The sequence below is a fragment of the Nocardia sp. bgisy134 genome, assembly GCF_965341865.1.
In the GTDB taxonomy this organism is placed as follows: Bacteria; Actinomycetota; Actinomycetes; order Mycobacteriales; family Mycobacteriaceae; genus Nocardia.
Genome location: NZ_CBDQZP010000031.1, coordinates 1 through 57,671 on the forward strand (window position 1 = coordinate 1; position 57,671 = coordinate 57,671).

42 protein-coding genes and 4 pseudogenes (1 of these 46 running past the window's edge) are annotated in these 57,671 nt (G+C 63.1%); 15 read left to right on the top strand and 31 right to left on the bottom strand.

What is annotated here, in order from left to right:
- The coding region (locus ACRWNM_RS34510; RefSeq protein WP_431972367.1) for a transposase at positions 1 to 213 on the bottom strand (213 nt) is incomplete at its 3' end.
- On the opposite strand from ACRWNM_RS34510, the gene ACRWNM_RS34515 reads away from it, so the two are divergent.
- On the top strand, positions 182 to 1,045 hold the full coding sequence (locus ACRWNM_RS34515; RefSeq protein WP_431972368.1) for an IS3 family transposase: 864 nt from the start codon (positions 182 to 184) through the stop codon (positions 1,043 to 1,045). The two genes, ACRWNM_RS34510 and ACRWNM_RS34515, sit on opposite strands and share 32 nt — an antisense overlap.
- Before the next feature lie 415 nt (positions 1,046 to 1,460).
- On the opposite strand, the gene ACRWNM_RS34520 is transcribed toward ACRWNM_RS34515, so the two are convergent.
- From ACRWNM_RS34520 to ACRWNM_RS34560, 9 genes are all read right to left on the bottom strand, one after another.
- Positions 1,461 to 4,742 carry a protein kinase domain-containing protein gene (locus tag ACRWNM_RS34520; protein WP_431972369.1) on the bottom strand — a complete coding sequence of 1,094 codons (3,282 nt, stop codon included), beginning with the start codon at positions 4,740 to 4,742 and terminating at the stop codon, positions 1,461 to 1,463.
- Between the two features lie 415 nt (positions 4,743 to 5,157).
- On the bottom strand, positions 5,158 to 5,484 hold the full coding sequence (locus tag ACRWNM_RS34525) for a Zn-ribbon domain-containing OB-fold protein (RefSeq protein WP_431972370.1): 327 nt from the start codon (positions 5,482 to 5,484) through the stop codon (positions 5,158 to 5,160).
- Between the two features lie 400 nt (positions 5,485 to 5,884).
- Complete coding sequence (locus ACRWNM_RS34530) at positions 5,885 to 7,339, bottom strand: MFS transporter (RefSeq protein WP_431972371.1); 1,455 nt, start codon at positions 7,337 to 7,339, stop codon at positions 5,885 to 5,887.
- A 119-nt stretch (positions 7,340 to 7,458) separates the two neighbouring features.
- Positions 7,459 to 7,926, bottom strand: a complete 468-nt coding sequence (locus ACRWNM_RS34535) for an HtaA domain-containing protein (protein ID WP_431972372.1) — start codon at positions 7,924 to 7,926, stop codon at positions 7,459 to 7,461.
- Positions 7,927 to 7,936: 10 nt separating this feature from the next.
- Positions 7,937 to 9,373 carry an aldehyde dehydrogenase family protein gene (locus ACRWNM_RS34540; protein ID WP_431972373.1) on the bottom strand — a complete coding sequence of 479 codons (1,437 nt, stop codon included), beginning with the start codon at positions 9,371 to 9,373 and terminating at the stop codon, positions 7,937 to 7,939.
- Between the two features lie 13 nt (positions 9,374 to 9,386).
- Entirely contained in the window at positions 9,387 to 10,478 is a 1,092-nt protein-coding gene (locus tag ACRWNM_RS34545; RefSeq protein WP_431972374.1) for an NAD(P)-dependent alcohol dehydrogenase, read from the bottom strand.
- 34 nt (positions 10,479 to 10,512) lie between these two features.
- Positions 10,513 to 11,760, bottom strand: a complete 1,248-nt coding sequence (locus ACRWNM_RS34550) for an NAD(P)/FAD-dependent oxidoreductase (RefSeq protein WP_431972375.1) — start codon at positions 11,758 to 11,760, stop codon at positions 10,513 to 10,515.
- Between the two features lie 4 nt (positions 11,761 to 11,764).
- A complete protein-coding gene (locus ACRWNM_RS34555; protein WP_431972376.1) occupies positions 11,765 to 11,950 on the bottom strand; it encodes a ferredoxin in 186 nt (61 codons plus the stop codon).
- 34 nt (positions 11,951 to 11,984) lie between these two features.
- Entirely contained in the window at positions 11,985 to 13,256 is a 1,272-nt protein-coding gene (locus ACRWNM_RS34560; protein ID WP_431972377.1) for a cytochrome P450, read from the bottom strand.
- Positions 13,257 to 13,562: 306 nt separating this feature from the next.
- Between ACRWNM_RS34560 and ACRWNM_RS34565 the strand changes: the two genes are divergently transcribed.
- From ACRWNM_RS34565 to ACRWNM_RS34590, 6 genes are all read left to right on the top strand, one after another.
- Entirely contained in the window at positions 13,563 to 15,260 is a 1,698-nt protein-coding gene (locus ACRWNM_RS34565) for an AMP-binding protein (RefSeq protein ID WP_431972378.1), read from the top strand.
- A gap of 2 nt (positions 15,261 to 15,262) precedes the next feature.
- A complete protein-coding gene (locus ACRWNM_RS34570; RefSeq protein WP_431972379.1) occupies positions 15,263 to 16,171 on the top strand; it encodes an SDR family NAD(P)-dependent oxidoreductase in 909 nt (302 codons plus the stop codon).
- Positions 16,172 to 16,186: 15 nt separating this feature from the next.
- Complete coding sequence (locus tag ACRWNM_RS34575; protein WP_431972380.1) at positions 16,187 to 17,029, top strand: MaoC/PaaZ C-terminal domain-containing protein; 843 nt, start codon at positions 16,187 to 16,189, stop codon at positions 17,027 to 17,029.
- Entirely contained in the window at positions 17,026 to 17,436 is a 411-nt protein-coding gene (locus tag ACRWNM_RS34580; protein ID WP_431972381.1) for a Zn-ribbon domain-containing OB-fold protein, read from the top strand. Before ACRWNM_RS34575 ends, ACRWNM_RS34580 begins: the two co-directional genes overlap by 4 nt.
- Positions 17,433 to 18,590, top strand: a complete 1,158-nt coding sequence (locus ACRWNM_RS34585) for a thiolase C-terminal domain-containing protein (protein WP_431972382.1) — start codon at positions 17,433 to 17,435, stop codon at positions 18,588 to 18,590. Before ACRWNM_RS34580 ends, ACRWNM_RS34585 begins: the two co-directional genes overlap by 4 nt.
- A 229-nt stretch (positions 18,591 to 18,819) precedes the next feature.
- Positions 18,820 to 19,545 (top strand): hypothetical protein, encoded by a 726-nt coding sequence (locus ACRWNM_RS34590; protein ID WP_431972383.1) that lies wholly within the window; start codon positions 18,820 to 18,822, stop codon positions 19,543 to 19,545.
- 393 nt (positions 19,546 to 19,938) lie between these two features.
- Here ACRWNM_RS34590 and ACRWNM_RS34595 read toward each other — a convergent pair whose 3' ends face one another.
- The gene (locus ACRWNM_RS34595) at positions 19,939 to 20,493 is read right to left on the bottom strand and encodes a TetR family transcriptional regulator (RefSeq protein WP_431972384.1); all 555 of its coding nucleotides are present in this window, start codon (positions 20,491 to 20,493) and stop codon (positions 19,939 to 19,941) included.
- A gap of 973 nt (positions 20,494 to 21,466) precedes the next feature.
- On the opposite strand from ACRWNM_RS34595, the gene ACRWNM_RS34600 reads away from it, so the two are divergent.
- The gene (locus ACRWNM_RS34600) at positions 21,467 to 22,702 is read left to right on the top strand and encodes an IS110 family transposase (protein ID WP_431972385.1); all 1,236 of its coding nucleotides are present in this window, start codon (positions 21,467 to 21,469) and stop codon (positions 22,700 to 22,702) included.
- Positions 22,703 to 22,871: 169 nt separating this feature from the next.
- On the opposite strand, the pseudogene ACRWNM_RS34605 reads toward ACRWNM_RS34600, so the two are convergent.
- Positions 22,872 to 23,691: pseudogene (locus tag ACRWNM_RS34605) on the bottom strand (IS110 family transposase); the annotation flags it as partial.
- 447 nt (positions 23,692 to 24,138) lie between these two features.
- Between ACRWNM_RS34605 and ACRWNM_RS34610 the strand changes: the two are divergent.
- Together ACRWNM_RS34610 and ACRWNM_RS34615 are read left to right on the top strand one after the other, a co-directional pair.
- Positions 24,139 to 25,575 carry a hypothetical protein gene (locus ACRWNM_RS34610; protein WP_431972386.1) on the top strand — a complete coding sequence of 479 codons (1,437 nt, stop codon included), beginning with the start codon at positions 24,139 to 24,141 and terminating at the stop codon, positions 25,573 to 25,575.
- A 70-nt stretch (positions 25,576 to 25,645) separates the two neighbouring features.
- Positions 25,646 to 25,756: pseudogene (locus ACRWNM_RS34615) on the top strand (transposase); the annotation flags it as partial.
- 89 nt (positions 25,757 to 25,845) lie between these two features.
- Here the strand turns inward: ACRWNM_RS34615 and ACRWNM_RS34620 are convergent.
- From ACRWNM_RS34620 to ACRWNM_RS34640, 5 genes and pseudogenes are all read right to left on the bottom strand, one after another.
- On the bottom strand, positions 25,846 to 29,292 hold the full coding sequence (locus ACRWNM_RS34620; protein ID WP_431972387.1) for an NACHT domain-containing protein: 3,447 nt from the start codon (positions 29,290 to 29,292) through the stop codon (positions 25,846 to 25,848).
- Positions 29,293 to 29,687: 395 nt separating this feature from the next.
- A pseudogene (locus tag ACRWNM_RS34625) lies at positions 29,688 to 29,996 on the bottom strand (IS110 family transposase); the annotation flags it as partial.
- Entirely contained in the window at positions 29,995 to 32,166 is a 2,172-nt protein-coding gene (locus ACRWNM_RS34630) for a hypothetical protein (RefSeq protein WP_431972388.1), read from the bottom strand. The pseudogene ACRWNM_RS34625 and the gene ACRWNM_RS34630, both read right to left, overlap by 2 nt.
- Positions 32,167 to 32,491: 325 nt before the next feature.
- On the bottom strand, positions 32,492 to 33,769 hold the full coding sequence (locus ACRWNM_RS34635) for an MFS transporter (protein WP_431972389.1): 1,278 nt from the start codon (positions 33,767 to 33,769) through the stop codon (positions 32,492 to 32,494).
- Positions 33,766 to 34,962: an alpha/beta hydrolase family protein gene (locus ACRWNM_RS34640; RefSeq protein ID WP_431972390.1), complete on the bottom strand. Its 1,197-nt coding sequence runs from the start codon at positions 34,960 to 34,962 to the stop codon at positions 33,766 to 33,768. The genes ACRWNM_RS34635 and ACRWNM_RS34640 overlap by 4 nt, the downstream gene beginning before the upstream one ends.
- Positions 34,963 to 35,075: 113 nt before the next feature.
- On the opposite strand from ACRWNM_RS34640, the gene ACRWNM_RS34645 reads away from it, so the two are divergent.
- Positions 35,076 to 35,672 (top strand): TetR/AcrR family transcriptional regulator, encoded by a 597-nt coding sequence (locus ACRWNM_RS34645; protein ID WP_431972391.1) that lies wholly within the window; start codon positions 35,076 to 35,078, stop codon positions 35,670 to 35,672.
- Position 35,673: 1 nt separating this feature from the next.
- Here the strand turns inward: ACRWNM_RS34645 and ACRWNM_RS34650 are convergent, their stop codons facing one another.
- Positions 35,674 to 36,219: a TetR/AcrR family transcriptional regulator gene (locus tag ACRWNM_RS34650; protein WP_431972392.1), complete on the bottom strand. Its 546-nt coding sequence runs from the start codon at positions 36,217 to 36,219 to the stop codon at positions 35,674 to 35,676.
- A gap of 300 nt (positions 36,220 to 36,519) precedes the next feature.
- Here ACRWNM_RS34650 and ACRWNM_RS34655 point away from each other — a divergent pair, with 300 nt between their 5' ends.
- The 4 genes from ACRWNM_RS34655 (at position 36,520) to ACRWNM_RS34670 (ending at position 40,971) form a co-directional block, all read left to right on the top strand.
- Positions 36,520 to 37,239, top strand: a complete 720-nt coding sequence (locus ACRWNM_RS34655; RefSeq protein ID WP_431972393.1) for a hypothetical protein — start codon at positions 36,520 to 36,522, stop codon at positions 37,237 to 37,239.
- A 157-nt stretch (positions 37,240 to 37,396) separates the two neighbouring features.
- Positions 37,397 to 38,020, top strand: coding sequence for a hypothetical protein (locus ACRWNM_RS34660; RefSeq protein ID WP_431972394.1), 624 nt, complete (start codon positions 37,397 to 37,399; stop codon positions 38,018 to 38,020).
- Between the two features lie 455 nt (positions 38,021 to 38,475).
- Positions 38,476 to 38,667 carry a hypothetical protein gene (locus ACRWNM_RS34665; protein ID WP_431972395.1) on the top strand — a complete coding sequence of 64 codons (192 nt, stop codon included), beginning with the start codon at positions 38,476 to 38,478 and terminating at the stop codon, positions 38,665 to 38,667.
- A gap of 1,566 nt (positions 38,668 to 40,233) precedes the next feature.
- Complete coding sequence (locus ACRWNM_RS34670) at positions 40,234 to 40,971, top strand: IclR family transcriptional regulator (protein ID WP_431972396.1); 738 nt, start codon at positions 40,234 to 40,236, stop codon at positions 40,969 to 40,971.
- Positions 40,972 to 41,111: 140 nt separating this feature from the next.
- Here ACRWNM_RS34670 and ACRWNM_RS34675 read toward each other — a convergent pair whose 3' ends face one another.
- From ACRWNM_RS34675 to ACRWNM_RS34735, 13 genes and pseudogenes are all read right to left on the bottom strand, one after another.
- Positions 41,112 to 42,029 carry an SEC-C metal-binding domain-containing protein gene (locus ACRWNM_RS34675; RefSeq protein WP_431972397.1) on the bottom strand — a complete coding sequence of 306 codons (918 nt, stop codon included), beginning with the start codon at positions 42,027 to 42,029 and terminating at the stop codon, positions 41,112 to 41,114.
- Positions 42,026 to 43,341 (bottom strand): annotated as a pseudogene (locus tag ACRWNM_RS34680) (IS701 family transposase). The gene ACRWNM_RS34675 and the pseudogene ACRWNM_RS34680 overlap by 4 nt, the downstream one beginning before the upstream one ends.
- Before the next feature lie 270 nt (positions 43,342 to 43,611).
- The gene (locus tag ACRWNM_RS34685) at positions 43,612 to 44,850 is read right to left on the bottom strand and encodes an NAD(P)-dependent malic enzyme (RefSeq protein ID WP_431972398.1); all 1,239 of its coding nucleotides are present in this window, start codon (positions 44,848 to 44,850) and stop codon (positions 43,612 to 43,614) included.
- 302 nt (positions 44,851 to 45,152) lie between these two features.
- Entirely contained in the window at positions 45,153 to 46,394 is a 1,242-nt protein-coding gene (locus tag ACRWNM_RS34690) for a CaiB/BaiF CoA transferase family protein (RefSeq protein WP_431972399.1), read from the bottom strand.
- A 233-nt stretch (positions 46,395 to 46,627) separates the two neighbouring features.
- Entirely contained in the window at positions 46,628 to 47,305 is a 678-nt protein-coding gene (locus ACRWNM_RS34695) for an enoyl-CoA hydratase/isomerase family protein (RefSeq protein ID WP_431972400.1), read from the bottom strand.
- Between the two features lie 595 nt (positions 47,306 to 47,900).
- Positions 47,901 to 48,182 carry a hypothetical protein gene (locus tag ACRWNM_RS34700; RefSeq protein ID WP_431972401.1) on the bottom strand — a complete coding sequence of 94 codons (282 nt, stop codon included), beginning with the start codon at positions 48,180 to 48,182 and terminating at the stop codon, positions 47,901 to 47,903.
- Positions 48,183 to 48,433: 251 nt separating this feature from the next.
- The gene (locus tag ACRWNM_RS34705) at positions 48,434 to 50,182 is read right to left on the bottom strand and encodes an FAD-dependent oxidoreductase (protein WP_431972402.1); all 1,749 of its coding nucleotides are present in this window, start codon (positions 50,180 to 50,182) and stop codon (positions 48,434 to 48,436) included.
- Positions 50,183 to 50,320: 138 nt separating this feature from the next.
- Positions 50,321 to 51,403 (bottom strand): alcohol dehydrogenase catalytic domain-containing protein, encoded by a 1,083-nt coding sequence (locus ACRWNM_RS34710; protein WP_431972403.1) that lies wholly within the window; start codon positions 51,401 to 51,403, stop codon positions 50,321 to 50,323.
- A 184-nt stretch (positions 51,404 to 51,587) separates the two neighbouring features.
- Positions 51,588 to 52,973 carry a 2-oxoadipate dioxygenase/decarboxylase HglS gene (gene hglS, locus ACRWNM_RS34715; protein ID WP_431972404.1) on the bottom strand — a complete coding sequence of 462 codons (1,386 nt, stop codon included), beginning with the start codon at positions 52,971 to 52,973 and terminating at the stop codon, positions 51,588 to 51,590.
- A 43-nt stretch (positions 52,974 to 53,016) separates the two neighbouring features.
- The gene (locus ACRWNM_RS34720; protein WP_431972405.1) at positions 53,017 to 53,979 is read right to left on the bottom strand and encodes a fumarylacetoacetate hydrolase family protein; all 963 of its coding nucleotides are present in this window, start codon (positions 53,977 to 53,979) and stop codon (positions 53,017 to 53,019) included.
- 67 nt (positions 53,980 to 54,046) lie between these two features.
- Entirely contained in the window at positions 54,047 to 55,192 is a 1,146-nt protein-coding gene (locus ACRWNM_RS34725) for a cupin domain-containing protein (protein WP_431972406.1), read from the bottom strand.
- Between the two features lie 87 nt (positions 55,193 to 55,279).
- Positions 55,280 to 55,723 (bottom strand): cupin domain-containing protein, encoded by a 444-nt coding sequence (locus ACRWNM_RS34730; protein ID WP_431972407.1) that lies wholly within the window; start codon positions 55,721 to 55,723, stop codon positions 55,280 to 55,282.
- Between the two features lie 207 nt (positions 55,724 to 55,930).
- On the bottom strand, positions 55,931 to 57,671 hold the 3' portion of the coding sequence (locus ACRWNM_RS34735; protein ID WP_431972408.1) for an FAD-dependent monooxygenase. 2 nt of this gene lie beyond the right edge of the window; only the last 1,741 of its 1,743 coding nucleotides appear in the window; its start codon straddles the right edge of the window (only 1 of its three bases is visible, at position 57,671); the stop codon is at positions 55,931 to 55,933.

Genomic DNA, 57,671 nt, shown 5'->3' on the forward strand with positions numbered 1-57,671 from the left:
GCGGTGGGCCTGCTGATCGGAGCGCTCGGGAATCGTCGCGGCGATCCCGCGCCGACGCAGGTATCCCCGGATCTCTTTCGAGGAGTAACCCTTGTCGGCCAGCACACGACGCGGCCGGGTCCAGGGTCGTCCCCGCCCGGGTCGTGGCATCCGGATACCGGCCAGCACCCGGGTGAACACGGTGCAGTCGTTGATCGATCCGACGGATGGCACGCCTGCTCGGCGTGTCGGCGTCGGGCTACTACATGCATGTGAAGCTAGGGCGGCAACGGTTTCGACGCCACGTCAGCAGCGTCGTGCCGATCTGACGGTGAAGATCTTGAACGTGCACGCCGCCTCCGACGGTACTTACAGTTCTCCGCGAATCACCGCCGAACTCCGCGAACGGGGCGAGGTGGTCAGTGCCAAGACCGTCGCGGCGATCATGGCGCGGATCGGGATCGAAGGCATCAGTCCACGCACCTTCAAGGTGAGAACGACCTTGGTCGATCCGGCGGCGTCGTTCCCGCCGGATCTGGTGCGCCGTGACTTCGACCAGGGGCGCCTGGATGCGGTCTGGACGACCGATTTCACGTATCTGACCTGCGGCGAAGGCGACATGTACTTGTGTGCGATCTGGGACGGGCATTCCCGCCGCGTGCTCGCCCACGTCATAGCCGATCACATCGGTTCCGACGTGGTGTGCCAGGCGATCGACCAAGCCGTAGCAGTGCGCGGGCATCCGGTGGCCGGGACCGTGCTGCACTCCGATCGCGGGGGCGAGTTCACCGCGGGATCGACGGTGCAAGCCTGCCACCGTCACGGGCTGAAACAGTCGATGGGCGATACCGGAATCTGTTGGGACAACAGCCCCGCCGAATCATTCTGGTCGACCTACAAACACGAATCGTACTACCGACACGTCTACGCTACAAAGGCTGAACTCGTTGCTTCGGTTGACAATTGGATCCGAAGATACAACCATGATCGGCGGCACTCCGCCCGCGGGATGCTCGGCCCCGTACGCTACGAGCAATCCCTGACAGACGCAGCCAAGGCTGCTTGAAACCCTGTCCACCATTCGGGGTGAACCTCACGCATCCGACTACAGAACGGCCGCTGTCAGTCGACCCAAAGAAACTTCCCACTCCCCGCCGCCACAGCCAACTTCCGCGAACCGTGCACGTGCTACACAAGTACACCTGACGCTTGGTTCAACCAGGAGAACCACGGAAAGATCCATCAATGAGAAGCAACGGCACGGCCCCGCCCAGCACGTCCGAATGCGCAGGTCACCGTCGATTCTGGCCCGAGACCGTCACATCGGCCGCATCCCAACCTGCGTATAGGGGCGTTGACATCTCCCGCGACCATGGTGTTCTCGGCTGGGCACCTGGAGGGAGCACTTGATGTGCCCGAACGCAGCGATCTCTCCACAGCGGTTGATAGATGGCGTTGATATCCGGCAGAGATCGTCACGGTCAACGACTTTGTCGTGCAACGTCTTCTGCGATCCAGGCCGCAATCTGCGCACGGGAGGTGAATCCGAGTTTGGTGAGGATGTGTTCGACGTGGCCTTGGGCTGTGCGTTGGGAGATCACAAGTTTGGCGGCGATCTGCTTGTTGGTGAGGCCTTGGGCGACGAGATCTGCGACTTGACGCTCGCGCTTGGTCAGAGCCGCGTCTGGACCCGATGTCGGCGTGGTTTCGGTGGGTTGCTCGCCCAGTGCATAGGCCACAGCTTCGTCCATACCCAGCGCTCGGCCTTTGAGAACGGCCATATCGAATCCGCGTGGCCCGAGGGCGAAGCGCGTCGTCCGGACGCATTCGTCGTGATTATGCGACATCGGAAGGATCGCCGCAGGGTTGGCCATGGACCGCTGTAGTTCCTCCGCGGCGCCTATCAGTACAGCTGAGCGCTCGGCGTCACCATCGGCGCAGGCAACCCAAGACAACACTTCGAGACCGAACGCGGCCACGAGCGGGCTACGGAGCCGCCGGTTTATCCGCAGTGAATTGTGGAGCAGCTCGATCGCCGAGGATCGTTCACCTTGCTGCCAGACCGCACTGCCCAGACCCCACAGTGCGGACGACCGGAAGAGCGATTCGCCGCACGCTTCGGTGATCGAAATCAGCTGCCGATAACATTCGATCTCCTGATCCGTATCACCGGCCCGCTCGTACACCATACCGAGTGCGGACAAAGCAGAAGCGTAAAGGAATCCTTGACGGTTCGAGCTGAGCATCTCGACGGCGAGTTCGACCGATGAGGACGCCAGAGCGAGTTCACCACGACAGAGCGCCGCGATGCCCTCGGCGTGGGCGATCAGCGCCTCGGTCATCGGGGTGGGAGCCTGCTCAGCGAGCACGCGTCCCTCCTCGACGAGGGCGTTTGCCGCCAGCAAATCGCCCTGCATCGCAGCCATAATGGAGCCTGCGTGGAGCGCCCTGACACGGTCTGGAATCGATTGCCCAGCAGGGTGATCGAGAAGGCGCTCGATCCAGTGGCGACCTTCGCCATACAGACCCCGGAACGTCCAGAACACGAATAGCGCTGCGGCGGTTTGTAGACCTGCTTCGGCCGCCTGCTCGGTGTCTTCGGCCAAGCTGCATTCGAGCGCCTCGCGCAAGTTGGGTTGTTCACGCTCGAGCCTGGCGGTCCAGTAGGGCTGCCGGTCACTCATCCATTCGGCCTCCGCGGCCAACGCCAACCGCTGGTACCAATCCCGGTGCCGACGCCGTAGCTGCTGCTCCTCGCCGGACTCCCCCAGTTTCTGCCTGCCATAGTCGCGCACGGTCTCGAGCATCTGGAACCGCACCGGACCATTCGACCCGTCCCGGATGAGTATCGACTTGTCCACCAGCGAGGACAGCACATCGAGCGGACTGTCTGCGGCCAGGTCGGCGCCGCACACCTCTTCCGCGGCATCGAGTTCGAAACCGCCGGCGAATACCGACAGCCGCGCCCACAGCCGCTGCTCGGCCGGAGTACACAACTCGTAGCTCCAGTCGACACACCATCGCAGAGTCTGCTGCCGGCTGGGCGCGGTGCGGCTGGCGCGGGTCAACAGCGCATACCGATCGTCGAGCCGCTGCAGGATCTGCTCGGGCGACATCGTGCGCATCCGTCCTGCCGCCAGCTCGATCGCCAGCGGTAATCCGTCCAGCCGGGCACAGATCAGGGCCACGGTTGCCTTGCTGTCGTCGGAGAGTTCGAGGCCCGGCACCACCGCACTTGCGCGGTCGGCGAACAGGGTGACCGCGTCGTATCGGGCCAGTCCCCGCAGCGACGGCTCGCGGTCCGGATCCGGGACCTTCAGCGGCGGCACCTGCAGTACGACCTCTCCGGCGATGTCCAGCGGTTCGCGCGTGGTGACCAGGATTCGCAAGTTCGGACAGTCCCGCATCCAGGTCTCGACCAGTTCCGCCACCGCCGCCACCAATTGCTCGCAATTGTCCAACACCAGCAGCGACTCCCGAGTCGACAGGAACTCGACCACCACCTCCGGCAACGGCCGCGCCGGATCATCGCGCAACCCCAGCGCCGCCGCGACCGCGTTGACCAGCAGCGCAGGGTCGGAGACGTCGGCCAGCTCGACCAGCCGCACCCTGTCGGCGAGTTCCCGGCGTGTGCTCGCCGCCGCTCGCAGCGCCAGCCGTGTCTTGCCGACCCCGCCGATCCCGGTCAATGTCACCAATCGGGCCGAGGTCAGCAGATTCTTCACCTCCGCCAGCTCGGTGCGGCGGTCGACGAAACTGGTCAACTCCGGCGGCAAAGTCCCGACACCCCGTGGAGTCGTCGTCACCGGCGGACACCACCCTGGCGGCGTAGCCGGCTTGCGGTCCCGGCGCTCACGGCCCGATTCGGTGTGCAACGCCATCTCATCGACCGTGAACCCGTGGCGGCGCTGCGCCTGCTGGATCGCCTCCCCCAACGCCGCCGCCGACGGCCGCTCGCCCGGATCGCGGCTCATCGCCGCAGCAACCAACCCCGACACGTCCTCGGCGACGCCACTCGCACGCAGATCCGGCACCGGTTGAGAAGCGATCCGCAAAAACTGGGTCACCACGTTCTCCCCGCTGCGCCGCTCGAACGCCGCATGCCCGGTCAGCGCACAGAACAGCGTGGCACCCAGCCCATAGACATCCGTGGCCTCAGTCGGAGCCTGACCCTCGAGCACTTCCGGGGCCGTGAACGCCGGCGACCCGGTCACCGTGCCCGTGTCCGTCTTGAAGGCACCCGCAATCCGCGCGATACCGAAATCCGTCAGCGCGGGCTCACCGTAATCGGTAAGCAGGATATTGCCCGGCTTCACATCCCTATGCAGGATGCCGAGGCGATGCGCGCTCTCCAGCGCCCCGGCGATCTTCACCCCGATCCACAACACGGTCTCCGCAGGCAGCGGACCCTGCCCGCGGATCCGCGCGTCCAGGGAATCCAACGGGTGATACGGCATCACCAGATACGGCCGTCCACTCGCGGTCGCACCCGCTTGCAGCACCGTGACGATGTTCGGATGCCCGGTCAGCCGGCCCATCGCCTGCTGCTCCCGGAAGAACCGCGCTTGATTCTCTGCGTTCAGCTCGGCGCTGAGGATCTTCACAGCGACCGTTCGATTCAGCTCCGGCTGCGTGCAGCGATAGACCACCCCGAAACCGCCCCGCCCGATCTCTTCCGCGTCCTCGAACCCCACCGCGCTCAGTTCCGCGGTGACCCCCGTGGGGATCTCGCGGGCTGTCTGGAAAGGATCGTCCTCGCTCATCGGCTATAAACCTTCGGACAGTGCATTCCCTGCGACGGGTAGCGTTGCGTCAACGCTTCGTCAATCGTCATCGTATCCCCGGAACAGCGAGCGTTTTTGTCGTGAGGACGGTTGAGGATCGCTTGGCGACACGGATTCGAGCAGCCGAAAGGAGGAACCTTCCGCCGTATCGGACGGAACCGCGGCCGATTTCGACACTCACGACGTGCCGTATCGGTCGTAATCATCACAGTGCGCGGTTCGTATGCTGTACCGATCACTCGTATCCAGCGCTTGGGGACATGCGAACTGCATTTCGCGAGTCACCACTGACTACGAAGACCGGAAACCGGTCCTGGCGGGGACGTGGCTGCAACTGCACACGCACGGGAGGACTCGAGTCCACTGGGACGTCCCCCTCGATGGATGTGTAGACTCAGGGACCCTCGTCGAGTTCGACGATAGCGATCGTCAACGGTGTCGGCTCACCGCGCGTACCATCCCCGGCGCGCTCCACCACCCGCCACGAAACGATCGAGCCAGCGCCGGAGGAAGGCACCCACTCGAGGTCCTCGGATGCGCAAGAGAAGCACCCCGCGGTCAGCGGCGAAAACAATCTGTCGCACTCCGCGCAAAACCGGATCATCAATGTATCTTCCTCGCACCGGGTACTGTCATCGCTGCCGCTGTCCCTGTGTTGCGGATTTAGTGTGGACATGGACGCCTCCGCGGAACCGTGTTGATGGATTCGCTTCAGCATCATCGGTCCGAGGTGTTGGGGCGATGGCCGAACAACCAGGGTACATACCTATCTTTGGCCGAAGCGGCCCCCTCGTCGGCTCGCTCGTAACGAGCATTAGCAGTTGATTCTGCTCACACCCGTGTTGTTTGGACAACCACACGTCGTGTGCAGATTTGACCGGTATCGATGTTGATCGAATCGGTCGCGGGTGAGCTCGGTGGATCGCTGCCACCAAGCGGCCGCACCGTGCGGGCAGAATGACAACAGAGTGCCGACGCACTCTGTGTCTCTTCGAAGTGGCATCGGCGGTGAAGATTTCGTTGGCCAAGCCAGTGATGACACCAGGTGCGCGACGCTCATCGTATTCGCGGCGTTTGAGCCGACGACTATCGGATGGCTCCTGGGTGACCTCAGGTCGAGGTTACACACGCGCTGATACCAACTCATCCGACGACTTCGACCCCGTCACCGTTGCCGTCGATTTTCGACGACCACTGGGGATGGCCGCGGCGACCGCTGCCGCGGCAAGAGCTCCTGCGCAGCCGACCAGCATGGCGGTGCGAAAACCGTTCTCAGACGGCAGATCTTGGCCGCCGAACTGGACAACCATCTCTGAGAGCAAGACGGCCGTCGATGCGGAGGCGATCGCCGACCCGGCGGTACGCATGAGTGTGTTCAAGCTGGTGGCCGCCGCGGTCTGCGACCGTGGTACCGCCTCCATGATCAGGGCGCCCAGCACCCCGTAGGCCAGACCGGAACCCGCGCCGCACAGAGATGTAACCATGAGCAGGCCCAAAATCGAGTCGGATAGGGCTAGGTAGGAGGCGTATCCTGCGGCGAGAATCAGACTGCCGGTGACAAGAGTGGTCTTCGGACTGTATGCAGCTGACATTCGAGGCACGATGGGCGACATCGCCAGGGTCATCAAACCGGCTGGTGCCAGCAGGATTCCGACTGACAGAAGGGACTGCTCCAATCCGTATCCCGTGCTCGCTGGCAGTTGCAATATTTGCGGCACAACCAACAGTTGCACGTACATCGCGAATCCCAGCAGTATGCCGGCGACGTTGGTCAGCAGCACCGGCGGCTTCCGTGTGACGCGCAAGTCAACGATCGGGTCGGAACAGCGAAGCTCCCACAATCCCCACAGCACCAGCAAAGCCACTGTTGCTGCGAACAATCCCAGGACAGCTCCGCTGTTCCAGCCCCAAGACGGACCTTTGGATATTCCGAGAAGTAGGCATACCACAGCACCGCCCAGCCCGAGCGCTCCGACAAGGTCGAAGCCATGCTTCGTGCCTTGGCCTCCGTCGGCAGGGACCCCGATCGCGACGATCACAGCGACCACAGCAGTCAGTACACCCGCTCCCCAGAACATGTAGTGCCAGCTCCCGTATTCAGCAACAGCGGCCGAGATCGGCAGACCCAGCGCAACGCCGACCCCCATCGCTGCACTGGCAGATGCGATTCCGAATCCCAATCGGTCGTCCGGAAGGACGTCTCGGAGAATGCTGATGCTCAGTGGTATGACACCAAGACCCATCCCTTGGAGACCACGGCCAACGATCATCGGGACAACCGAGGCGCTCAGCGCGCAAACAACTGAGCCGACGGCGATCGGCACCAGGCAGATCAGAAGCACGCGGCGCTTGCCACAGATGTCGCCGAGCCGACCGGCGATGGGCGTACTGACCGCCGACGAGAGCAGGGTCGCCGTCACCACCCACGCAGCGTTCGATGTCGTGGTATTCAGTAGTCGCGGTAGCTGTCCGACGAGTGGCGTTATCAGCGTCAACATGATTGCCGACAGAATGCATGCTGCACAAAGAACAGCGAGTATTCGATTCGGCTTGGTCGCGGGCACCGCGAGGGCCATCTGATCCCCTATCTGTGCCGACGTGGCACTGCCGTAGCGAGACGCGGCCGGTGCCGCATAATGCCGTATCGGTTGGTGTCGGCAACATATCCACGAATTGCTTTGCGCGAGTCAATAACTCACTTTGGTGGCCGCTGCAACTGCAGCGGCGCAAGGCGAATACCCGAGGGGTAGTAACGGAAGATCGTGGCACCCTCAGCCGTGAGAAGTACCTCGATGTCGCTGCTCTCGCCGGATGCAGCGAAGTGTGATGGCAGTTCACCCCGTCCGATGGTGATCCGGTCCCCCGAGTCCGACGACTGCACGCCGTTCCCTGTCACGCTGATCGTGAACGAATTCTGGGAATACGATATGTCCAGCCAGGGTTCACGAACCGTGACATCAAGCAGGCCCTGGTGGGCGATGAATCGAATGCCGCCCATGAATTTCAGTATCGTGCGGCCAGCATTCGACTCAGCTGCCTCGCAGGGGAATGTTGCCGTACCCGTCTCCACCTGTGCAGGTTGGAGAGGAATCACTGCCCCACCCACCTCCCGGATGTACGTGTGGAGTGATTCCTTGACGGCCCAGGTCAGTGAGGCGTACATCAGCGAGACGTCATGACACTCGCCGAGGTCCCGTGATCACCTGCATCTCGGTGAATCCTCGCAGGCCCCAAATACCGTTCTCCGTGCCGATTCCACTCCACTTGCGACCACCGAACGGCAGATGCGGACGTACACCGCGGCCGTGACTGTTGATCGACACCTGGCCTGTGTCGAGCTCGAGCCCTATCCGCGCCGCGCGGTTTGGATCACCGGACCATACAGACGCCGTGAGACCATAGGTGGAGTCGTTGGCGCGCCGGACCGCGTCGAGTTCGTCGCGGAAGGCAACAACCGGAAGGACCGGTCCGAACTGTTCCTCGTCGACAATACGGACACCGTCTTCGACTCGATCGATGATCGTCGGCGCAAAGAAGTAGCCTGGTCGATCCAACGACCCGCCGCCCGCGACGATTCGGGCACCACGTTGGCGCGCGTCCTCGACGAGCGATGTCACGCGATCGAGCTGCGGCGCGTTGTTGATCGGTCCGAGTTGTGCCCCAGCGACTGTTCCGTCATCGACTTTGACGGACTGGGCAATTTCGGCGAGCGCGTCCACCAACTCCGCGTGCACACTTTCGTGCGCGTAAACGCGCTTCACCGCAAGGCAGATCTGACCCGTGTTTTCGAACGCGCTCCAGAACAGTTGTTCGGCAACCTTGCCAATGTCGATATCGTCCAGCACGATCGCGGGGTCGTTGCCGCCGAGTTCTAGCGTCAGACGCTTGAGGTCGTCGGCGGCGGCCGCCGCCACCTTCTTTCCGGTGGCAGTCGAACCAGTGAAGCTGACCTTTCGCGGAACCGGGTGGCCAACCATCTGTGCCCCCAGCGGATCCGGTCCGCTGATGACATTGAGGACGCCCGGGGGCAGGATGTCCCGCAGCACGCTTCCCAACGCGAGGGTGGACAGCGGCGTGTACGGCGAGGGCTTCAGCACCATGGTATTGCCCGCGCGCAGGGCGGGAGCGATCTTCCACATCGCCAACGTGATCGGGAAGTTCCACGGTGCAATGGCAGCGACTACGCCGAGGGGGCGGTGCAGAATTTCCTCGTATCCCTCGTGGTCGTCCTTGATCACTTCTCGCGGCAAGTCCAGGTCTGCGTAGTACCTCAAATACATTGAGGCGCTGGAAATCTCAATCTGCGATTTATCGAGCGGCTTGCCCTGTTCGGCGGTCAGAATGCCGACAAGATCTTCGGCTGCCGCATCGATGGCGTCTGCAGCTTCCAGTAACCGTTGCCGGCGATACGCATCGTCCTGTTTCCACTGTTCGAACGCCTGTTGCGCGGCGCCGAAAACGACATCGAGTTCGGAGGGATCCAACGCGGGCGCCGTGGTCAGTAGCTGACCAGTCGCGGGATTGATGACGTCGAATGTGCGGCTGGTCGGGTGGTCCCGTCCGTCTACTGTCAACGCAAAGTCGGCGATTGTCCTACCGGAATATTTCATAGTGAGCTCCACTTCAGCGTGGGAGAAGAACGGGCTTGACTGTTGCTCCTGACAGCGAATCAGACTCCGCCAGAGCGATATCGGAGAGCGGATAGGTCCGGATCAGCTTGTCGAAAGGAAATAATCCGCGCTGCCAGAGATCAATCAGCCGTGGCAGGAACAATCTCGGAACCGCGGCACCTTCGATCGCATAGGTGACAGTCCGGCCGACGAGCATCGCTGGCGCGATCCGAAGATCGTCCTGCGCAGCGCCGACCAGCACCGCAGTTCCCGGGATGTCGAGGACTTCGACCGATGCCGAGACGACGTTGGCCACACCGGTTGTGTCGCAGGAAAAGTCGACGCCACTGGTGCCATTACGCACAAGTTCGACCAAGTCCGGCGAATCACCGCGAACCGTGTGAGTCGCGCCGAGCTCCTTGGCGAGATCGAGACGGCTGTCGTGCAAGTCGATCGCCACAATGTCGCTGGCACCTGCGGCTTTCGCCGCCATCACGGCAGCCAATCCGACCGCTCCCGCGCCGAACACGGCGATGGACTGCCCCGCGGACAAACGCATCACATTCAACACGACGCCGGCGCCGGTCTGCAGGCCACATCCCAGTGGGGCCAGCAGTTCCAGCGGCAGGCTCTTATCGACAACGACGACATCGCGTTCGGCCACAATCGCGTGTCGCGCGAAGGAAGACTGCCCAAACCAGCGGTTGCCGATCGAATCTCCCTCAACCGAGCGCGCGTCCACCGACCCATCGGCGCGCCGACCGGTCACGTTCAAGACCTCGAAATGACGACAGTACGCAGGGACGCCTCGTACACACTGATCGCATTGCCCACAGGAGGCGAAGCTGAGCACGACATGATCGCCAACGCTGACATTCGTCACGGAGGCGCCGACCTCGAGCACAACACCGCTGCCTTCGTGTCCGAGAATCAGCGGCGTCAAATTCGCCCCGAACTCAGGGACTTTCGCCAGAAGATCAGTGTGGCACATGCCGACTCCCGCGACCTCGACAAGAAGTTCGTTGGGACCGACGCCGCTGAGCTCGACTTGTTCGAGTGTGAAAGGCGCGGTCGGTGAGCGCAACACTGCTGCAGTAGTTTTCATGGGATTGAGTCCTTGTTTTTCGTTCGATGCGGTCTCAGCAGGGCGCGACTGATGACTGCTTATCTTTGGTCGGCAGGTAGGTCAGTGCGTCCGCGCGAGTGCCGCGCTGCTCGATGACTCTGCGGAACTTCATGATCAGGCGCCGCTCGTTCAGTGTGGCTGCGCCCACGACGTGACCCCCATCATGGAACAGTGCAGCAAATCGATCGGATGCGGGACTCCCGGATACGAATTCGACTGTCCCCATGGGAATTCCGGCAAACTGGATTCGGTTTCCGTACCAGTCGCTCCAGTAGTAGGGCACGCTGAGAAATGGCTCGCGAAGGTCTGGGAACAAGGCGTTCTCCGCGGCACGCGCCCCTTGCTCGGCCGCGTTGGTCCAATTCTCGGACCGCATAGTGATGCCGTACTGGACGTTGTACCAGGAAGCGACATCGCCTGCCGCATAGACGCCGTGTACAGACGTTTCCAGGAATTCGTCGCATACGATTGCGTGATCTCGATCGTCGCGAACAAGCCCGGATCTTTCGAGCCACACGGTTTCAGGCGCGGCCCCGACGCCGACTACGACGAGGTCGGCGTTGAGCACACGATCATTGGACAGAGACACCCGCGCGGTCTCGCCGTCCAATTCAATCGAGGTCACCTTGGTGGCGACGATCACCTCGGTGCCATTTCGGTGGTGCAGGTTGGTCAGTGCCTGGCCCACGACCGAACCGACCGCGCGAACAAGCGGTACTGGAGCAGTATCGACGATCGTCACATCCGATCCGCGAAGGCGAGCAGACGACGCGACCTCCGAGCCGATGAAGCCGCCGCCGAGGACGACGACGTGACGTGCGTCCGCCAACCTTTTGTTGAGCCGGACGGCGTCGTCGAGAGTTCGAAGCTCGACTACGGGGCGGGTGGCAAACTCCGGTATCTGAGGCAGCGTGCGCGGACGGGCGCCGGTGGCGATGATCAGTCGGTTGTAGCGAATGGCATCGTTCGCCAGATGTACGGTGCGTGTCGCGGGGTCCAGCCGCGTTGCCGGCGTACCGAGCAGCAGTCGAACCTCGAGGTCGCCTGAAATCTCCTCTCGGGTTCGAAAGAACGTCCCCTGCGGGGCGCCAGTCAAGAATTCCTTGGACAGTGGCGGTCGGTCATACGGAAGATGCGGTTCCGCTCCGATCAACGTGATCGGCCCGCCGTAGCCGTGTCTCCGAGCCGCTTCCACTGCACGCAATCCCGCCAGCGAGGCACCGACGACAACGAGGCCCGCCTCGTGTGATTGATGATCCATCGATTCAGTCCTCAACCAGGGACAGCGCCAACGCCGGACAGCTGTGCACGGCGCGCTCGACTCGTGCATCGATAGGACCGTCAGACAACAGTCGTAGCGTCCCGTCGTCGTCGACCTCGAAAACCTCCGGTGCGATCGACTCGCAGATGCCGATGCCGGTGCAGCGCGATCGGTCCACACTGATCTTCATGAACTGGTTCCTTCTTTCTGTTACTCGTGCCCGTTCAGTTCGTGTGGACGTGCAGGTGGCGTATGCCGTTGATGAAAGTGCCCCCGAGAGGCTTCGGCTCGCCGACCACTGACAGGTTGGGAAGGAGTGTGAAGATCTCGCTGAAAAGGGCACGCAATTGCGCCTTTGCGACGCCATTGCCCAAACAATAATGGATTCCGCCACCGCCGAAACCGATATGCCTATTCGCCTCCCTCGCGAGGTCGAATCTATGTGGGTCGATGAATCGGCTTTCGTCGCGATTTCCAGAACAATAGAAGACGCACACCTTGTCGCCGGCGGCGATCTGCTGTCCGCCCAACTCCAGGTCCTGCGTTGCGGTTCGCGCAAATTGCATAACCGGCGACGCATGACGGATAAATTCTTCGATTGCCGTCGGGATCCGGGACTCGAAGTCCGCGGCAAGCCATCGCCGCTGAGCGGGGTTTCGGTCCAGAGCGTAGACCGTCGCGGTGGTCGTTTGCTTGGTCGTGTCGTTACCCGCGACGCTCAACAGGACCATCACCGAGCCGATCTCGTCTGCGTTGAGTCGCCTGCCGTCCCACTCGTACTGCGCCAACGCGGATACGATGTCGTCGGCGGGATGCTCGCGCCGGAACTCGACGAGGTCCACGCCGATCTGCTGCAAGATGCTCAGCTGCATATGCATGAACTCGACAGCAGATACGCCGTTCGGGAGTTCGGTCTCGCCGTCGAGACTGAGCAGAGTATTGCCGGCGTTCGCAAACGTCTCGACCAGAGACTCAGGCACGCCAACCATGTCGGCTATGGTCAGCATCGGAAGCTTCGACGACACCTCTTCGACGAGGTCGATCTCTCCCGCGCCGACGACGTTGCTCACAATCTGGTGGGCCCGCTTGCGGATCATCTCATCGAGTCGCCGGACCGCCTTGGGAGTGAACGCGGCAGCCAAAGCCTTGCGATAGTGCGTGTGCTTCGGTGGATCGAACGTCAAGAAGGTCTTGTACTCGGGCGCCCCAGGCGCAACGGGATCCAAGCCCACCCCACCGATCTCATTGCTGAACAGTTCGTGGTTCTGGCTCACGAACTCGATGTCGTCCGCGAGCACCACTGCCCAGAACCCGGCCTCGCCGTGTACTTCCGGCGATACGAACGGCGACTCCACGGATGGATGCCAGCTGACGGGCGCGTTGCGACGCAGCCAGGCGAAGGTTTCATCCCGCTCCGCGAAAGGGCGCGCCCAGAAAGAGAGGCTGGATATGTCTTTATCGGTGGTGGCTGAATGATTGTTTCGAAATATTTTCATGCTCGATTTCCTGCTGTCTGGCAACTTAAGAAAGGGCAGGGGGAACGACTCTTGGGCCTTTCGGATTAGAAGCCATCAGAACGCGTTCTGATCCGAGTGTGAGTCAGTGCACAGCCTCTTGTCAACCCCTAACCTCGATACGACCGCCGGAGCAGGTCAGAACGTGTTCTGACATCAGATTTCTGCAGGACACTCGGCTTCCGCCCTCGGATCGACGCCACCTCAGATGTCACGTCGTAGTCCGCGGCTGCGTGACCCGAAGTCGACCGTTGCGGATACGGATCAGAACGGGTTATGATGCCGACGTTGCAGACGCTGGAACAACGCGCACTTCGCAACGATCTTTATCTTCCCCCAAAACGAGGACTTTCTATGTCTCCCTTGGTCGACCGCGAGTTCGACGAGCGTCCACAGCCGCCGGATACGCCATTGGTTGGGGCCTGGCTTCTGGGCCAGCATGATCCCAGCAGGCCCGCGATCGTGGCGGAAGGCCGCACAACAACCTTTGGTGAGCTGATCAGCAGGGTCCATCAGCTCACCAACAAGTTCGTCGATCTGGGCCTGCGCCGAGGAGACGTCGTTGCGGGTCTGCTGTTCAACGGAGTCGAGTACTACGAGATCGCACTCGCTTGCTTGCAAGGTGGTTTGTACTTCGTTCCGATCAACACCCACCTTGCCGCGCCGGAGGTCGAGTACATCGTGCGCGATTGCCAAGCGTCCGTCCTCGTAGCGCACGCAGAGCTGGCCGGCAAGATCATCGGCCGGATAGAGGACGTCGTGCCGCACCCAGTGGCAATCGGTGCTGCGCCGGCCAACTGGTGCACGTATGAAGCCTTTTCCCGCTTCCATACAGACGAACCGCCCGCCACGCGATCGCTTGGCGCTCTGATGCTGTATACCTCAGGCACCACTGGACGTCCGAAGGGTGTCAGGCGGCCGATATCCGATGTGGCGCCCGAGAGTTCGCTCGACACGGTCAGTTCATTGCTGTCGACAGTAGGGGTACCGGAAGGCCCCGGCCGCCATCTGGTCTGCTCGCCGGTGTATCACGCTGCGCCTGGCGGGATTTCGCTGAACCTACTGCATGCGGGACACACCCTGTACGTTCTGCCGAGCTTCGATGCCGAAACTGTGCTTCGAACGATCGGCGAAACTGCGATCACGTCGTCACATATGGTCCCTACGCATTTCCATAGGCTTCTCGGGCTACCGGCCGATCTTCGAGGCAGTTGCGATATCTCGAGTATGCGTAGCCTGATCCATGCCGGCGCCCCGTGCCCCCCTGCGACCAAGCGCGCAATCATCGATTGGTTCGGGCCGATCGTATGGGAGTATCTCGGCTCCACGGAGGGCTTCGTGTCTTCGTGCTCCACGCAAGAGTGGCTCGAGCACCCGGGTACGGTCGGGCGACCGAAGCCTGGTGTCGTTGCACCCCGAGCGCCGGATGGAGATCGCGCTCTGCGCGGGGTGGAAGGCACTATCTACTTCAGAGCCAGCCCATTCGAATACCTTGGGGATTCAGCCAAAACAGCGGCTGCGCAATGGGGTGACTACACCACCGCGGGAGACCTCGGGTATCTCGACGACGAGGGCTACCTGTACCTACTGGATCGCCGCGGCGACTTGATCCTGACCGGCGGCGTGAACGTCTACCCGGCGGAGGTCGAGGGCGCGCTGATCGAGCATCCCGCCGTTGCTGATACCGGAGTTGTCGGTGTGCCAGACCGCGATTGGGGCCAGCGGGTGGTCGCGGTCGTCCAGACAGCACCCGGATTCGACGGCAACGAAAACCTCCGCGCGGAGCTGGACCAGCACGTACGCAGTCGGCTCGCGGGATTCAAACGACCTCGCGACTACATCTTTGTCGCGGATTTTCCGCGATCGGCCGCTGGCAAAGTTCCGCGTCACCAGCTGCGGGAACTTGTCGCTCACCAGTCCGACGCAGTCGCCTCGACCACACAGCAAACCGCCGAGGACTCGGCGACCAATGGAAGGAACGAATGAACATGGGATCACTCGACGGCAAGGTTGCCGTGATCACCGGAGGCGGGCGCGGGATCGGCGCAGCAGTCGTGCGATTGCTCGCGGCCGAAGGCGCCGCGTTGGTGATCAATGACCTGGGCTCCGGTACGGATGGATCTGGATATGCAAGCGGTCCAGCGTCGGAGATCGCCGCTGAGGTCGTCGCAAACGGAGGCCGAGCAGTGTACGACGACGCAGACGTCGCAGACGTCGCGACGGGACAACGATTGATCAACACGGCCGTAGAGCAGTTCGGCAAGCTCGATATCGTCGTCAACGTCGCAGGTATCCTGCGGGACCGGATGATCTTCAATTTGTCCGAAGCCGATTGGGACGCCGTAATCCGCGTGCACTTGAAGGGTCACTACAGCACTGTCCGGCCCGCCGCAGCGTACTTCCGGGAACAACGTAACCCGGACGGCCACTATCGCATCATCAACTTCACGTCGGGTTCTGGCCTCCACGGTTCTCCAGGGCAACCCAACTACGCCGCAGCGAAGATGGGAATCGTAGGACTGACCTACTCCCTTGCTCAAGGGTTGGCTCGCTATGGGGTGACAGCCAACGCGATCGCACCCGCCGCGATGACTCGACTTGTCGCGACCGTCCCGGACGAGAAGATGCTTGCGGCCCCCGAGTTGAGTCAGATGGCCCCGGAGGACATCGCGCCGCTGGTTGGCTACCTGGCCGGCGAGCGTTCGGATTGGCTCAGCGGAAGGGTTCTCTTCGCGCAGGGACAGCGGGTCGGTCTTTACAACAATCCCGAGGAGATCGCGGCGGTCGAATCCGCATCGAAGTGGACGTCGGAGGAACTTGCCCACCGACTCGAGCAGGAGTTCCGACCGCTCGCCGACGGACTGCCCACCAACATGTTCACCAGCCAGGCCGGATAGCGCCGGGAGCAAAGCATGACACTCAATCTGGATGTCGTAGGCCGCCGTTTCGAGGCGGTCGAACGTAGATGGACGAGCAAAGACGCGCTGCTCTACTCCCTCGGCATCGGGGTGGGCATCGATGACCCCTATCGAGACCTGCAGTTCAGCACCGAGAACTCGATCGGCATCGACCAAGCGATGCTGCCGACCTTTCCGGTACTGCTCATCGGACCGGGTATTCCGCTGGGAGACTTCCCGTTGTCAAGGGTGCTGCACGCCGCCCAGTCTGTGCAGCTACTCGCCGATCTCCCCGTCGAAGGCCACGCTCACGTCACCGGTTGTGTCCTCGAGATTCAGGACAAGGGGGAACACGCGATGGTCGTCATGGAGTCCGATATCGAGTCTGCGGACCGCTCACGGACCCTGGCACGTACGCGCTCAACGATCTTCATTCGTGGTGAAGGTGGCTTCGGTGGAGACCGGGGAAAACCCGATGACTGGATGGCACCTGATACCGCTCCCGACTTCATCGAACGATTCACGACCCGACCCGACCAGGGTCTGCTGTACCGACTCAGTGGCGACCGCAACCCCCTGCACTCCGACCCCGAGTTTGCGAAGACGGCAGGTTTCGATAGACCAATCCTGCACGGCTTGTGCACATATGGATTCACCGGCCGTGCGCTGTTGCGGACGATCGGCGACGACGTTTCGCGATTCGGGATGTTCGAGGCTCAGTTCCGCAGGCCGGTGTACCCGGGCGACGAACTCGAAGTACGGATCTGGGAACAAACGGGCGGGCGCAAGGTGTTCCAGACCGTGGTGAGCGGTCATGTGGTACTCGACCGTGGCGTCTTCGAGGAGCGTGGGGCATGACCTGCTTCCTTCCGGAACCGACACCACAGACTGCGCCGTACTGGGCTGGGGTACAGCAGGAAAAGCTCATGATTCAACGCGGCAAAGAGTCTGGAACGTACTACTTCTATCCGCGCTCGTTCAATCCGGCGAAGCCCGACGAGCCGGTGGAGTGGGTTGAGGCGTGCGGACACGCGACTCTCGAATCCTATGTCATTACCATGCGACCAACACCCGGGGTCGAAGTTCTGTCGCCAGTGATCGCGTTGGTCCGGCTCGACGAGGGCCCGGTCCTCATGACGAATATCGTGGAAATCCAGCCCACCCCAGATCAGTTGAAACTCGACATGCGGCTGAGTGTGCGGTTTCGCCAACTTGGTTCATTCAAGCTGCCAGTTTTCGGTCCGATCGAGATTGCGAGCGTATGACCATGCACAACGGCGAAATCGCTATCGTCGGTGCGGCCGAGACAACACGAATCGGCACAGTTCCCGACATGTCCGCAATCGAACTGCATGCCGAAGCCGCGCTGAACGCTCTCGCCGATGCCGGCCTGCACCCTGACGACGTCGACGGCATCGCCTCCACCCTGCCCTCGGTCGAGGATGTGTCCCACTACCTAGGGCTCACACCGCGCTGGTTCGACGGCACGATGGTGGGCGGCTGCACTCCGCTGGTGCAAGTGCGCCACGCAGCCGCCGCCATCAGCGCTGGCGCTGCAGAGGTGGTGCTCATCACGCACGGCGAATCCGGCCGATCCCGAGTAGGCGCCCCGGCTTGGACCAGGGCACCGTCCTCGTTGCAAGGCCAGTTCGAACTGCCCTTCGGCGCGTTGGCACCGCACTCGACGTTCACCCTTCCCGCACTGCGGTTCCTCCATGACCGGGGCATGACGGTTGAGGCACTCGCAGAACCGGTCGTGGCTCAACGCGAATGGGCTGCAATGAACAGCAGGGCAGCCAGGCGAACGCCAATCGACATCGATGGGGTGATGGCGGCGCCGATGATCACCTACCCCTTCACCCGAGACATGTGCTGTGTCGTCACCGATGGCGGAGGCGCTCTGGTAATGATGTCAGCGCAACGAGCCGCCGACATCGAAGCGAGCGACAAAGTGGTCTATCTGCACGGTTCGGGAGAGGCCATGGACTCACCGCTCATCTCGCAGATGCCGGACCCCGGTTCCTTCCAGGCCTTCCGAAACTCGTCCGCCGCAGCATTCCGGAGCGCGGGGATCAGTCACCGCGACGTCGACCACCTCATGATCTACGACGCGTTTGCCCACGTTCCGCTCTATGGACTGGAAGATCTCGGCTTCGTCGGCCGCGGCGAGTCGGCCGCCTTCATTCAGGAAGGACACACCAAGCCGGGCGGTAGTTTGCCGATGAACACCAACGGCGGTGGCATGGCGTACACCCACACCGGCATGTACGGAATGTTCGCGATCCAGGAAGCGGTTCGCCAACTGAGAGGCCAAGCCGAAGCGCAGGTGCCCGGCGTTACAACGAGTTTCGTTCAGGGCGTGGGGATGTTCTTCTGCGCCGCTGCCGCTCTCGTACTGTCCAACCAGCGAACCTTTTAGCCCCATAGCGAGCATCGAGTCGGTGTGAGTGATCCTCGGAGGCGAGGCGCTTACACCGGCTTGCGGCGCAGATCCGTCGTTACCCGTGGACAGTGCTCGGCGGGGAGATTGCCAACCGATGTGCGGCAAAAACTGCTCATCAATAGCCTTCTGGCCGAGCGTCCCGTTCAACCAGCTGTACCCGGTCTCGATCGTTCACCGATCGATGCGAAAATAGGGAAACACACAAGTGAAAATCACAAAATTGGCCGCCACATCAGCAATGGTAGCTGTCGGGATAATTGTTTCTACACAGACAGCATACGGAACTCCGGCGCCCGAGACCCCAGCAATCGGCGCCAGCGCAGACACTATCAACTACACGGCCCACAACAACGGTAGCTCTGCCATCGTTACAACCGATGCCGGCACTTTGGCGGTCATAGACGGACAATTCCAGATCAAGGCCGCCGACGGTCGCATCGTCGGCGGAATACCGTTGAAATTGCACCTGGACGAGATTGCACTACCGATCAGTGCCACGATCGAAGGCAACACTGCCACATTGACTCCCGATGTTTCCCAGGCTCGCTTCTACCCCGCGCTACCGTCGCCGGTTGCACTGCCGTTCGAGGACTATGCGCCGTGGAAGACGCCATACGACCGCGAAGTGGCGGCCTGGGCACGTCTGACCAGCACCATTTCGACGGGAGCTGCCGTCGGCGTCATCATCGGCGCAATCGGCGCTGGCACAGTCGGCTGCCTCGCAGGCGGAACGCTCGGCGCAACAGGCGGATTCGCCTTCCTTGCCGCGGGCGCCATCCCAGGCGCAGCGATCGGCTGCCTCACAGGTGCGGCCCTGTTTGCACCCATAGGCACACTCGTCGGCGCCATCTTTGTCGGCGCCCCCGTGGCCATTGCGGCGGCAATACAGTACTTCAGCACCGTCAATGCACCCTTCGACCCACCGAGATAGCAGTCGGCGCGCTTTCGGCCCGGATCGTCAACGGCCCATCGCTCGAGGTCGCGGTCGGCCCGCAACGGTTCACAACTCGGTCGGTAGGCGGCTTTGCTCACGTCACCCCGCGAACCTGCGAGGTAACCGACGCCGCGGCGGTGACGGAACGGATTAGCACAGCCGGGCACGACTCGCCCGGCAGGAAAAGTTGCAAGGACCGCTTACAGCGGTGGTAGCCCGCAATAAGAGCGCGACGCCGAGACACGGTCCTCAAGTACATCCGAGGAGCAGAAGCAGACGGTCCGGCGATTGCCGCGGGACGCTCTCGACTTCCTTGCCGGAGGGTCGGCGCAGGTGATGGCACTCCAACCGACGCACGCTTGCACCGGCTTGCGGTGCAGAGAGCCGTCGTTACGCCGTACGATCCTCGGCGGGAAGATCGATCAACCGATGTGCGGCAAACGAGAACTGCTCACCAATAGCCTTCTGACCGAGCGTCCCGTTCAACCAGCTGATCAGTGCAGTAACAAACACCGAGCTCAACGCTCGCAGGGCCATCTGCTGTTCGCGCGTAATCAGGTGATCCGGCCCCCACGTCGCTAACGCAACAACCTCCTCGAACTTGCCGAAATCTGGTCCCTGCGTTGCTTCGTCATCGAACTCTGGATTGAACGCCGCGGGCACGTGGTAACACGTCGCCACAGCATGCGCAAATCCGCGGTTGTCGTGCAACACCCGAAAAGCGCGCATCAGCGCGGTCGCAGCACGATCGCCCGGAGTCTTCCCAGAAGGCGGACGAGAAATAACGTCCAAGCGCAACCTCTCCACTTCCGCCGTCGACGCAATCAGGATTATGTCATCCTTCGATGGATAATATCGATACAACGTGTGCAGCGACATTTCGGACAGTCGAGCGATCTCACGCATCTGAACAGCATCATATCCCCCTTCGGCCGCAAGTTTCATGACTGCGTTGATTACTCGGACAGTGCGCGAAAAATGAACAGACACGGGTTCTTTCAACTGCTCCGTTCGTCTCATCACCTTCCCCCAATCAACGCCGTAACCTGCTATTCCTCGCGATCATAACACGTTCCCGCGACGGCGAATGATTGCATCTACCAGACGGCCGGCACCTCCAGACGGCAGCTGCCCCGTTCGCGACACTCTGCAGCAAAGAGCTTTTCCAAGCTACGCCTGCCCACGTCCGTGCTCCGAAGGCCGTACGCTCAGCATTCGCGCCGACACGTCGGCCAAGAACTCGCGCCGGGACGGCGCGAACGGACACGGACACGCTGACGCGCAACAACTTCGACACTCGACCACATGCAGCCAGTCGACATCGTTGGGGTGAGAGTGCCACCGATGACCACCTACCACTTGACGCGGGCCAAGTGCTTTGTCATCACCCGACAGCAGTGGTGCCCCGAGAAGCGGCAATGGCCAGCAGGGCGCATTCATCCGACAACAGAACGGCTGCTGTCCGTCGAGCCGCACAAACCTCCCACTCCCCTACCGCGACAGCCAAATTCCGCGAGCCGTGCACGCGCTACACAAGTACCCCTGACGCTTGGTTCGACCAGGTGAACCACGGAAAGATCCACCAATGAAATGCGACGTCGCAACTCCGCTCAGGACGTCCGAATACGCAGGTCAGCAGTGCTGCGCCTGTGGCGCACCGTGGTGCGCGAAGATGTGCAGGCGTTGCGTTTGTCCTCTGGTCGCCGGGGTTGGTGACCGGCGAGGCTTGGAGGGTTCGTCGCGGTCGACCCCGAATCCTCTGTAGTGCCGGTGAGCCTGTAGGTCAGCATGGTGGTGGAGGGCTTCCACGGGAACCGTGGATTGGTGCCTTCGAGCCCGAGCGTCAGACTCCTGTATCTCCCTGCCCTCCCCGCGGCGGACGCCGAATGGTCCGTCGACGGAAATAGAGGTGGCAGGGATGGAGATCGTTCACACCCGGTGCGCTGGGGTGGATATTTCGAAGCGAGACGCCAAGGTCTGTGTCCGGGTCGCCGGTGCGGGTCGCCGCAAAACTGTCGAGACCGTGACGACGTGGGGGTCTATGACCGGCCAAATCCTCGCTCTGCGTGAGCATCTGGTCGCCCAGCAGGTCAGTTGCGTGGTGCTGGAGGCGACCAGTGACTATTGGAAACCGTTCTACTATCTGCTCGAAGACGCCGGGTTCGAAGTGTTGCTGGTCAACGCGCGTCATGTGAAGAACCTGCCGGGCCGCAAGACCGACGTCTCGGATGCGACGTGGCTGGCCCAGCTCGGTGCCCATGGCCTGGTTCGGGGGTCGTTCGTGCCACCTGAACCGATCCGGCAACTGCGGGACCTGACCAGAGCCCGCACCGCGGTCACACGCGAACGCAGCCGTGAGGTCCAGCGCATGGAAAAGCTGCTCGAGGACGCCGGAATCAAGCTGTCCTCGGTGGCCTCCGACATCCTCGGGGTGTCCGGGCGGGGGATGCTCGAGGCCCTGATCGCCGGGCAACGCGACCCCGCCGTACTGGCCGAGCTGGCCAAACGCCGGTTGCGGTCGAAGATCCCGGCTCTGACCGAGGCATTGTCGGGCCGGTTCACCGACCACCACGCCTTCCTGGCTCGGGTGCACCTGAACCTGATCGACCAGCACACCACCGCGATCGCCGAACTCACCGAACGGATCGAGGTGATGATGGAACCCTTTCGCCGGTTCCGGGAACTGATCTGTGACATCCCCGGAATCGGGCCGATCACCGCCGATGTGATCGTCGCCGAGACCGGCGCCGACATGACCAGGTTCCCCACCGCCGGGCACCTCGCCTCCTGGGCCGGCACCTGCCCCGGCAGCAACGAATCCGCCGGACGGGTCAAATCAACCCGGACCCGGCCCGGGAACCCTTACCTACAAGGAGCACTCGGAGCCGCCGCGATGGCGTGTGCGCAGAACCCGGGAACCTATCTCGGAGCCCGCTACCGGCGGATCACCTCCCGACGCGGGCCTCAGAAAGCCAACGTGGCAATCCAGCACTCCATGCTCACCGCGATCTGGCACATGGGCACCACCGGCACGCCCTACCACGACCCGGGCGGCGACTACTTCAACCGACTACACCCCGACCGATCCAAAACCCGTGCAATACACCAACTCCAAGCCCTCGGCTACCACGTAACCCTCGACCACCTCACCTGACTCACAAGCCCGCCACGAGACGAATCTTCGCGTCAGAGGCGATTCTTGCCCGATGCCGTCACATGAGCCGCATTCGAAGCTGCGTATAGGAGGGTAGACAACTCGGGCGAGGGCCAGGTTGGTGTCAGGCATTCCGCGGTCCGCCGCGGGGTTCGTTCGGGTGTTATTAGGTCAGGACCTTGGCAAGAGGGTGATCGTCGAACATCCTCTCGATATCCTCGGCGATCTGTTTGCGCTGCAGCAGAACCGCTTTCAGCGAGTCGGCCAGTTTCGGCAGCACGGTCTGTGCGGCCTTCGTCCCGGGAACGGTGACCGTTTGCGCGGGCAGCGGCCAGGATCTCCTCGACCAAGCGGGCGCCCATGCGGGGCGCATGCTTGGTCGCGATGGCGGTGAGTTTGCGCCTGCCCGCGGCGCGGATTCCCGCGGGTCCGCCGCAACGCGAGAGGATTTCCAGGACCGCCGGGTGCGCGACGCGCGGCGCCAGAACGCGTTCGAGAGCGGGATGAACGCTGGTCAGCAGGCCGCGGATCCGGTTGCTGGTGCGGGTCGCTTCTCCGGCGAGATCGTCATCGAATCCGACGAGAACACCGAGCTCGGTGAGGGTTTCATCGCCGACATCGACCCGGCGCAGCGTGTGCGGCATGGTGCGGGCCGCGTCGGCGATGATGCGCGCGTCGCGGGCATCGGTCTTGGCTTGACCCGGATAGAGATCGGCGATGCGACGCATCGACAGGCCGGGCAGATAAGCCACATCGTGGCCGCAGGCACGGGCAACGGTGACCGGCAGCGCACCGATGGTGTTGGGCTGATCGACCACGATCAGCAACGGCCCCCGAGCTGCGAGCTGGTCGAACACCGCCCGCAGCCGGGACTCGTCGTTGGGTAGCGCCTTGTCGAACAACCGTTTGCCACTCGGGTCGAGACCGACCGCGTGGTGCTCGCCTTTACCCACATCAATGCCGCAGAACACGGCGTAGGCCTGTGTCACTTGCCATCTCTCATCGCATCGGCACTATCCGGACGGCCGCCGATCCAGCGTCGACGCCCGGCACCCACGTACGAAGAGACCTACCAGCGGCCCTGTCCCCATCAGCGGTCCATCGACGCCACCAGACCGCGGCGACACCACCCCCCGGATCATGCGTGAGACAGGGGCAACAAGTCATACCGGGCCTGGCGACCGTAGCCCCGTTCAGGAGCTACGAAGAAGGTAACGGGCACGGTAGCCAAGCCATATTGGCCCGGAACTTGTTTGACGGCCACCGGCTTGGTGTGGCTTGATTGCGACCGACGGCAGGGCTTCCGCGGCAGTAGTACGAACTTTTGGGGCCCGTGTGATCGGCTATTCGAGAGGGCGGGCCAGATGCAACTGTGCACGGCGTGTGGCGCTGAGCTTTCTGCCGACGAGCTGAGCAACTGTGCTATCTGCCGCTCCGTGGAACTGGTGCCTGGCGGACAACCCAAGACCGACAAAGGGTTTCGCCTGAGCTTCACCGTCTTTGGCTGCGCGGACTGCGGCAAGGTTTTCGGTGTCGCGGAAGGCCGCGCCGATCAATGCTCGGAATGTGGATCGGAGCTGCAGCTGGTTGATCGCAGGGCAGAGCTTCGCACGCAGCACTACGGAGCGGATCTGGTTCGCCTGCAAGAACGGCTCGAGTTCGCGCAGAATCTGGAGACTGCGGATCGCGGGAACCGGATGCCCGCCGAAGAATTTCGACAGTGGTTGCCGACAGCATTTGAAACCATACTGGAGTGGGCCGATCGCCTTCCGAAACGTATGGGAGAAGGTGACTTCGATGATCCTACTGCCGCAGACACAAGGATTGCCTGGTCGAGCCTGCTGGAACTCAGCAACGAGATGCTCGATTTCGCAGTGGATCTCAAGTCGAATCCAGCCCCGCCGGTGCTGCTGTCAACACATCGCGCCCTGATACGCGGCGTAATGCTCTTCGGAGCCGCGGCGGTGGGGTTCTTGACCACACTGACCGCTCCGACTGCGGGCATTGCCCGCAAGCGGATGCTAGACAGCCAGGAGATACTGGATTCCGCCTGCGAGGTAACGATCGCGGCGGCCAACCTGATGGCACCGGTCGATCTCGACGCGGTCACCGTGCTGAGCGGGTCATCACTCGGGTCGATGTTTCCCGAACTGGCCGACATTGCCAGGCGCGACCCGGTAATGCTCCGCCCTTTGATCCCACTCGTCATGATCGCGAGAGGGATGCACGACCAACAGCGGCGGTCACGTCGAGTAGCGGCAGTCCATGCCGCGTTCGACGCCGCGTCTGCTGCGCAGCCGCAATGGATCGGCGACTTCGACTTCCTGCTGGCGACAAGCTCGGCGGCATGGCGAAAGCTCATCGACCAGCACCAGCGGATGACTCACATATTGAGTACGCACGACCGCAAGCGACCAGGATGGATCGATGAGGTACTCGACATCGGAGCGAAGGCTGTAGAGGGTCCGTATCGCGCGTACGGAAGTCTCGTGTTGGCAGCGCTGAAAGTGGCAGGAGGCACTATCAACGCACTCGACAGCACCGCCACGGGTAACAGCGGGTTTGGCGCTGTGCGCAATGGTCTGGCTGCCGAGTACCCGGAGTTGGCCGAGGACATTCACCCGATAATCCGACATGCGTCCGCGCACTATGACTATCAAATCCACGGCGAAGTCGTTCGCATACAGCACCTTCCACCTCGTGGCGGCGGGGCACCGATAGTAGAGACGCACAGCTTCGATGACCTGCTCACGGCTGTCTCCAACCTCTCCGAGCACACCACCGCAATGGCGATTGGCGTGATGAGTTGGGTGTGGTCGCATAGTCCGGTTTCGGACCGCGAACGATTTCGGCGCGACTGGCTGTCGGCTTGAAATGGACTGCCCCCGGTTTGGTTGATTCCTGATCTGTGCGGACTTCGTCCTCGATGGAAGGATGTCCACCATGCCGAAGCCGTATCCGGAGGAGTTCCGCCGCGATGTCGTCGCCGTCGCCCGCAAGGGCAACACTTCGATCAAGCAGGTCGCCAAGGATTTCGGGATCTCCGAAGCCTGCCCTGCACAATAGAGCCGTCGAAATAGTTCCGCATTGTCGTACGAAGGAACCCACCGATATCCAGTGGAATGCTGCCCGCTGACGGCGTGTCAGCACCGGCCGAGGTTCTTGGTCGCCAAGTGCTTGCTCGCGAGCTCGCCGGGATTTGGGCCTACCGTGGAACAGTCATCCTTGGAGCACCTTGTTGAACTCGATGGCGGATTGGCAGTCCGGCAATTCAAACACATCCATCCTGGATTCTGTCTGTCCACTACGCGTTTCAGCAGCGTCATCAGGTCCGATGGCTGAGCCGAGACTATGTGCTTGATCACTGCTTCCTGCACATGGCCATCGAGATCGTCCAACAGTTCGCGGATCTGACCACTGGATTCGTCTCCGCTCATCGGGTTGATCGTCAGCGCCGCAACAACACGCAGCACGGGGTTGTCACTTCGCACCCAGCACTCCGGCTCGGGTATTGACTCCAGCGATGCCAACGCCGAAGCGGCAAGTCTTTGGTGACCCGGCCGCGCTGTCAGTGCGGATACCTGCTCCCGCAGTAGCTCCGCCGCATGAGCAACGGGAGTCCGCCACAATGACTTCGCCGCGAAACGTGCTTGGCGGATCCCCAGGGTGAGCATGGCCAACAGCAGCAACAGCGCCGCGTCGGGATCGCTGACCGCGGACCAGTCTGTTTCCGAGCGTTCCTGCGCGTTGTCGAACAGCGCGAAGTAGGGGGCATTGCCACCGAAGCGCTTCATTCGAGCCAACGCAATCTCAGCCTCAGCGGCGAGTACAGCGTGATCGAACCCGTACAGCGATACTGTCAGCCCGATCAGTTGTCGAAGCATGGCATCGGGCCGCCTATAGATGTACCGCTCGGCTCCGCCGTCGTTCAGATCCAGGGTTTCGATGAAATCCGCCAGCTCGTCGAGACGAATCGCTTGGATCGTCGACAGCTCGGTCTTTTCGTGGTCAGCAACAAGGCTCAGGAAGTCCCCGTATACGGAGTTGTCACGACCGGAGAGCCACGATTCAAACCTCGCGAGCCCGCGTGCGTGATCTTCGAGAATCGGCTGGACCTCGGCGCTGAGTCCTCGTTCGGTGAGCAGTCGCACGAGCGAATCTTGAAGGCCGCTGGGCGCCGCAGCGGCACACGCCGCGATCAGCGGTGCGGTGTGCACGTCGTGATCCAACAGGAGTCGCGCCGCCCGCTCCTGTGTGGCAATGAGTGTCTGATCGACAGACCAGGTGATGACATCGATGAGTCTTTTTGCGGCCGGTGGCCGGATATCCGGCAGCGAGGGGATGGCGAGTACTTCTTTCAGCAGTTCTACCTGCTGGTCGGTCAGGACCGTGGGATTCGGGTAGAAATGGAACTCCAGCGACGCGCGGGCAACGGTGTTGTGCTCGGTCCCGTACTGCGCTGCCGCGGCTTCCGCAGACGCACGGAGCTCGCTCGGGATCGGCAGCGACAGCAGCACTTTCCAGCTGCTCCAGCCGAAGGAGGTTCCCTCGGCGATGTGCGCGATCAAGCGCTGGCAGACCCCTCGAACGATGTCGTCGTCCAGCGTGGCCCCTTCGCTGGACGCTTGGGCGAGAACCTTCGCCACACGCACATCGGCTGTGTCTGCTCGTAACGTGTCGTAGACGACGCGTGCGACAGCGCTGTTCAGGGTGCATGCCAGCACGAGCGGTTCGAACTGCTCACTGGCAACACGGGCCTCGACCCATTGTGGAACCTCGTTCGGACACGACACGACCCGCATCGCGTCTCCGATCTCGGCGAAGAGCGCGATCCGGGGCGCCACGGTCTCATCGGCACCGGAGGCGACGAAGATTCCGGTTTCGTCGAAGAGCCGCACGGCTGCCGCCGCGGCGATGTTTGCTCGTGCCGGTGGCAAGCCCCAGCTCGGGCCGAGCGCGGCAGCGACTGCATCCATCACCGCCTTTTTGTCGGCCCGGCCCTGGCTGTTCAGGATTGCGGCGGCTTCGCTGGTGAACGCCTCCATAGTTGCTGTCGGCAAGTCATCGCCTTCCAGAGGCCCGAAGGCAAGGTCGGCGACGCGTGCTGTTTCTCGGGTGGCGACCATATCCTTCACCACGGCTTCCAGGATCTTCGCGCGGTTTTTGGGAAGTAGATCGGGTGACCGCTGGGCAGCCAGCAGTGCCAACAGTGTCGGGATGAGCGGTGTCTCGTGCAGTAGCTCATCCTGCGCCAGCGCTGCTTGCACCCATTCCACGCGTTCGGAGACCCACTCGGATCGGTTCGCCGCCACCGGCATCTTCTGTTTCGCGGCTGCTTCCAAGACCGCGGTCACCGCATCCAGTGCTTTCGACGGTGGCCGCAAGCGCAGAGCTGGCCAGCCGAGAGTGGCGGCTTGGCCGTAGGCGACGTCACGAGTCGTAACGAGGATGCAGACACCGTCGGGAAGATCAGCAACCAGGTCGTACAACTCACTGATCACCTTTCCGCGCTGATTATAGGTCTCGTCCAACGCGTCGAGGAGCAAAGCGATGCCACCTTCCCCATCGAGGCGTCGATTGATCTCCTGGGTGAGAATTTCCTGGTCCCCGACTCTTTCGTCGCGAACAGCCGCGGCGACCAATCGTTCCCGAAAACCCGTCTGGTGGGCTGCGGTATTGATTTCTCGAAGCGAGGCGCGTACAGGAAGGATGTCTGTCGGATCTTGCGCCAACTGGGCCGCCACATGTTTGAGCGCGGTAGTTTTTCCACCGCCGGGCAAGCCGGTCAGAACGACACGGCCGCGTCGCAGGAAGGCCCCGATCAGATCGGATCCGAAGTGATTGTCGTCCTGCTCCGTGGTGACGGTGACGTCCGCGTCGGCTTCTGCCAGAAGGAGGTTGGGCAACTCGGCGCCCAGCATTCGCAGGTCGATCTCCGTACCTTGCCGGATCAGGCGATCGCAGTACCGTTTCAGTGCCAGTCGCCGTGTTTCGAGTACTGCTGCGGGCGTATCTCCGGTGCTCGCAAGCTCAACGCCCGTACCTCGCAACCCCTCCGACCAACCGGCGAGGTCGTGGCCACCCCGCAACCGAGCGATGCGACCCGAGATGTTCATCAGGGATTCCCACGCCGTGCGCGTCGCGTCGGGTCTCTTGTCGGCGACGACAGCCCGCAAGTGGGCCATGGCCAATTGTGCCCCAGGCTCGGCCTGTTCCTCTACCTGTAGTTCCCAGATCACCGCGCACTTCAGGACCAGTTCCCGCTCGGCGTCGCTCAACTCGTCCAAGAGATCGTGGACAGTCGAGAGGATCTTCGCTTCGCCTTCGGTGGGAGGCCCCGGATGAGTTGTCCGGTTACGGTTCAGAACGCCCTGTAAATTCCTCGTCGGGCCATTGAGTGTTCCCGTGACGATCACCAGTCGGTCCATTTCAGGGCAGAGCCCCGCCTTGACCGCCGGAATCCACTGGGCAACAGCCTTCTTCAGCGAAGCGCCAGCCTCCAGGGATCGCTTGGCCTGGAGGTATGCCCGATGGCCCGATTCGAAATCGATCCTGATGTCATCGACCGCATCGTCGGTCTCCAGCGACACCGACGCCACGCGGGCGTGCGCAGGTCCGAGTTCGACTCCTGGCAGGGACACTCCCGCCAGACCGTAGGCCACGGCATATGCTACGACGCCGCGCCGGTACTCCGTGCCCGCGTCGCCGGATGCGCCCGCGACACTCCCATGCCCCGCCCTTGCGCTACCGACCACCACCCCATGAATTCTAAAGATCGCGATGTAGCCTCGCCCGCATCTGCGAGAGAGGATGGCCAGAGCCGTCACACACGGCTCCACCATTACGGTTCTCGACTGTTCCCCGCTCTCGCGATCGTTCGGATAGAGAAGTGCATGCGGATACTGCTGACCTCCGAATGTTCGAGTCAGCCGCTGATCCGGCCCCGACGCGTCCCGTCCACCGGCAACCACAGCGCTACTTCTTGCTTGGTGGCGATCGTGGTGAGTTTGCGATTGCGTTTGCTCGCGGCTCGGATCCCTGCTGGGGCCGCCGCACCGGGACAAGATCTCCAGAACCGCAGGATGTGAGATCCGGGGCCCCGAGGCGCGTTCGAGAGCTGGGTGGAGCTGGACAGCAGGCCACGGATGCGGTTGTTGGTGCGAGTGGCTTCGTCGGCCAGGTCGTCGTCGAAGCCGACCAGGACGCCGAGCTCGGTGAGGGGTTCGTCGCCGGTGTCGACCCGGTCCAGCGTATGCGGCATGGCGCGGGCGGCGTCGGCGATGATATGCGCGTCAGCGGGGACTGGCGACAACGGTCAGCGCGATGGTGGTCACTACGACCACGACCGGAACCAGCACGGCGGCGAGGCCGGGCGCACGGCGGCGTATCGGGTCGGGGCGGCCGGCGGGTCGTAGCGCCAACCACTGCTGGTAGGTGTCGTGGCGGAACTGGTAGGAGATACCGGTGACGCGCAGCAGGCCGGTATTGCGTGCCCAGTTCAGGAACGGAGCGGGCCGTGGCGCGAAGGTACCGGTCACACGGAACAGCACCGACGCGATCGCGTACCGGCCTGCCGTGAGACCGATCGTAGTGCCAGCGGTCGTTCCCAGCATCAATCCGAGGAGTAGTCCGACATCGAGCCCTTGCTCGAACTGGGGCAGCATGGTTCGGGCGAGCTGAGCTCCGGACAGGTGATCGGGGATTCCGTATAGCCGAAGAACGAGCCAGCTACGAAGCAGGAATCTAAGGCCGGTCAGGATGCCGACCGTGAGCAGGACCGTGAGTCCGACGACGATGGCGGCGGTTCGGACGTCGCGGATCACCCGCTGTTCGTCCACGCCGAGTGCGAACCGGTCTTCGCTGGTCGTGCCCAGTGCCTTCATGACCGCGATCGCCACCCCGAGAGGTAGTAGGCACAGCGAAATCGACCAGCCCGCAATAGCGATCGCGCCGGAGGGGCCGCGCGGCTGGAAGTACCACATCCAGGTCGTCAGCGTGAGCGCGAACGCGATGATCGCCCCGGCGACCAGCATGCCTTGCAGGGTTCTGCGGCCTCGGGATCTGCCCGGGATACGCCAAGCCAGACGCGGTGGCGCGGCGAGTTTCGGAAAGAACCGTGTCAGGACAGACCAGAATCCGAACCACAACCCCAGCCACAGCCACAGCCAGGTCAGTATCGCTGTCTCGCCGATGAGATAGGCGCCGGACAACAATCCGGTCGCCGTGCTGTAGAAGAGCCCGCCTCCCAGGACGAACGCAGATAGCGTCAGTGATCGGGTCGGCCGCACACCGGCCAGTTCCCAGATACGGTCGAGGGTGATATCGGTGCCGCCACGTCCCCGAATCCGCTGTGCCTGGAGGTGCTCGGCGAGGTTGTGCAGCCAGATATCGACAGCGCGTTCGGTGTAGGCGCGGGTCGCCGCGGTGCGTTCAGTCGCGGCGATCGCCGCCGGAATCATGCTGGCGAACAACAGATCACACACCGCCGTGACGGTGGAACACGCGGCCAGCGCGTCGGCGGTGTCACGGCCGCCGCCATGTAGAGCGGGCGCGGCCAGTCCGAGCAGCCACGGTGTGCGCAACGCGGTGGCCAGCGGTCCGTCCGGATCCTGCTCGAGCCGCGCGGTCACCGACCCCCACGCCTGTTCGGCAACTCCGAGCTGGTCACGGTAATCATCGAGATAGCAGTAGATATCGGTCGTGGTCAGCGTTTGCACCGTCACCGTGGTCGCACCGTGCAGACCGGCATCGCCACGCAGACCGGTGATCCTGGCGAACACCGGAGTGCGGCACAGGACGACGAGACCACGGTTGCGCCAAGGGGTTTCGTTCAACCGATCCAACACGGTCCGCGCACGTATCGATGCGCCATCGAGAGGATCCATCTCGTCCAAGCCGTCCAGCACCGGCAGGATCCGGCCACTGTCGATCAGGGCTCGCGCCACACGCGCGTGCAGGGCGAAATCGAGGCACAGTCTCGTCGCCAACCAGCCCGAGAACGATTCGCTGCCATCCCATCCCGAGGCATTGACGCGAACAGGCACCGGCGCGGCCGCGCGCAGCGAATCCGACAACAGCGCCCGATCACGCAACTGATCGAGGACCAGATGGATCGCCGACACTGTCTTGCCCGCCCCCGCCGCACCCAAAACCACCAGCCGACGCTGCGTCACCTTCTCCCGGTAGTAGGTACCGATATTCGCCAGCACACAACGAGCGTCATCGCCCGAACGCCGCCGTGACGCGATCCGGAATTCCAGATCCATCACCGTGCCCGGCCCCGCCCTCAGCTGATCACGCAGCACCGTTTCCCGCCGCTGGACCGCCTCTGCCAAACCGTCGGCATGCCCCGCCAGCGCCGACCGCGAGATGTCCGGTCGTACCCGCCGCAACAGCCAGCCACCAACTGGCTTCGCCAGTCCCGCAACGGCTTTCACCGCAGCGCCTTCCAACCCGCTCGTCACGATTTCCGAGCATGACACCGCGCAGCGCGTTTGTCTGCGTGTCGCGCCCGGGGCGGCAAAGATCGGGCGGATCTTACGTAAACCGCTGATAACGCTTGATTTTCGGGCTCTCGTGCTGCACATCGTGGTCGACTGGTGTTCGGCGTGACTCTTCGTCGATGTTGCTGGCGCCGGGTTTCACCGAGTCTCCTGGCAGTCCATGCGGCCCTCGTCGGACAGCCTTGCCAGACGAGGACCGACGTACTGGGATCGCTACACCGAGTCGCCGTGCACACGAATCATGCAGGGCATGCTCGTCGAAACCAACGGCCTGCGTAAGCCCGTCCTACACGCGGCCGATTACGCCGATCTCGGTCTCAGCGGGGTCGGTCCGCAACTGGTCTCGATCCGGTCTGATCGCGAGCATCGACACGGCTGCGCCGGCCACCAGCAACAATCCAGCCAGATCGAATGCCATCGCGAAGCCGACCGAGGGGCTCGGTGCGGCGTCGATGAGTCTGCCGGTGACGTAGGGTGCCAGCAGGCTGGCCACTGCGGCTACCGCGTAGGAGGTTCCGAGTGCCGCGCTGCGCTGTCGGTCCGGGCAGATGTCGGCGATCGCGGCGTTGACCAGCGGTGTTTGTGCGTTGCCCGCCGAGAAGGCGATCACGACGACGAGCAGGACCAGCGGTGCCACGTCCAGCCTGGTTACTGCCAGCATGCAGATGCCGGCCAGTGCGGCGACGGCGCCGCCGAGCACACCATGGGCGAGCCGACGGGAGGCGCCGCGCCGGGCGGCCCGCTGTGCGATGACACCGACGGTCAGTACAAGGGCGATGGCGACCACACTCGGCAGTCCGATCAAGCCGCCGACCGCGGCCTCGCTGAATCCGACCTCGTCCGCCAAGTACAGCGGCAGCCAGGCGAGCCCAAGCGCGAGGGACCACATGACAGTGAAGGTCGCGAACGTCCCACCGAGCCAGGTTCCGGTGGCCACGATTCGGAGAAACGGCACTTCCTTCTGAGTACTCGAATCAGCGTTGCCACCAACATGATAGGGGCCGGTATTGCCCCAGCGCAGCCACGCCGACAACCACAGTAGGCCCAGGATGCCGAGCAGGCCGAAGGCCGCGCGCCAGCCCAACGCGCTGATGGTCACGATGATCAACGGACCACCGAGCACCGCGCCGAGCGCACCGCCAGCGGTGATCACCGCCGATGGCAGTGCCCGCCGCTGCTCTGGAAACCAGGTGAAGGCAGTGTGGTTGGCCAGCGGGAATCCAGGACCTTCACCGGCGCCGAGCAGGACGCGAGTGCCGAGCAGGATCGCGAATCCGGTCCCGGGAACAAGGATCGGGAGCTGCGCGACGGACCAGATGAACACCAAGATGGCGAGCAACAGGCGTACCGGCACCCGGTTGCCGAGGAATCCGACCAGCACCGCCGATGCGCTGAACAGCAGGTAGAAGCCTGCCGCCACCATCCCGAATCCGGTCGCGGAGAGTCCGAGTTCGTTCATGATCGGGTCGGCGGTGAGGCCGAGCACGGCCTTGTCGGCGAAGTTGATCATCATGAACAGCATCAGTAGGGCCAGCACGCGGTTGGCCCGGCGTGTGGCGCTCACAGGCTCAGACGGGTGTCGAGCCAGTCGAAGGTTCGCTGGTTGAACAGCAACGTCGCACCCTCGTGACAATGCTCGCCGCCACCGTCGGCGGACGCGAACACCATCAGTTCCTTCTCGCACCGGAGCGCGTCGTAGACCTGCCGAGGCTGGCCGCGGAAGAACTGGTCGTTCTCCGCGTCGAGGACGAGGGTGGGGCAGGTGATCTTGTCGGCGATGCCGTCCACGGTGAACGGCCGGGTGATTCGGATGTATTCGGCGGGGGACGCGGCCCCGAACGTCCACATGCCGTTGCGCACCGCCCATCGGCTTTGGGTCGACATCATCATCAGTTCGAGGACCGGGTTCGCGAGGTCATCACGCTTGTCGAGGATCCAGTCGTACAGGAACGGTGGCATCACACTGCGGTAGGCGTCATGGAAGCTGTAAACGCCGTCGTGCAGCACGCAAGCTGCGAAGCGGTGCTCGAAGGCGGCCGCGCGGGCCGCGAGGTATCCGCCGAGACTGGTGCCGAACAGGACAAGACGGTCCCGATCGACTCCGGGCAACGTCAGTGCGTGGTCGAGAACTGGAGTCACCACGTGTTCCCAGTCGGGTCGGAACACCAGCCCCGACTCCCGCCGGGCCGAGGCCTGGCCGGGCCCCTCGAACCCCAGCACGTTGTAGCCGCGCCGCAGGGCACCTTCGGCCGCGAAGAAGTACAGCTCTTCGAGAGTCGAGTCGAAGCCACCGTGCAGGATGACCGTGGGCCGAGCCTTGTCCGAATCATCCACGCGGAACAGGTATCCGGGCAGTTCGCCGCCCTCGTAAGGGATGGCCTGCGGGATCGGCGGAACGTCGAACAGCTCGGCGGCTTCGGCGAATGTCTGCCGTGACAGCCGAGCCAGGCGGGCCGATTCGGCGTCGTTGTCCGGGTCGAGCCTGCGGTAGAAGTCCGCGTTTCGGTAGTAGTTCGACGCACGCAGGAGAGCTTCCCTGGCGCTGACTCGGCGGCCGGCGGCGAGAGCGGTCCAGGCGATCCGATGAACGCGCTCGGCAGTGGCCGACCATTCCCGGCACCACGCCTCTTCGTCGCCCTCGGGGATGTTCTGGCAGGTGGCCAGCACTTCGCCGAGCTCGGCCCCGCCGTAGGCGCCGTGTCCGGCAGTCCGCAAGGCTTCGAACGAGAACGACTCGTCGTCGAACAGAAACTTCATTGTCCCTCCATGCAGGCAAACACGGAACGGAACCGTTCCGTTGCGTTCAGGTTTGCGAGCGTAGCCCTGATAGCATCGGAACGCAACCGTTCCGTTCTTTTGAGGGGTATCGAATGACCAGCCGCCGAGCCGCGGGAGCGGCAGCCCTTCGGGAAACCGTGACCGAAACGATCACTCGTGCTGCCCTGGACGAACTCGCCGAAATCGGGTACGCGCGGATGTCGATGGAGGCGGTGACTCGCCGCGCCGGTGTCGGTAAGGCGGCGCTGTACCGGCGGTGGCCCTCCAAGGATGCGATGCTGATCGATCTGATATCCACCGCCGTGCGTGCGCACAGTCCCGCCGACATCGACACCGGATCGCTGCGTGGTGACGTCGAGGCATTCATCCGCGACGTCGTCGGCGCCCTGACTCATCAGCTGGTGAGCCGGATCGTTCCCGACCTGTTCGCCGAAGCGGCCCGCAATCGCGACCTGGCCGACGCGTTACGCGCGGCAGTGGCGGCGCCCCGCCGCGCGGCGGCCGCGCAACTCCTCCAACGCGGCATCGACCGCGGAGAATTGCCCACTCAGCTCGACTTCGAGCTGGGGATGGACCTTCTCGGAGCTCCGCTGTTCTTCCGGCTGCTGATCAGCCGCGGGCCGGTGGACGACGGCTACATCGCCCGCCTGACCAACGCCACGCTCGCCGCTCTCGCCGCCGCCGCGTAATTCATTCGTCCGCCTCGATCGCGGCGCCGAAGGCGCGGAGTGCTCGCTCGACGCAGGAGCGGATGAATGCCTCGTCGACCAAACCGCCGGTGACGAGAACGCGCAGGTAGATCGGAGCAATCGCGAACTCGGCCAACTCCTGCGCATCGGTCTGAGCGGGGAGTTCGCCGCGGGACATCGCTTGTTCGACGAGCGCGGCCGAGGATCGAAAGCGGGTCGCCCAGAATCGGCGGCGTGCGGCGTCGACGCCCTCGACGGAGTCGGCGATCGCGACCTGAACCCGGAGCAACGCGAGCAGTGGCGGCTGAGCGAGCACGGCCGTGACCTCGTGCAGCAATTCGGTCAGGTCGCCGCGCAAGGAGCCGGTATCCGGGACGTGGATCTGTTGCTCCATGTGTGCGAGCATCGCGTCGGCGACGAGGTCCTGCTTCCCCTGCCAGCGCCGATAGATGGTCGTCGGATGGACTCCGGCGTTGTGGGCTGCGTCGGGGATCTCGAAACCGTGGTAGCCGCGCTGAATCAACAGTTCCAGTGTCGCTTTGCGCACCGCCTCCACTACACGGGCGCTACGTCCTCCCTGTCTCGCCTTGGCCGCCCGGGCTTCATGTTGTGTCACGACGAAAAGCTTGACATCCGGCCAGCGGCCGCTCAAACTTCGCTAACGCATTTTCAAATGCGTTAAGTGGCTCCCTTGGCCGAATCCCGCTCAGGCCAACCACGAAACCATCATCGCCGCAAGGGATTGGACCCCCGGCGGGCAACACCATGCCACCGCACAACCCGATCCGGGCGTTCGGTCATCCCCTTCCGGCTTTCACCGCGGAATCGGGGCATCAGAGGAGGAATTATGAGAACTCGTAGGCCAGTCATCACCGCACTGCTCGCTGTGTTCATCGTCGAGGTGGCCGCCACACCGGCCGATGCGGCGCCCGAAACGCCCGAACCTGTGCGATATCACGCGGCATTGTCCGGGAATGCCGTCGTCACCACGCTCGACCGCGGTGTTTTCACCGTCGCCGCTGACTCACAATCCCTCAGCATCCGCGACATCAGCGGACAGTCTCTCACCTCTTTGCCCTTGACCTTCACTGTCGACGGGCAGCGCCTGCCGCTCCAGCACCATATCTCCGCTGATGGGCGCACCCTCACCCTTACCCCCGAGACGAGCGGCCTGCGTGCGGACGCCGTGCGTCCGGTCGCCTCCCCCCTCGAAAACCAGTTGGCGATGAACGATCTCATCAACGCGGTGAGCATCGGGACGTCGATCGGCAGTCTGATCGGTACCGCCATCGGAGCCGTCATCGGGGTCGGCGTCGGATTCGCTGTCGCGGGGGCCTCCTGCGTGGTGCTCAGCGTCGGCTGCGTGATCGCGGTGCTCCCGATTGTCACCCTCGTCGGCGCGGTCGGCGGCCTCACCGGCCTCGTTCTCGGTGGTGGGCCCACCGCCGCGTACGCGCTCTACGAATACGTCACGATTCTCGGAACCGCTCCGGGAGAGAGCAAGTACGCCGAGCACCTGTCCGCCAAGCCTGGCGTTGCCCCGACACCAGCGCCCGCCGTCCGTTGATCGCGATCCCCGAGCTGGAAGTGGAATCGGAATGAAGTACCGCACAACAACTTCGGCAGTTCTCGCGACGGCCTGTGCGGTCGTTGCCGCGGCGGCGCCCAGCGCGGCCGAAGCGCCAGCGCCGGTCGGATACCGCGCCGCGGTCGTCGGCGAATCCGTGATCGCCACCCTGGACAGCGCCGCATTCACACTCGCGCCGGACCGGCAGACCGTCGCCGTTCACGCCAGTGACGGGCGATTGGTATCGACGCTGCCGCTCACCATTGAGCTGGACGGGCACCGTGCGATGATCCACGAGCGCATTTCCGCCGACGGGCGCACGCTGACCCTCACCCCCGACCTCACCGATATTCGCTCGGACGGACCACGTCCCGTCGCCTCCCCGATGGAGGAGCAACTAGCCTTGAATGAGTTGGCCGACAACATGATTCGCGGTCCGCTGATCGGCACCGTGATCGGCACCGTGCTGGGCGCACTGATCGGCGCCGCGATCGGTCTCGGTTCCTGTCTCATCGTTGGCCCGGGTTGTCTGGCCACGACCCCCGCCGCGATCGCCGCGTTCGCCGGAGCCGGCGGACTGGTCGGCACCTTGGTGGGCGGTGGCGCGGTCCTGGTCGACGGCCTGTGGAAATACCTCACGACGGTGCAGGCTCCGCCCGGCCAGAGCCCCTATGCGAACCAGGACGGTGTGCTTGATCCGCGAGGTGGCGGCGTTCCCGACGCACACCTGCGCCTACCGAGCGGATCGTCGGCCGGGCTGAAGGCTGGATCGGCCAGATAGCGAGCGTGTTGCATGGATGGCGGTGCGGGCCCCTTTCTCCTGCACCGCCAAGCCGCGTGCCTGCTGGCGGACCTGAAAAGCCACACCCGCGGCTGGTCGGCGATCGTGGTCGGTGAAGGGACGCGCTGCTGGTTCGGCAACCAGTTCAGACTTGTCGCTATTCGATCCTCGTCGCCGCAAGGCGATCGACCGAGGACTCACCCGGCAGCTGCGCAGCGGGCGGGTGATGCGCCACCCCAAACGCGTGCGCCAGCCGGACGGGCGAGGGGTGATCAAGGATCTGGTTCTGATCAGCGAGCGCCCGGCCGAAGTCGAAAACCGTATGGTCGCTGGCCCTCTGGGGCGCGGTCGCCGACTTCTACGACATCCGATTCCACGACCGGGCGACCGAGGTGCTCGCAGATGCGACGATGCCGGGAGCATCCTGATTTCCCGGCGCCACGCTCAACTACGGCATGGGTGGGTTGTGGTGGTGGGTGCACGCGCGGTCGGCGCGCGACATCGTCGAGACCTTCGCCGAGACCGTGGTCGTCGAGGATCCCGGGCGGTTGGCCGACGCCCCGACATGGGAGCTGACCGAGGTCGATATCGATGATCGCGACGACCTGGCCTTGCAGGAGTTGCGGGCGCAACGCGAATCCCAGTGAGACAGACCGGGTTTCGGCGTACCGGCCCGGCCTACCGGCCGATCGCGCTCGGCAAAGACATTGTCAGATGCACATAGAACCATTCCCAAATTTTGTAAGAGCACCTCTATATGGCTGCCGTTGACGATTACACAGCCCCAGCTCCCGGCCTCGGCTGTTACAGGCCCAGCAGGGCGCATTTCATCCGACAACGCAACGGCTGCTGTCCGTCGCTCCGCAGAAACTTCCCACTCCCCTGCCGCCACAGCCAACTTCCGCGAGCCCTGCACGCGCTGCATAGATACCCCTGACGCTTGGTTCAACCAGGACAACCACGGAAAGATCCATCAATGAGATGGAACGTCGCGGCTCCACTCAGGACATCCGAATGCGCAGGTCAGGGCGCTTCTCGCTAGATGCCGTCACAGTAGCCGCGTCCAACCCTGCGTATAGGGGAATTGACAGCTCTCGCGACCTCCAATCGGAACACTCACGCGAACCGACTGCCACCGGCACCATCAACCAGCCCTCTCGGCTGGGTACTTACGGGCGCCAGCCAGCGCCGCATTTTGTAGCGTGACCATTAGATGGATGCCTGACTCTCGACATAGCCGCGCCAGCTCGAGGGCTTCGAGCAGGCGGTGGTAAACGGCTTCTCCTTGAGCACATGGGCCCCGCGCTCACGGCCGCGGCGTTGCGTTGGCCGTGAGTCGGTACGTGCAGTCACTCCTTCCCGGAGAAGAGGCAGGCGAGGACGATCGCAACCAGGGAATCGACGGGGCGGCCAGGACGCCGCGGTCGTCGAGGTCGCGCAGATGATTGACCGCGGCCGTCCTCTCGCGCACGCACTGCATTGAGATTCTCGCCGGACCCCGGAGGTCCGGCGCGCTGCAGTACTTCACGAACGCCATCAAGCGCGCGGGTTGTTGAGATTCTCGCCGGGCTCGGAGGTCCGGCGCTGCCCTGAGGACGTTCGCGCGCTGTATCCTAGTCAGCGGTTAGCCGTCTGCTGATCGACCTGCGCGCCACCGCTGGGACGTTGCGGGCATAGCTCCTCGAACTTCCGCACTGCTCGCGCCGTGGCCTCGGCTGACTGCCGTGCTCGCGGCGGATTACAACGCGTGACTTCACCGTCTCGGCACCATTGCCAAACTTTGACATTCGGTGGAGATTGGATCACACCGCCACAGTGGCGCGTTACCGTCCGCTGACGGCGTCATCAGACCGCGTAGACCCACGAGCCGTCCGGCCTGCACAGCCGCGATCTCGATTGCCCCGCCTGCAGGTCACCGCCGCGGACGGCTGCGTCTCCACGTCGATACGCGGCAACTGCCTTGACCCGAGGTAAACCTTGGTAGACGACTTCGAAGGTTGATGAGCCGCGCGCAACACGCTGGTCGGTCCGCAATGCGGCTCGTTTCGCTCATATAGAGGGCGCAGCTATCAAAGCATCTACTGCGGCCGCGGCCGGAATCCCTAGGGAGTCGCGCTACTCCGGACCGGCCGACAAATTTCGCCAGCCTAACGGTGTGCCATACTGGTCTACAATACGGACCGACTATCCCGAACGATACGAAGGAGCGCGCAGTGAGGAGCGTGCGAACGACATTCCAGATCCTCGACGCCGTCGCGGACAAGCAGCCAATCGGCCTCAGTGAGCTCGCGCGCCAACTCGGTCTACCCAAGAGCACCGTGCAACGCAGCCTCGCCACTCTCGCCGAGCTCGGCTGGATCCGTTCCGACGGACGTGAAGCCACCCGCTGGGTGCTCGGGGAGCGGGTGCGTGTTCTCAGCGAGAAGATCGATGATTTGGGTCGCCTTCGCGAGGTGGCTCCCCCAGTCCTTGAACGGCTCAACAGCGAGACGCTCGAGACAATCCACCTGGCCGTGCCTGAGACAGACACGATGCGACTGGTGGAGCGACGGGAGAGCAAACATGCGTTGCGACTGGTTCAGCCGATCGGCACCCGATCTCCGCTGCATGCCGCTTCGACTGGGAAATCCGTACTCGCTTACCTCACGGCGTCCGAGATCGATGAATACCTCGACAGGGAGCTGATGTCGCTCACGCCTCATACGATTACCGATCCCGACCAGCTCCGGGCTGAGCTCGCAACCATTCGAGAACGCGGCTATGCCATCTCCGAGCAAGAGATGACGGACGGTATCATCTCCGTCGCAGCCTGCATTCGCCAACTGGGCGGTCGCCCGATCGCGGCGCTGAGCATTTCGGGGGCAGCTTCTCGAATGTCACCGGATGTGTGCGAAACGTACGGTCGTAAGGTCGCGGCTGCGGCTGCTGAAATTGCCGCAAGCATCCGGTGACGCTGAGTCCCTTGTATTCGCAACCTGCGGCATGTCACTGATGTTTGGCGCTAGGGTTGGCCAACGCTGCGGCGATCGGACGGCAGCGCCAGCCACCTAGTACTCCAGCACGACTTCGTAATCGGTGCTGGTTGATGGGGTCATGTGGTGGGTCGGCCGCAGCATTTCTTGTATTTGGTGGTAGATCCGCACCAGCACGGTGCGTTTCGCGGGGGTGGCCAGCTGATGGCGTGGCCTTCGGCGATGATCTCGTTGATGCAGGCCAGGCGGGTGTCGGAGTCGGTGGGGTCGCCGCCGGTGCGGATGGTGTGGTCGAGGAGTTTGGCGACGGTGAGGGGCACCATGGTGATGCGGGGGATGCCGGAGTCGGCCAGATCACGGTTGGCTTTTTCCCGCTCGGCGATGGTGGCGTCGGCGTCGATGGTTTCGACCAGTTGCGGCCAGGTTTCGTGTGCGCGGGGAATTTCCGGGCGGGGCCAGAACAGCACTCGCATTTCACGCGGCGGTTTGGGTGTGGTTGCCGCACGGGTGAATTCGTCGGCGTGGCCAGCCATGGACTGGACCGAGTCGTCGAGGTCGTCGGGGGGTAGTTCCAGCGCTCGGCGGACGCGGTGGCGGCCGGCGATGACGTGGTTGGCGTAGCAGAGGAACCCCAGTTCGGTGTCGCGTTCGGCCGTCTCGTCGTCGGACAGCCGCGACACGGCCATGTTGAACCAGGTCAGTGCCTGCTGCAGGTCACCGCGTTCTTCCAGTAGTTCGGCGGCCATGTGATACGGAGCAGCGGAATCGATCCGGTCTCGTCGTAACGCGTCCAGCTGGGCGTTCGCGTCAGCATCGCGGTCGAGGTCGAACAGGATTTCCGCCAGCGTCACCCGGGCGTTGCCGCCGTCCTCACCACCCAGATCGATCCCCTGGCGCAGCAGGTCGATGGCGCGGTCATGGTCTGCGGCGTGCCACCATTGCACGGCGGCTTCGAGCAGGATTTCACCACGCTGGTCGGGGTAGCGGTCGAGATCGGCTTCCAGTTCGGCAGCCAGAGTCGCCGGTCGAGTGTTCACCCGGGCACTGTAGTTGCCGCGCCGCGTCGACGGTAGTGACAGACCCGGGACCGGTACTGATGTCGTCGCCGCCAGTTCGACCAGTGCAGCCGGTCGATCATCACGCGAACGGGTTGCGCCACCAGCACCGCGAACAGATGACGGATCTCGTTGCGGGTGAACGGGATCCGATCTGAGGAGACGGCGGCGAGGGCATGCTCGCCGACAGCCAGGACAGTGAGGAAGGCGTGGGCGAGCATTGCCAGCAGCGTCCAGCGGTGCCAGGACCGCCACCCCCGCACTTGATGCTGGTCCAGGCCAGTCAGTGTCTTGGCGGTCTGGAAATTCTCCTCCGTCGACCACCGGCGTCCCGCCACTTTCACCAGCCGGGCCAAGGTGACCGGTTGCTGGTTCCAGCAGCGGTAGTAGGCCATTTCCCCGGTGCGCTGGTTGCGGCGGATCATCAGCCACCGGCACCCGGGCACGGCGTTGTTCTCATCGGTTCCGATCTCGATCCAGGCCCAGTCGTAGGTGCGGGGCCCTTTGGCGCCATCACCGGCCGACAACGACTGCCAGGCCCGCCGCGGCAAAGCGCGAGCCAAGACATCGGCGCGGACACGGCCGGTCACGGTCGTGACGCGATGGTCACAGGCGACGGCGAAAACGTAACCAGTACCGCGAGATTCGAGCTCACCACGCAGCTTCGGATCACCACCGTAGACCTCATCCCCGGTCACCCACGGTGCGGGGACACCGGCATCGAGAGCACCGATGATCAATCGTTTCGCCAGGGCAGGCTTGGTGGCGAACCGCACGTCGGCAGGCACCCCGGCCTGCATGCAGCGGACCGGGTCACCTGTCCAGGACTTCGGCAGATACAAGGCGCGGTCGATGAACGCGTGCCCGGCACGAGTGGCGTAGGTGAGATACACCGCGACCTGGCTGTTTTCGATCCTGCCAGCCGTGCCGGTGTACTGGCGCTGGACCCCGACGGTGTGCACCCCCTTCTTGAGATCGCCTGTTTCGTCGACCACGAGCGTCGCATCGGTGTCGCCCAATGCTCGATCACATAATCACTTAGGTCATCTCGCAGCCCGCCCTCATCCACCACAGCCGCCGACAGCAGATGCTGCATCCGGCCCGGACCGTTATCCCCGGCCTGCTCCGCCAAGGTCCAACAGTTCTTACTCGGCAGCTCCGACACCATCCCGGCCAGCATCTTCACCACCGTGCGACGAGTCTCCACCCGCCCGAACCGCGCCCCGATACCCGCGGCCAGATCCTCGAACTCACGCTGCCATCGACCACCATCAACACCAGCCGACACCACCAAACCCGTTGCACCACTCACGAGCACGACATAATCACCCCCCAGCCGCCACCCGAGCAACCAAGCACTCCACCATCGATCACGAAGTCGTGCTGGAGTACTAGAAACAACGGTGGACAGACGGATGATCCCGCGTCTTCGAACCCGATCAAATCGATGAATGTACTTAATCACTACGGCATCCGCAAAAGCGCTACCGTCGTACCAAGCGCGCTGGACAGGTTGGGCGAGCGGCGCTGCCTTGGGGGTTGGGGTCAACCGAATCCCATGGCACTACGGGATCGCATTTCCGTTGCTCTTGGGCGGATCCTGGGGCTGCTGGTCTGCAATGCCGTCGGCCTGTGCCACGGCCGCTACGGCCGCGGCGACGGCAGGCGCGACCCGCGGGTCGAGCGGGCTCGGGACGATCCTATCGGCGGCCAGCTCATCAGCGACGACCGAAAAGATTGCCTGCGCGGCCGCGAGCTTCATGCTCTCGGTGATGCGGCGAGCGCCCACGTCGAGCGCACCTTTGAACACACCGGGAAAGGCGAGCACATTGTTGATCTGATTCGGGAAGTCACTGCGGCCGGTGGCGACGACAGCAGCGTGGCGAGCGGCGACCTCGGGATGGATTTCTGGATCCGGGTTCGACAGCGCGAAGACAATCGCGTTGTCCGCCATCTCCGCAACGACTTCCTCCGGGACAGTGCCGGCCGAGACGCCGATGAATACATCTGCGCCGCGCATAGCCTCGATCGGCCCGCCATATCGGCCCGCCGGATTGGTGCGAGTGGCCAGATCGATCTTGCTCGGGCCGAGGTCGGTACGGTCGCGGGACACGATTCCTTTCGAGTCGAGGACAGTGATGTCCCGGATGCCCACGGCGAGCAGCATATTCGCGCAGGCCACACCGGCCGCACCTGCCCCGGAGATAACGACTCGCAACGCGCACAGATCGCGTCCCTGCAGCGTGACCGCGCCCTTGAGGGCGGCGAGAACGACGATGGCGGTGCCGTGTTGATCGTCGTGCATGACCGGGCAGTCGAGCGCCTCGATGAGACGCTTCTCGATTTCGAAGCATCGCGGGGCCGAGATGTCCTCGAGGTTGACTGCGCCGAAACTCGGACGAATCCGGACGAGCGTTTCGACGATCTCGTCCGGATCCGTGGTGTCGAGCACCAGGGGAATGGAGTTCAACCCCGCGAACTTCTTGAACAGGGCAGCCTTACCTTCCATCACCGGCAGGGACGCGCGCGGGCCATTGTTCCCGAGGCCGAGGACGGCGGTGCCGTCGGAGACGACGGCGACGAGCCGGTCGGTCCATGTGTAGCGGCGGGCAAGAGACTCGTCCGCGTGGATGGCGCGGCTCACCTGGGCAACGCCCGGGGTGTAAGCGATCGACAGGTCGCGCTGGCTCTCCAGCGGCGCAGTCAGCTCGACGGACAGTTTGCCGTCGATGTGACTGTCAAAGATCTCCTCGTCAGTCAGTGCGACTTTTCGAGCAGCTACAGATTCGGACACTCTTGACACGTTGAAACTCCTGACGGTTGTGGCGGCGACTTCTGGAACAGCAAGGCTGGGTCGCCATCCTGGCTCCGGTGCGCGATATGGACATAGATCAGCCGAGGCCGAGTTACGAAGGGGGAACGGCAAGTACCGGTATTGCCTCATCAAACCGTCTGATTTGTCGGCAAGTTCAGGCCCATGGGGGGCGCAGTGAGTCGGCGCCTGACACATTCGGCGGGTCCAAGCCGCTGCTACAACGGCAGACCGGGCGTCCATGGTCAGCGCCCACTCTCATGGGAAGGCGGGACATACAGTGTCCGCTTTGCTCAGCCGCCGTGCGGAGTCGGAGTGCATATAACCTGCGCTTGGTCGATGACACCTTTTCTGACCAGATTGTCGATATCAGTGTCCTCGTAGCCGAGTTCTCGTAGAACTTCCCGACTGTGTTCCCCCAGCGAGGGCGGGTGATTCCTGATCGGAGTGGGGCTGCCGTCCACCCACAGGGGCCCGCGGAGCAACCGGTCCTCGCTGTGTTCGTTCCGCACTGTCTGAACGAGCCCGAGTGCTTGCACCTGCGGGTCATCGAAGACTTGGTCCATGGTGTAGATGGGGCCTGACGGAACCCCGGCGGCACGCAACTGCTCCAGCCACTCATTCGCCGGCTTCTTGCCGAAGAGCTCGTTCAGCTCGGCGGACAAGGCGCTCCGATTGGCGGCTCGCAAGGCCGAAGCCGAGTACTCGGGGCGCCTTGTGAGTTCGGGTGCACCCAGAATCTCGCACAGCGCCGACCACTGGGCATCCGTTCCGATCGCGACATTGATGCTCGAGTCTTCCGCATGGAAGGTTCCATACGGCGAAATGATCGGGTGATCGTTGCCTTGTGGTTGTGGCACTTCCTGGACAGACAGATAGCGCTGCGCCTGAAAGGTCATCAACGAAATCGCACTTTCCAGGAGCGATGTGTTCATCCGAATTGCCCGGCCTGAAACGGCGCGGCCCACGAGCGAAGCGACGATTCCGATCGCGGAGAACATACCGGCGGCCATGTCGACGACAGGTACGCCAACGCGCATCGGCGTGTGCTCACCGGCTCCGGTCACTGACATCAATCCTGACATCCCTTGAGCGACCTGGTCGAGACCGGCGTCGTTCCGCAGTGGACCGATCTCACCGAACCCAGACACGCTCGACAGCACCAGATCGGGCCGGTCGACCTGCAACCGCTCAGGATCCAGGCCGAGCTTGGCGAGCACGCCAGGCCGGAAGTTCTCCACGAGCACATCGGCCTCCGCGACCAAGTCAGCCAGGATGGTCCGGGCCTCCGGGGTGCGAAAATCCAATGCCAACGAACGCTTGTTACGGTTGGTGCTCAAGTAGTAGAGGCTGCGCGAGCCGTCGAAGGGGGGCCAATTCCGCGTCGCGTCGCCATTGGGAAGACCCTCTACCTTGATCACATCTGCACCTAAGTCGCCCAGCAGCGCTGTACAAAAGGGACCCGCCAGCGCCCTGGTGAGATCAACTACCCGGATACCGCTGAGCGGGCCCGAACCTGATTTCGACTCAGCCATGAAAACCCCTCCGGTTCCGGATCTCGCAGTAGTCAAGGCGCGCGATAGCCTTCCCGCGATTCACGAGAAACGACCGCGTTCCCGAAGTCGCGCTCCGGGTCGATCGATTTTCGAGAATAGACATGGCAACTCCGTTCACTTCACGTTTTGCAGTCGGGCCGGATTCCCGCCCCAGGCAGGTGTCTGGGATGGCACCGAAATTCGTGGGAAAGATGCCCACCGCACCAGCGAGATCACAGACCCGCCGTTCGTTGCGCTGCATTGCGAATCAATTTGCGGGTCGCAACCATCGTAGAAGCGTCACCCCGAAGTACTGCATCGGTAAAATTTGTCACTAGCTCGTCGAGCTCACTACTACATTCATCGACCAGACCGATACGCGCCGCCTGCGCCGCATCCAGGCGTTGTGCGGTGAACAACATGTGTGCCGCACGGCCGGATCCCAGGAGTTCGACAAGCCTTCCGATTGAGCCCCTGTCGTAGACGATTCCGTGCCGAACCGCGGGAATCGCAAAGAATGCGTTGGAATGTGCGAACCGAATGTCGCAGGCCAGCGCGATGCTGCATCCACCGCCGATGCACGCACCCTCGATACTCGCCACGCTTGGCACCGGAAATTCAGCGATGGCACAAAGAGACCGAACTACAAGTTCGTGGAACGAGGCCGAGGCCGTGCCGTCGGACCGCTTGACCTCGCCCAGGTCGGCTCCAGCGCAAAATGCGCCACCGCTGCCCTTTACCACGAGTACGCCAATTTCCGGCCTGCCCGACGCCACCGCGAGATGTGCGAGAATGGCCTCCCACATATCCCATGAGACCGCGTTGCGTTTCTCCGGGCGACGCAACTCCAGTACGGCAACTCCACCGTTCACATCGAACCCTACAAATTCGGACAATACCTCCTCCGTCATTGAGCCGGCCAAATCGCCACCGTCCCCAGCATGCCGGTGCTCGCCGTCATCAACTGCACCGCCGGTTCGCGGCAAGCGGCGCAGCCATAGGGCACTTCACCTGAAAGAACATGCCAACCTTTCCAGATCGGTCCATCTTACGGACCGGGTGGACCATATAGAGGAACATTACCGCTTCTTCGGGGATCGAGTCAACAGTCCTTCTGCTATGACAGTTAGGTTCTATGGCGCGCAAACAAAGCTTCGCCGATAGGCGGTCCATAATACGGACCGACTATCGCCCGCGGCTCGGATCCACGTGTTCGACAGACAACGTCACGGACCCACAGCGCACCGAGTTACATCGCGTGCACCCTGATCGACATGGCAGCTGCATGCGGAATCGCCGTGGGCCGATAACGCAAAGAACACGTCGACGACTGCCAGCCCGGGACCGAAACTTGGTAGCCGTCCGCTTCAGCCTCCGTCCCGAAACGAACATAACCAGTTAGCCGTTGAGAGCACCCACTGCACAACACGTTCAAGGGGAACGACCAGCAGTTCCAGGAATTGACAGAGGAATTGACAGTTCAGCCGTTCCGAAAATCTGCTTGCATCAGATTTCGAACAGCGCTGTCATGTGACGCTCAACATTCGGGAGTAGATATTCTTCAACAATCTCGATATGCCGGCTGTTTGCGACATATGCGTCGAACGAAGCCTGGTTCTCAAATATCGCCGTCACAGCATAGTCGCCGTGATCGAAGCGTACCCCAAGATCAGATCCGACACGGTAGTCGAGAACTCCATCGCTGTTCTCGCCGACATCGCGCAGTTCACTGGTGATGTAGTCGATGAGCTGGTCATCGACCGCCCCGCCCTTCCAAGCGATGATCACCGTGTGGACGACCGCGCCTTCAGGATACGAAGGAATGGCTATTGGACGCTCCCTTTCTCTCGAGACCCTTCGACGCACCGGGGAATGCATACACGGGCAGCTCGATGCTGCTGGCAAGACATCGCCCACTCATGCGATGCGCCATCCGAGTCGGTTGCGCGAGGCGTGCTGCCGATACCGCTGACCGGCTTGGCTTACCTGAGCGACGCTTGCCGTATTCGTCCCGCTTGGCGCTCCTGTGGATCAGCGTTCTAGTCGGCGGTCAGGTTCAGCGCCTGCCGGATTGCTCCGCGCAAAGCGTCCTCCGGCGAGTCCGGGCGCCCGTGTGACCGCCAGGCAATGAATCGGTCGGGCCGGACCAGCAACGCGCCGCGATCACCGATTTCGCGTACCGCTGCCCACTCACCGACGACGTCGTCGTACTCGCAGCGATACCCCACGAAGTAGATCGGCAGCTCGATAGCGAGTTCGGCACTGATCTTGGCCGCCGCCTCCGCCCATGGCTCGCCTCCGATCCCGACGATCAAGCTGAAGCGCCCATGCCCGACGAGATCAATGGTCGAGACCTGGCGACGATCGTGCTCGACCCAGGCATGTGGGAGACATGCTCCAGGGTGAGTGGTCGGTTGATAGTGCAGCACGGGGTCCCGTTCGGGCGCGGGGAAAGGTGTGCCGTCATCAACCACAGCGCAGGAGGTGTAACGCTGTCCGAGCTCGACGCCCAGGGCGTTCGACCGGTAGTGCTGCAACTCGACCGCCTCGGCAAGGGCGGCGCGTCGCTCAGCGGCACCGTCGGCATCGGAAGTGAGCTCACGCAGCGACGCCCAGCCCTCTTCGGACGACTGCCCACGCCGCAAGCCGAGCGCCCCGATCGCTGCTCCCTGGTTCTTCAGACCCTGAATCGCCCGCTCCACGATTTGCTTACCCACGGGCTGGCGCTCCTCGTCGTAGCTGTCGAGCAACCCCTCGCCAGCGCGTCCGGACAATACGAAAGCAAGCTTCCAGGCCAAATTGAAACTGTCCTGGATCGAGGTATTGCTACCCAGCCCACCCGCGGGCGGATGCCGGTGCGCGGCGTCGCCGGCGAGGAACACTCGTCCTCGGCGGTATGTGTTCGCGACCATGCGGTTGACGTGCCACTTGCTGACGCCCTTGACCCGGACCTTTGCGTTCGGCAGACCGGTCAACGAGCGGACGGACTCGATAACGGCAGTATCGGAGGTATCCGGTTCGCCATCAGCGGGGTCGTATTCGCGCACCAGCACCCAGTCGTTCCAAGGGCGGATGCAGAAGAACGATCCGGACCCGACCCACGACTCGCCGCCTGGCTGGTAAATCATGTAGATCACGCTGGGCCTATGGGCGGCATACTCGGCGAGATCCACCTCGACCCACAGATTGAGCATGTGCTTGAGCCCCGATTCGCCCTCGAAGTCGAACCCGAGCTGTTCCGCGACTCGCGAGCGGCCACCGTCCGCACCGATCGCGTACTTCGCGCGAATGACGTACTCCCGTCCGGTCGCCCGCTCACAGACGCGGGCATGGACGGCCTCCGCCGTCTGCTCGATCTGCACGAGTTCATGAAGGAACCGAACATCCGCGCCCCGCTCGGTAGCGGCCGCCAGTAACACCGGCTCCACGACGTGCTGCGGCGCGTTGAGCCCCTCACACGGACTCGCAGTTGCGTAGTCAACAGCTCGATCACCGGTGCCATAGGATCGGTAGCGAAAGATCTCTGGACCGGCGAAACTCGTCGCGAGCACGTTGTTTCCCAGCATCGGCAACGGCATACTTACCGCGCGCACGCGATCCTCGATGCCGACATCACGGAAAACCTCTACGGTCCGCTGGTTGGTAATCAGTGCGCGCGGCTGGGGCGACGTTCCCGAATACCGCGAGAGGGTGATGGTGGACACCCCATGCGCCGCCAGCAGCGTCGTTGCTGCGAGCCCAGATGGCCCCGCACCTACCACGAGGACGTCGGTTTCAATCGTATGCATCAAACAAACCTCCGATAAAACTGCAGGATCGTCACGCCTGCGAAAACGAAATCGGGCAGCCAGGCCCGGACAGCGCGCAATACTCACTGGCTCCCGGTTCAACGCTGATGACAGAGCGGATCGACCTGTGCGGTGGCGTCAGGGAACGATCACGTAGTTGCTGAACCCGCCGTGTCTGTTCTGGATGACCGACAATCCGGCATTCACGTCGGCGAGTTTGAAAATCTCGTGCTCGTACACCGACAAATCGACTTGACCGGTGGCCGCCATATCGGCCATCTCCTGGCCCTCGGCGGTGGAGAACCAGAGACTGCCGACGAATTCATTGAGGTTCGACATGGCCACGAACATGTCGATCGGAACCTCTCCCGTGACGCCACCTACATTGACGTGGATGCCCCCGCGGGCCAGAGCAGCCATCGCGGCGAGCATGGGCTCCTTCGGGGTTCCCGTAAAGAGAGCGTCGATCACGGCGCCGACGCCCTCGCCTCCGGTGAGCCTGCGGGCCCAGTCTGCTACCGGCTCTTCGTCGTAGGCAGAGTGGACCTCGATTCGCGCTGGATCGATCGCCCGGACCCGTTCGAGCAACGTACGGTCGCGCCCGGTGCCGAGAATCTGGCGCGCGCCCAAGGCCCGCGCGAACAGGGCGATGCCCAGCCCGAGGGTTCCACTGATGCCGTTGATGAGCACCGTGCTTCCCGGTCCGACTCCGGCACGACGAAGCGCCCGGTAGCCGGTACCGAGGTACCCCCAGCGCGCCGCCGTCTCATACGAGACGGTGTCCGGAAGTTTGACAAGACTGTGCAGCGGAGCGGTCATGAACTCGCAGAAACCGCCATATGGATAGTCTTCGAACAGCACGGCCGAGTGCTTGCTGAAGCCCATGTAGCCGTTGAAGGCGTAGGCCGGGCAGAGCTGCGACTTGCCCGTCCGGCAGTATCGGCAGCCGCCACAGTACCGCGCGGGGTTGACGTACACGCGATCGCCGATTTCGATGCCGCGCGCCTGCGCACCTTTCTCAACGACGACGCCCGCGGCGTCGAGACCAAAGATCGCGGGCAGTTTCGGCAGCGAAAGGTTGGGGAAGTCGTGCATGCGGGTCAGCACGTTGATCAGGTTGGGCACGAACCCGCAGGCTCGCACCTCGACCAGCACGTCCGTGGGTCGGGGAGTTGGCACCTCGACCTCGTCGATCTGCAGCGGGTCGCCGACCTTGTGCATTCGCGCAGCGCGCATCATCCTCGACATCGTTGTCCTCCTTGATACATGCACCGGACACTGCTCCGTGTCGGTTGCAGGTTCCGGCATTTCTTTCTTGGTATTGATTGGGCCGTGTGGGCTCGAGGACGTCGCGTTCCAGTGTCATCGTCCGCGGCGGCCGAAGTGAGGTTCGATGTCCCGCACATCACCTCTTGTCCGACGCCGTTGCCGCACCCAACGCCGCGCGAACCGAAGCCATCGAAGCTGCCTCCATGGCTTCGTACAACGTGAATGGATCCGCCACGTTCGCCCCGAGCGCCTTTTCGAAGTCGGCTTGCGCTTCTGTAGCCGAGTAGGACCTCTGCTCGGTGCCGCCCAAATTCGACTGGAAAACGCCGGCAGCGCTGACAGGGAGGAAGTCCTCGTAGATCACCGGCGATGCCTCGACGACGCCCCCGGCGATCAATGCCTCCAAATCCGAGACGCCGATCCGATCCGGCTTGAAACTGTCGGCGAGTCTGTAGTTGAAGTAGCCCAGGCCCTCCTGCCGCAGCGTGTTCAGATCGTCCGGAAAGCGTGCGAAGACTTCTTGCAGACGCTGCTCATAGTTGTGAGCCTGCGAGCCTTCCTCACCGCGCGCTGCGTCGAGCAATGTGTCGTACAAAGCCCTCCCCTTCGGAGTGAGGGCCAGGCCCCGCTGCTCGATCTCGCCGAATCTGGCCGTGTGAGTGCCCATCACGCCATTTGCGCCGTCATTGAAGCGAACCTCTTCCTCGAGCGCCTTGAAACTCGTCTGGCGGAGCAGGATCGGAACTTCGCGGCGAGGAGGACCCTCGATCACGTCTTTGGCGTTGATTCCTCGGGCCTGCATCTCCTCCTGCGCGGCGTCGATATCGAGCGTTCTCGGCGTCAGATGGTTGATGTGCGGCCCCTTGAAGCACGCGACGTCGGCGATGAGCCGATGCACATCGTGCAACTTCTCGTATGTCTCCGAGTCGACAACTGTGTCGCTGTGCCATCGGAACGTCTCGAGGACTTCCCGCACGAACTCGGTCGCGGATTCGCCGTCGAGACCACCGTCGCGTTCGAACTGCTCAACCAACGCGATCGCTCGGTCGGTGAAGATCTTGCGTTGTGAAAGCAGTTTTGTGGCCTCCGCCCGCAGGGCGTGGTCATCGATCAGTTCGAGACGCAACAGTGAGGTGAAGACACGAAACGGGTTGCGGTTGAGACCTTCCAACTTCACTGGCCGGAAGGCGGTCGAGTGCACTGGGACGCCCGCGACGGACAAATCGTAGTAGCCGACGGGATGCATGCCCATCACAGCGAACACGCGCCGCATCATCGACAGTTCCGCAGCCGTCCCGACTCGGATAGCCCCGTGCCGCTCTTGGCCGAGCCGGTCGAGTTCACCCCGGCGGCGCAGATCGAGTTCCAGGTCGGGAGATCCCGCGAGCACCTTGCCGTTGACGTCGTCGACGATATCCAGCAGGTCGCCGTAAAGAGGTACCTCGGTGCGGTACATCTGCGACATCGCCTGGAAGAACGCCGTGCGAATGTCGTGCTCTGACATGAAGTCGTTTTCAGTCATTTTTCACTCTTCTCTGCGCGAGCGCCGAATTAGGGAATATTGTTCAGGCGCTCGCGACAATGCGCGCTTGCAGCGAACCGAGATGCGGGGAAGTCACTTCGACGATGTCCCCTGCTTTGAGGAAGAGGTCGAGTGGCAAATGTCCATCGGGGTCGGCGATGGTGCTGTCCACCGCGGTACCGGGGCCGGTGCCGCCACTGAGTACGTCGCCCGGGAGAAGCGTCAGATCTTCGGAGATCTGCTCCAACAGTTCGCCGAACGAGTGGATCATGTCGCGGCTGTTGAACCGCTGCCGCACCTGCCCGTTGACCCGTGTTTCGACCTCGCAGCAGTTGGGATCTACTTCGTCGACAGTGATCCACGGCCCGATCGACTTGGAGTTGTCGAAGTTCTTGTGCGCGTAGAAAGGCGCCTGGAACGCGATCTCGGTGTGGCTGCGGATGCTCCAATCGATGACCAGCGTCGTCCCCCACACTCTGTTCTCCCACCGGTCGGCCGACAAGCGCTTTCCGCCTTTGCCGAGCACCACCGCGACCTCGCCCTCGTAATCGAACAGCCCGTCCGCGCTGTTGGGAACTGGGATGTCCGAGTGCGGACCGGCCGGGGGTGATACGACCCAGAAACCGCCGGCCTTACCTTCGCGGGTCTTCGAATAGACCTCTTCTGCGGTGATCGGACGGCCACGGTTGGCGTATCCCCTGGCGACGTGGGCAGCGTAGTTGCCTCCGGCAAACGCGAACCGCCGTCCTGGGAACGGAGGATGCAGGTGCGTCGCCGCGAGGTCGGTATGCAGCCCAGGCTGGTCGGTGGCTTCGAACTGCTCCAGCAACCGACGCACACGGTCGAGTCCTCGGTCTCCCGCTTCGATCAGTGTGAGCAGCGAGGTGAAGACTTCGCCATCATCGGCCACAGTGCCGCCAGCGTGGGCGGCGAGCGCAAGGTCGAGAATACGATCTCCCTGGATCACTCCCAATCGGCCTTGCTGGCCGTAAACCACGAACTTCATCGGAATCGACCGCCTGCTGCGCCAAACGCACCCGCCTTGCCAGGGTTCGCGATCTCGGTGGCTGTGCTCATCCAAGCGCCTCGATCGAGTGGAAAACGAACCCTCCGGCAACCGACAGATCGTGGAGAGCCTCCTTCGTGGCACCCTGCGCCCTCATCCGATGTACTTCGGCCATCGTTCGTTCGTGGCCGGCCGGGGAGTTCAGGGTGACGAACTGCGCCTCGGCATCGCTCTTGTTGTTGAAGCCGTGGGTGCAGTTGCGCGGACAAAACGCGAAGGCGCCCGGAGTCAAGGCATTGGTCTCTGTCGCGCAGGTGAGCTCCAACTGGCCGCCGGTGATGAAGAAGAACTCTTCTTCAGTGGGCTGGTGATGCGGAGGCGCACCCAGGCCGGGCGGACCGGACACCAGGTTGAGCATGGCGTTTCCGCCACTCGTGTCACCGTTCAGCAGCTGCTTCCGACGCGTGGCTCCCGTCAGCGAGGAGTCGTACTCGTCGGGTGTCGTGCGCACTAATCGCGGTAGCACCGGAAGCTCGAGAAATTTTTCCCTGAGCCGCTCCAGATCACCGTGTCCCGTGAACTCGAACTCGACCGGAGGCAGCTCGTAATTCGTCTTGCCGTCGTTCTCCAGAAGCGTGTCGTCGAATCGGACACCGAATCGCGACAGGATCGCGTGGTAGCTGGATTCGTCCTGTTCCCCGGTCTCGGTCCAATGGTCGTGAGCGGCCTCGAAGGCACGCTCGGCACCGGCGGGTGAATGGACGATCACCAGTTCGACCGGCCGCTCCGAAGTGTTGCGGAAGCTTTGACGCGTGCGTGGCGGCACGAACCCCAAGCTGTGCTTGCCTACGCTGTCGACCACATTGCCGACACCGAGTTCCACCTCGCCGTCGGCGACCACGAGATACGTGTGCGTGTCCTCGTAGTAGTGGGCAGGAAGTCCCACACCGGGTGCGAGGACGACGCTGTAGGCCGCAAACCGACCCTCGCTTTGCTCTCCGCGCAGCATGGTTCGGACATCGAGATCCGCCCAGGAATGATCGATTCCCTCATCCCGATTTTCAGCGATAACGGGCACGGCCGCATGGCGCGCCCACTGCTGCCGCAGCGCCGCGAAATCCGCTGGACTTTCGATGACCGCATAGATCGACGGACGCAGTTCACCGATAGACGCATCGACACGGCGATTCTCGTCATCTTTGAACTCGGACATATCATTGACTCCTTCAAATTTCACAATTCAGCTGACCCGCTGGGGCGACAGTGAGTGCGTGGCAGCGCAATGCCCGCACGGGGACAGCTAGTTCGTGTCCCGCTCAGCTCCCACGAGGACGACCGCGATCGTTGCTGTTCGGTCGCTCCTGTTTCGCCATGCATGCCGTGTCCCGGCCTGGACAAGCACGTCGTGCTCTTTCAAGAGCACTTCCTGCTGATCATCCAACTCCAGAACGATCTCGCCGTCGAGAACGATGACGTAGTCGATCGAATCCGTGCGATGAAATCCCGGGGCACCGCCTTCGAATGTCGCCGCCATGTCCGGCTGCTGCTCCATCATTTCGGCTACTGCAGCAGCCGGATCGAAGTCTTTCCTCATGGCCCAGGCATCAGGGGGAACCTGAAGGAACAGCAGTCGCGTCTGACCGAGCGGTGGAATGAGGGTGGTCTCGCTCGACACGGCTTCGGCTTCGGCCTCCGCGGTGATGTGCGGCTGGGCCAGGGTTGCCCACGCGAACGACCACTGCATGCCAGGTATGTTCGTGTATGCGTGGGAACGGGGCGGCTTCCCGTCACTGACAACGACAGCTTTGCCCTCGCGGTGGCCGGTGACCACTCGACGGATCATGAGTTCCTCCGTTCACATGTTCGAGCAGAGCGGTTGTCGCGCTCCGCGACTCGGGCGATATGACGAAGTCCAACAAGCCTCTCTCCCGAGTCCCTGTACCGATCGCTCTCAGCGCGCCAGAACATGGTCGAGCGCAGTACGGAGTTCCTCGGCAGGCTTGTCGCGCAAACCCATCGATCGCCAGGCGATATGGCGGTCAGGACGCACCAGGATCGCGCCCTGGTCGCCCACCTCTCGGATCGCCACCCAATCGCCGACGATGTCGTCGTATTCACAGCGCAGCCCAATGGAGTACACGGGCAGTTCGATGCCGAGCGCGGCACCGACCTCGGCTGCGGCACGTATCCACGGCTCGCCACCGATGCCGACGATGAGGCTGAATCGACCGTGCCCGACGAGGTCGAGCGTGGACACCTGCTTCTGCTCGTGCTCCACCCATGCATGGGGAAGGTAGGCACCCGGATGTGTCGTTCGCTCATAATGCAATTCGGGATCGCGTTGCGGCTCCGGGAAGGGAATGCCGTCGTCGACCACCGAAGAAGATTCGTACCGGTAACCGAGCTCCACACCGAGGGCGTTCGACCGATAATTCTGCAGCTCGAGAGCCTTCGCCAAGGTCTTGCGGCGTTCGGTTGCCTTCGCCGAGTCCTCGTAGAGCTCGTACAGAACGTTCCAGCCTTCTTCCATGGACTGGCCCTCCGCGAAACCGAGCGCGGCAACGAGATCGGCCATGTTGTGCCAGCTCTTGATCGCCCGAGCCACGACCTGCGAGCCGACCGGTTGGCGCTCGGGCTCGTAACTGTTGAGCAGTCCCTCACCGGCCTTCCCGGTGATCACCCAGGCCAATTTCCACGCAAGATTCCAGGCATCCTGCACAGAGGTGTTGGTGCCGAGGCCGCCGGTGGGTGGGTGCCGGTGTGCGGCATCACCAGCCAGGAAGATCCGCCCCTTTCGGTACTCGGTGGCCACGACGTTGTTCACCTGCCACTGCGTAATGGCCTTGACCTTGATGTCGAGTTTCGGATCGCCGATCACCAACCGAGCCTTCTCGATCACTTCGGCCTCTGAGGGGAGCCCGTCAGAGTTCCAAGGGTGCACCAACATCCACTCGTTCCAGGGCCGCACGTTGGTCAAGGTGGCGGTTCCAAACCACTGCTCATGACCAGGCTGCGCAATCCAGAACAGAACTCCGGGGCGGTAATCGACGTACTTGGTGAGATCGACCTCGATCCAGGAGTTCGCCATCCCCCGCAAGCCGGCTTGCCCTTCGAAATCGAAGCCGAGCTTTTCGGCAATTGTCGACCGCGCACCATCCGCAGCGATGACGTAGCGCGCGCGCACCATGTACTCCGTTCCGGTGTCGCGCCGGCGCACCCGCGCGCGCACCTCGTCGGGAGTCTGCTCGATGTCCACGAGCTCGGTGGAGAAACGCACATCCGCACCACGGTCCTGAGCGGCGGCGAGAAGCACCGGTTCCATCACGTGCTGCGGGCAGTTGACGGCGTCACATGGACTCGCTGCCGCATAGTCGGAGAGGCGGTCCCAAGACGTTCCGTAACTCTTGTACCGAGCAATCTCCATTCCCGCCAGGGATGTGGCCAACACGTTGTTGTTCAGCCACGACAAGGAGTAGCCGACCTCCTTGATCTGCGATTCGATGCCCAAATCCCGGAAGACCTCCATAGTGCGCAGGTTCGTAATGTGCGCACGCGGAGTGTGCGCGGTCCCGGGGTACCGGGAGATCGCGAGGGTGGAGATCCCCTGGGAAGCGAGGCTCACCGCTGCAGTGAGCCCGGTGGGCCCACACCCAACCACTAGAACGTCGGTGTTGATGGTGCGGATGACAATC

Bases quoted from the DNA above. Each gene is read 5' to 3' on its own strand.
- ACRWNM_RS34575 (WP_431972380.1), top strand. From the start codon at position 16,187: ATGACACTCAATCTGGATGTCGTAGGCCGCCGTTTCGAGGCGGTCGAA.
- ACRWNM_RS34570 (WP_431972379.1), top strand. From the start codon at position 15,263: ATGGGATCACTCGACGGCAAGGTTGCCGTGATCACCGGAGGCGGGCGC.
- ACRWNM_RS34690 (WP_431972399.1), bottom strand. From the start codon at position 46,394: ATGGCTGAGTCGAAATCAGGTTCGGGCCCGCTCAGCGGTATCCGGGTA.
- ACRWNM_RS34720 (WP_431972405.1), bottom strand. From the start codon at position 53,979: ATGAAGTTCGTGGTTTACGGCCAGCAAGGCCGATTGGGAGTGATCCAG.
- ACRWNM_RS34525 (WP_431972370.1), bottom strand. From the start codon at position 5,484: ATGATGCTGAAGCGAATCCATCAACACGGTTCCGCGGAGGCGTCCATG.
- ACRWNM_RS34560 (WP_431972377.1), bottom strand. From the start codon at position 13,256: ATGAAAATATTTCGAAACAATCATTCAGCCACCACCGATAAAGACATA.
- ACRWNM_RS34725 (WP_431972406.1), bottom strand. From the start codon at position 55,192: ATGTCCGAGTTCAAAGATGACGAGAATCGCCGTGTCGATGCGTCTATC.
- ACRWNM_RS34540 (WP_431972373.1), bottom strand. From the start codon at position 9,373: ATGAAATATTCCGGTAGGACAATCGCCGACTTTGCGTTGACAGTAGAC.
- ACRWNM_RS34535 (WP_431972372.1), bottom strand. From the start codon at position 7,926: ATGTACGCCTCACTGACCTGGGCCGTCAAGGAATCACTCCACACGTAC.
- ACRWNM_RS34595 (WP_431972384.1), bottom strand. From the start codon at position 20,493: ATGAAACTTGCGGCCGAAGGGGGATATGATGCTGTTCAGATGCGTGAG.
- ACRWNM_RS34705 (WP_431972402.1), bottom strand. From the start codon at position 50,182: ATGCATACGATTGAAACCGACGTCCTCGTGGTAGGTGCGGGGCCATCT.
- ACRWNM_RS34730 (WP_431972407.1), bottom strand. From the start codon at position 55,723: ATGCAGTGGTCGTTCGCGTGGGCAACCCTGGCCCAGCCGCACATCACC.
- ACRWNM_RS34545 (WP_431972374.1), bottom strand. From the start codon at position 10,478: ATGAAAACTACTGCAGCAGTGTTGCGCTCACCGACCGCGCCTTTCACA.
- ACRWNM_RS34695 (WP_431972400.1), bottom strand. From the start codon at position 47,305: ATGACGGAGGAGGTATTGTCCGAATTTGTAGGGTTCGATGTGAACGGT.
- ACRWNM_RS34555 (WP_431972376.1), bottom strand. From the start codon at position 11,950: ATGAAGATCAGTGTGGACCGATCGCGCTGCACCGGCATCGGCATCTGC.
- ACRWNM_RS34600 (WP_431972385.1), top strand. From the start codon at position 21,467: ATGGAGATCGTTCACACCCGGTGCGCTGGGGTGGATATTTCGAAGCGA.
- ACRWNM_RS34645 (WP_431972391.1), top strand. From the start codon at position 35,076: ATGACCAGCCGCCGAGCCGCGGGAGCGGCAGCCCTTCGGGAAACCGTG.
- ACRWNM_RS34640 (WP_431972390.1), bottom strand. From the start codon at position 34,962: ATGAAGTTTCTGTTCGACGACGAGTCGTTCTCGTTCGAAGCCTTGCGG.
- ACRWNM_RS34530 (WP_431972371.1), bottom strand. From the start codon at position 7,339: ATGGCCCTCGCGGTGCCCGCGACCAAGCCGAATCGAATACTCGCTGTT.
- ACRWNM_RS34710 (WP_431972403.1), bottom strand. From the start codon at position 51,403: ATGCACAAGGTCGGCGACCCGCTGCAGATCGACGAGGTCGAGGTGCCA.
- ACRWNM_RS34585 (WP_431972382.1), top strand. From the start codon at position 17,433: ATGACCATGCACAACGGCGAAATCGCTATCGTCGGTGCGGCCGAGACA.
- hglS (WP_431972404.1), bottom strand. From the start codon at position 52,973: ATGACTGAAAACGACTTCATGTCAGAGCACGACATTCGCACGGCGTTC.
- ACRWNM_RS34580 (WP_431972381.1), top strand. From the start codon at position 17,026: ATGACCTGCTTCCTTCCGGAACCGACACCACAGACTGCGCCGTACTGG.
- ACRWNM_RS34665 (WP_431972395.1), top strand. From the start codon at position 38,476: ATGGGTGGGTTGTGGTGGTGGGTGCACGCGCGGTCGGCGCGCGACATC.
- ACRWNM_RS34520 (WP_431972369.1), bottom strand. From the start codon at position 4,742: ATGAGCGAGGACGATCCTTTCCAGACAGCCCGCGAGATCCCCACGGGG.
- ACRWNM_RS34655 (WP_431972393.1), top strand. From the start codon at position 36,520: ATGAGAACTCGTAGGCCAGTCATCACCGCACTGCTCGCTGTGTTCATC.
- ACRWNM_RS34550 (WP_431972375.1), bottom strand. From the start codon at position 11,760: ATGGATCATCAATCACACGAGGCGGGCCTCGTTGTCGTCGGTGCCTCG.